Consider the following 57,671-nt stretch of genomic DNA (forward strand, 5'->3'; position numbering starts at 1 on the left):
TCCGGTGGCAACCCGTACACCTCGGGCTCGTCCAACAGCAGGAAGAACGCCCCGTCACCACCCACACCGTCGTTCTCGTCGTGCCCGTACAGGCGTGCCTCGGGGACCCCCCGCCCGTGCAGCGTCGCCACCCGGGCAGCGGCCCGCTCCCGCAACTCGTCCAGGGGCCCGTACTGGATCGACTCCGTCGGGCACGCCTGCGCACACGCCGGCGTCATCCCCGCACCCAACCGGTCGTAGCACAACGTGCACTTCCACGCCCGACCGTCATCCCTACGCTGGTCGATCACCCCGTACGGACACGCCGAAATGCAGTAACCACAACCGTTGCAGATGTCCTCCTGCACCACCACCGACCCGAACTCGGTCCGGAACAACGAACCCGTCGGACACACGTCCAGACACGCCGCATGCGTGCAGTGCTTACAGACATCCGACATCATCAACCACCGGAAATCCGTGCGCTCCTCCACACCGGTACCCCGACCCGGCGGCTGCGCACCCGGCATCCCCAGGAACTGTGGGCCCGCGTCGACCGGCCGGTCCGGGCCGGCGCCGACCGGGGCGCCCAGGACGTCCGCCGCGCGATGCCCGGCCGGGCGGGGCTGCTCGATGAACGCGACGTGTCGCCACGAGTTCGCGGTCAACGCGCCGGTGTTGTCGTAGGACATGCCGAGCAGGTCGAGCCCGTTCTCCGGGACCCCGTTCCACTCCTTGCAGGCGACCTCGCACGCCTTGCAGCCGATGCACACGCTGGTGTCGGTGAAGAACCCCATCCGGGGTGGCGCGTTCGCATAGCCCGCCTCGGGGGCCGGGTCCAGCGGGCCGTACAGGCTGTGCGGGTCAGGAAGCACCCTGCTCCTTCCCCTCGTCGTCGGTGGTCACGGCCGGGGCGTGCTGACCCGGGGTGATCCCGGCACGCCGCTGGTAGTCGGCCACCAGGTCGAGCAGCGCCGGCCCGCTGGGCCGCCGGCCCGGCCGCACGTCGCAGGTGCCGACCTTGCTCTCCTGGATCAGGACGTTCGGGTCCAGGCTGATGCCGAACAGGTCGTTGGCCGAGTCGCCGGTCACCAGACCCTCGAAACCGAAGTGGTACGGCAACCACACCTGGTGGATGATCCGACCGTCCACCCGCAACGGGGTCAGCCGGTCGGTCACCAGCACCTTCGCCTCGATGGCCGCACGGGCGGTCACCAGGTGCGCCCAACCCAGGTGGGTGAGCCCGCGTTCGACCGCCAACTCCGGCGACACCTCGACGAACATCTCCGGTTGCAGCTCGGCAAGCGGCGACACGGTCCGGCTCATCGCGCCGGCGGTGTGGTGCTCGGTGAGCCGGCTGACCGTGAACACGTACGGGAACACCTGACTGTGCTCCTGCGGCGGGCTCGGGTTCACCGAGTTGACCGGGTGCGCGTACATCTTGCGGGTCGGGTTGGCCTGCTGCCGGTAGAGCGGGTTACGCACCGGCGACTCGACCGGCTCGTAGTGCGTCGGCAGCGGCCCGTCCAGGACGCCGCTGGGCGCGTACAGCCAGCCCTTCCCGTCGCCCTGCATGACGAACGGGTCGTCACCGGCGATGCCCTCCGTACCGGACGCACCGGGTGGCGGCCGGTACGACGGCGGTTTGGTCTTCTCGAAGTCCGGCACGTCGTAGCCGGTCCACTCGGACTTCTCCGCGTCCCACCACACGTAGCGTTTGCGCTCACTCCACGGGTTGCCGTCCGGGTCGGCGGAGGCACGGTTGTAGAGGATCCGCCGGTTCGCCGGCCACGCCCACCCCCACTCGGCGGCCACCCAGTTCTGCTCGTGTCGGGACCTGCGCCGGGCCGCCTGGTTGACGCCGTCGGCGTACACCCCGCTGTAGATCCAGCAGCCGATCGCGGTGGAACCGTCCGCGCGGGCCTCGGCGAAGCTGGACAGCGGGCGGCCGGTCGCGACGTCGTACCCGTTGATCTCGCGCAGCACCGACTCGGCGCTCGGCTCCTCGTGCGGACCGTGCGTGGGATAGTCCCAGGTGAGGTCGAGCAGCGCCCGGTCGCGCGGCAGCTTCGAGTCGGCCAGCCTCTCCCGCAGTCTGCGGCCCAGGTGGTAGAAGAACCACAGCTCGGAGCGGGCGTCACCCGGCGGCTCGACGGCCTTCTCCCGCCACTGCAACAGCCGCTGCGTCTGGGTGAACGTGCCCTCCTTCTCCACGTGCGAGGCGGCGGGCAGGAAGAACACCTCCGTACGGCACTCCTCGGGCACGATCTCGCCGGTGGCGACCTCGGGACCGTTCTGCCAGAACGTGGCACTCTCGATCATGAACAGGTCGCGGACCACCAGCCAGTCCAGGTTGGCCATGCCCAGGCGCTGCGCGCGGCCGTGCGCGGAGCCGACCGCCGGGTTCTGACCCAGCAGGAAGTAGCCCTTGATCTTCCCGTCGATCATGTTGAGCACCTGCTGGTACGTGCCGTGGTCACCGGTCAGCCGGGGCAGGTAGCCGTAGCAGAAGTCGTTCTCCGGCGTCGCCGCGTCACCCCAGTACGCCTTGAGCAGGCTGGCCGCAAACGACCGCGCGTTGCCCCAGAAACCCTTCTGACCCGGGTGCCGGATGCTGTCCACCCACTCGTCGAAGCTCGGGTGTTCGGCGTGGTGCGGCATCGGCAGGTAGCCGGGCAGCAGGTTGAACAACGTCGGAATGTCCGTCGAGCCCTGGATGCTGGCGTGCCCCCGCAGGGCCATCACCCCACCGCCGGGACGGCCCATGTTGCCCAGCAGCAGTTGGATGATCGCGCCCGTGCGGATGTACTGCACACCCACGCTGTGCTGCGTCCACCCCACCGAATAGATCAGCATGCCGGTGCGGTCGCGGCCGGAGTTGCGTGTCCACGCCTGCGCCAACTCCAGGAACTGCTCCCGGGGGATCCCGCAGACCTGCTCCACCATCTCCGGGGTGTAGCGGGAGAAGTGTCGCTTCAGGATCTGGTAGACGCAGCGCGGGTGCCGCAACGTCTCGTCGCGTTCGGTCTGCCCGCCCACCTGCGCGCCGTGCGACTCGTGCGTCAACCCCGCGGCGCTGTCGCGCTCCTGAGCGGTGTGCCCACTGCCGGACGAGCCCTCGTGCCCCGCGTACTGCCAGCTGTCCTGCACGTAGGTGCCGGTCTCCGGGTCGAAACCGGAGAAGAACCCGTCGCCGTCCTCGGTGTCGACGAACTCCTCGCTGACGATTGTCGCCGCGTTCGTGTACGACAGCACGTACTCCCGGAAGTCCAACTCGTTGTCCAGGATGTAGCGCACCACGCCGCCGAGCAGCGCGATGTCGGTGCCCGCCCGGATCGGCAGATACGAGTCGGCAACCGCGCTGGTGCGGGTGAACCGTGGATCGACGTGGAACACCTTCGCGCCACGACGCTTGGCCTCCATCACCCACTGGAAGCCCACCGGGTGCGCCTCAGCCATGTTGGAACCCTGGATGACGATCACGTCAGCGTTGGCGATGTCCTGCTGAAAATCCGTCGCACCGCCACGACCGAAGCTGGCCCCCAGACCGGGGACGGTGGCGGAGTGTCAAATACGGGCCTGGTTCTCGATCTGGAGCGCCCCCATCGCGGTGAACAACTTCTTGATGAGGTAGTTCTCCTCGTTGTCCAGCGTCGCCCCACCCAGACTGGAGAAACCAAGCGTCCGGTTCAGCGGCCGGCCCTGCGTGTCGACGTCCTCCCAGGTCTGCGCACGAGCCGCGAGCATCCGGTCGGCGATCATGTCGAGCGCGGTGTCGAGCTCCAGATCCTCCCACTGCGTCGAGTACGGACGCCGGTAGCGGACCGTGGTCTGCCGCAACGGACTGGTCACCAGACTCTTGCTCGCCGAGCCCTTCGGGCAGAGCCGACCCCGCGAGATCGGGCTGTCCGGATCGCCCTCGATCTGGCTGACCTGGCCGTCCTTGACGTACACCCGCTGCCCGCAACCGACGGCGCAGTACGGACAGACCGAACGGGCGACGCTGTCGGCGTCTTCGGTGCGGGCGGTGAGCTGTGCCGACCGGGTGGACTGCGCCGCCGCGCCCCGACCCAGCGGGTCAGTGCCGGTGAGCTGGCGGTAGACCGGCCAACCCTCGATGAAGGTCCGCAGACCCATGCCCCGACACCCCCTCCCACGCGAGCGACCCCCTGAACATTAGGTCAACCGCGGCACGTTCGCGACCGGGAGTTGCTCGCACCCGGATCAGCGAGAACCAGTTCGAGTCAGCGACCCGACAGCGGCGGAGTACACAGTGGTCGATGCTCAACCGAAACTGGCTTCCACGGGAGGTTCGATGCCAACCGAGCTGATGCGTGTCCGCACCGAGGACGGCGACGAGGTCGTCTTCGAGATCGACCGGCGAGAGGCCGGCTTCGGTGAGGCGGGGCTCGGTGCGGACCAGATCATTGAGGCGCGGAAGCGATTCGAGGCAGGCCTGCGAGAGATCAACATGGCGGCACAGAAGGCACTCGCGACCTTCCGCGAAGCCGTCCACCGTCCGGACGACATCGAGATCGAGTTCGGGGTCAACTTCACCACGCAGGCCGGCGCCGTCTTCGCCAGGACGGGCGTCGGCGCCCATCTCACAGTCAAGCTCACCTGGTCGGGCGGTGCCTCGCGCACCGAGGTCGCCGGACGGTGAGTGCCGCACCGCGGTGGCAGGTGAGAGTCGACGCCGCCGGCGGATCTGGCAGCGGCTTCCTGATCGACGCCCAACACATCCTGACCTGCGCGCACGTGGTGGGCGACGCAACGGCCGTCACGGTGTCGTTCCTGCCGCCCGGCCCCGGCGGCCTCAACGGTGACGTGGTGTTCCGAGGGCCCTGGTCGCCAGGCGAGGTCGACGAGGGTGACGTCGCGGTGATCCGCCTGACCGAGCCCGTCGAGGTGGAGCCGGCGCGGCTGGCACCACTGAACGGGGTGGAAATCTTCGCGGGACAGGAGCTCGGGGCGTTCGGCTTCCCCGACGGCTACCGCAAGACCGGCCAGATCACCCACTTCCACGCTGACGCGTACCCCCGGCTGGCCGGGCAGGCGTGCCAGACCACCGCGAGCGAGACCAGGGGCACCCGTCTGGAGCGCGGTTACAGCGGCTCGGCGGCCTACGTGCAGGGGACCTACGAGGTCGTCGGCATGGTGATCTCCGCCGACCGGGACCCGGACATGCGGACCGGCGTGGTGCTGCCACTCGACGAGATCGGCCGGCACTGGCCGTCCATCATCGATCGCATGCGCCTCGGCCCGTTCGACTCGATCGCGTACCGGGAGCTGCGGTCCATCCTGGAGGACCTGAAGCTCCCCGACATGCGCCGGCTGCCGTTGGAGGTGCTGGGACACCCCACCCGGCTCTCCCCCGACCCGCCGCAGCGGCCGTTGAGCAGCGTGCTCGCCATGGTCGAGTGGCTGGCGGTGAACACCACCTTCCCCGAGGAGGAGGTTGTCGACCTCGTCGTCACCCTCCTGCGACGGATCGGGTTGAAGTCCCCCGACCACAGTGCGGCTCTGCACGAATGGGTGGGACGACACGGTTGGAACGCGGGTGACGCGACGCCGGTGGAGTCGGCAGTCGACAACCTCGGTCCTCGGCCAGGATGGGTGGTGGTCCGGATCGCGCCGTCGGCGGAAGGGCGCAGGGCACACCACGTCACCATCTGGACCGCCACGAACCCCGACGGTGGGCTGGACGAGCGGACCCTGGAGGAGACGGTCACCGAGGACATGATCCAGGAGACCATCGAGCAGCACCTGCCCGAGGCTTACAAGAAGATGGCGCACGTCACGTACGAGACGATCGCCGTCGAGTTCGTGCTGCCCCGTGGTCACCTGGGCTGGCCCGTCGACTCCTGGCGTGCCCTCGACGACCACGACCAGGTGCCGCTCGGTTGGAGCCGGCCGGTCGTGGTCCGCGCCCTGGAGTGGTTCGACACCACCGATCCGCGCATGATCGAGGAACGGACCCAGCAGCTTCGCGACCGCCCCGGCCACCTGAACGCCACGATGAGCTGGCTCGACTGCTCCAACCGCCCCGGGGAACTGCGGAAGTTCAAGGCATGGCTGCGCTCCGCGAAACGCCCGCTCGCGCTCGGCTTGGCGGGCCGCTGGACAGAGCCGGACCGGATCGGCTCCGCGGTGGCGAGTGGCCTGCCGGTCCTGCTGTGGCACCGGGCGCCCTGCGCCTGCCCCGAAACCGAGACCATCTGCGCCAGTAGGCGTTTCAGTGACACGATGGCCACCCGGTTGGGCGACATCCGCAGCGAGGAGTTGCCCGCGCGGGTTCGCGACCTACGGGTGGAAGCCGGCGAACTCGACGACGAGGACGAACACTGCGGTCGCGATGTGACCCTGCTGTGGGACGAACCTCGACGTCGACCAACCCGCCTGAGCTTCGCGGAGTGAGGAGTGAGCGTGTCCGAGAAACCGGGCTGGTGGATCTACGAAGGCACCGGAGTCCCCCACGACGGTATCGACCGGCTGCCCGCCCCACCGCCATGGCGGGTCTTCGACGAATCCGCCACCCCCACCGCGCCAGGTGTCGAGGAGACCAAGGCGGACATCCGTCGAGGCGCGAACTATCGGCCGGATCCGGACACCGTCGAACTGGTGAACGCCGCCCTGTACCTGCGTCGGCCGCTGCTGGTGACGGGCCACCCGGGCACCGGAAAATCGACGCTCGCGGCGGCGATCGCCCACGAGCTGAAACTCGGCCGACCACTGCGCTGGAACATCACCAGCCGGGTGACCCTGAGAGACGGCCTCTACCAGTACGACCCGTTGGCACGGCTCTATCAGACCAAACGACATGCCGACGACAGCGCTGAACGTGACAACGGTGAGGACCTGGGCCGTTTCATCCGGCTGGGCCCGCTGGGCACCGCCCTGCTGCCGTCGACCAGACCCCGGGTGCTCCTGATCGACGAGATCGACAAAGGCGACCTCGACCTGCCCAATGATCTGCTCACCATCTTCGAGGACGGCGCGTACGAGATCGCCGAACTGGTGCGGCACGCGGACCGGACCGCCGACGCCCAGGTGATGACCGCGGACAGCACCCAACGAGTGCCCGTCCATCAGGGACAGGTCAGCTGTCGTGCCTTTCCCGTCATCGTGATGACCAGCAACGACGAACGGGAGTTCCCACCCGCGTTCCTCCGACGCTGCATTCAGGTCACCCTTCCGCAGCCCGATGAGGACAAGCTGACAAGCATCGTCGACGCGCACCTCGACGGTCTCGCCCAGGACAGCGCCGACCTGATCGACACCTTCCTCGCACGTCGGGAGCCGGGCGACCTCGCCACGGACCAGTTGCTCAACGCGATCTACCTGACCGACCAGGCAGGCCGCTCCGGCGGTGTCGACCGGGTGCATCTGGCCGAGAAGGTGATGACTCACCTGTCCCGCCGGTCCGATGACGATTGACCGGCTCCGCGACGCCATTGTCGCCGCGGGTGGCGATCCGACCGCACGGGAACTCGCGGAGGCGCTCTGGTTGGGCCACCATCTGCGACCACACGCCCCCGCCGTACCGCCCGTGCCGGAGGCGGACGCCGCGGTCGGGCCCGGACCGGCCGACGACGCGGTCGCCGACGTGCCGGCACCGCTCAGCGGGGTGGAACCGGCCCCCGCACCGGTTCCACCCCGTGCGCCGACACCCACCAGCCTGCACGTACCCCCGCCCCGGACCGGAACGGCGACGGCCGCCGAAGTCGCGGTACCCCGCTCGATCGCGCTCGCCGACCGACTGAGATTTCAGCGGACGTTGCGCCCGTTGATGCGACGGGTGCCGAACCGGCGGGTCGACGTCCTCGACGAGGAGGCGACGGTACGCGCCGTCGCCGAACACCTGCTGGCCGACCAACCCTGGCCTGCGGTGCTGACGCCGTCGACGGAGCGGTGGCTGGACGCCGCGGTGGTGGTGGACAGCACCGCTTCCATGACGCTGTGGCGGGACCTGTCCACGAGCGTGGCCGACACCCTGGCTTCCTCGGGGGTCTTCCGCCAGGTCAGCAGGTGGCGGCTGCACGGTGACGGCACCGGAGTCGACGCCGCGCTGTCGAGCTGGCGTGGTGAGCCGCGCCGCCCCGCCGAACTGATCGACCCCACCGGACGGCGCATCGTCATCGTCGTCAGCGACTGCGTCGACCGGATCTGGCACACCGGCGCGGCGGGCGCCTTCCTGCACCGCTGGGCCCGGCACGGACCGGTGTCGATCCTCCAACCGTTGCCGGAACGCATGTGGTCCCGTACCGGCGGACGGACCGTGGTGGGTGCGCTCAGCGCTCCACGCCCGGGCGCACCCAACACCGACCTGCGATTCGCCGCGTTCGACGGCCTGCCCGCCTCCGGCGGCACCGTGGTGCCGGTGCTGGAGGTCTCGCCGCGCTGGGTCGGCCGCTGGACCCGGCTCCTCTCCGGCGCGACGGCGGTGACCGCAGCGGTGACCGTGGTCACCGGCGAACGAATACCCAGCGTGCCGGTCCGGGAACGGGTGACGCCCAGCCCGACCGACCGGGTCCGGCACTTCCGCTCGTCGGCGTCACCCGAGGCGTTCCGTCTCGCCGGGTACGTCGCGATGAGCGAGCCGGTGCTGCCGGTGATCCGCTACATCCAACACGCCATGTTCCGCTCCGCCCCACCGTCGCAACTGGCCGAGGTGCTGCTCAGCGGCCTGCTGCGGGTGGTGGACGGGCAGGCTGGACGCTACCGGTTCGTCGAGGGAGTCCAACCTCTGCTCCTGGACACACTGCAGCGTCCCGATCTGTTCCGTGCCGGGGAGCTGCTGGACGAGCTGTCCCAGGCGGTGCAGGCCCGGGTGGGGGTGGCTCGCGAGCACTTCACCGCGCTCACCCCGGGCCCCGGACGGGCCGGGCTCACGGCCGACAGCCACCCGTTCGCGGTGATCAACAATGTCGGGAGGGCCCGGCTGGACCGCATCGCGGCACGGACGACCGCGCCCGCCGCAGCTCCGCCCGCCGACCCCGCGGAACCGGCCGACACCGGCCCCGCCACCCCGGACCTCGACCTGGAACCGGGTGACGCGGCTCCCGAGGTTCCCGCGCCGCGCGACGAGGCCACGGCGACGGGCACACCGGCGGACCTGCTCGCTCCGCGCCACCGGGTGGTGCGCTTCAGCGGTCGTACGGCCGACCTCGCCGACCTGCGACGGTGGTGCGACAGCCCCGGCTCGGCGGTGCGGGTGATCATCGGCGGCGCTGGCCAGGGCAAGACCAGGCTGGTGCTCGAACTTCTCGACACCCGTCCGGGACGCTGGCGGGACGCGTCGGTGTCCGGCGCCGACATGGTGGACGGCGGGCTGGTAGTGGTGGACCATGCCGAGACGCGACCGGACACCGTGCGCAGAGAGCTCACCCGCGCGGCCGCCCAGGGCACGAGACCACTGCGGCTGCTCCTGCTCGCCCGTTCCGCCGGCGACTGGTGGCAGGAATTGCGCCGCACCGACCCCCTGTCCCGGGAGGGGACGGTCCAGCAGTTGCAGGCCCCCTGGGCGGCGGGGCGCGCTCGGCAGGCCGCCCTCCGCGACGCCCTGACCGACCTCGCGGCACGGCTGGACGCCAACTCCGGCACCGACCACTGGCGGCGTCACGCCGCCTCGATGAGCCTGCCCAGCGCCGACGATGACCACTACTCCGCTCCCGTTACGCTGCACCTGGCCGCGCTGCGACTGCTCGTTCGCACCGGGGCGGAGCGGTCCTCCGTCTCCGTGCCGGAGGTCGTGGCCGCGTTGGTCGCCCAGGAGCGCCGGTACGGCGAGGGCACCGCCGTGGCCGCCCGGATCTCGTACGCCCGACCGGGCCAACTCGACGAGTACGTGGGAGCGGCAGCCCTCTACGGCGCGGACCGAATCACCGACGCCCACGAGGTCGTGCGGCGAGTCCGCCCGCAGGACGCCACCGACCGGGCCACCGTGCACCGCCTGGCGACCTGGCTGCACGAACTCTATCCGGGCGTCGATGGCGAATACTGGGGGCCGGTCGAGCCCGACGCGGTGCGACACGACCTCGCGGTGACCGCCGCATCGCGCAACCCCGCCCTGGTCACGGGCATCATCCCGTTCTGTACGCCGGTGCAGTCGGGTCGAGCGATGACGGTGCTCGGCCCGGCGTGTCACCGGCACCCACACCTCGCCGAACCGCTCTGGCAGGTGGTACGCGACCAGCCGGCCCTCCTGGTGACGTTGCTGCGGGCACTCGGCGCCACCGCCGCGGCCCCACCGCCGGCCCTGGCGGCCCGGCTCCGCACGTTGGTGCAGGATCCCCGCACCCCGCACCCGATGGTGCGGGCCGTGGCCGAGGGCATGCCCGACCCCGGAGCCCTCTTCGCCGACCAGCCGGCGGCCGAGTCGGCCACGCTCGTTCAGGGTGCCCGTCGGCTGGGCGAGATCGACAGTTACCTTCCCTGGCTGGCGGAAGCTCTCGGTCATCATCGGCGGCTCCTGCTGGCCAACGGAGCAGGCGCGGACGTGCTCGACGTGCTCGCCGACGAGGTCGACCTGTGGCAACGGATCGTCGACGTCGCCGGGCAGTCGGATTCGGCGCGGTTGGCGCAGCGGCTGACCTCGGCCCTGGATGCCCAGGCCGACTACCTGCACCGTGCCGGTCTGACCGTGCAGGCGCTCAGCGCCGCGAACCGGGCGGTGACGCACCATCACCATGTTCACCTCGACGAGCCGGACAGCCATCTCACCCCGGTGTGCGCCAGCGAGATCCGGCAGGCCTGGCTCCTCGGTGAGCTGGACCGCACCGAGGAGGGTCTTGCCGCGGCGGAGTCGGCCGTACGGCACGCACGAGCGCTTGTCGACGCGCAACGACGCCGCAGTGACCGGACGACCGAGACGCCCGGAGCATCGGCGCACGATCGGGCAGCGGTCCTCGGTCATCTCAGTGACGCGCTGGGCGTGCTGGCCGCGACGCACCGGCTTCGCCACGATGCCGCGTCCGCTCTCGCGGCGGAGGACGAGCAGGTGAGCCTGCACCGCCAACTCGTCACCGGCGACCAGGACCGCCACGTCCCGGCCCTGGCGAAGGCCCTGCTGAGACAGGCCATGGACCTCGGGGAGGTCGGCTCGCCGCAGGCGGCGCTGACGGCCGCGGACGAGGCCGCGGAGATCTTCCACACCCGTGCGGCGGACGGGAGCACCGATGTCCTCGCGGCACTGGCGACGGCCCAGCACTGTCGGGCCGTCCTGATGCACGACCTCGAACGGCACGACGAGGCCGTGCTGGCGTTCCGCGACGTGGTGGTCATCCACCGCCGACTGGCCACTGCCGACCCGGCCCGCCACGGGGAGGACCTGGCGACGGTCCTGGGGCAGCAGGCCGGCCTGCTGCTGGAGGCCGGCGACGTCGGAGCGGCCATCGAGGCGCTCACCGAGAGCTGCGAGATACGGGGTCGACTGTTCCGCGAAGACGTGGCGAACCGCACCCTGCGCACGCGCCTGGCACAGAAGCACCGCCAACTCGCCGGCCTGTGGGAGCGGGTCGGCGACAAGACGCATGCCGACCGCCACCGGTTGCAGGCTCGCCTGCTGGACGAGGGACGACGCTCCCACGGTTAGCTGAGCGGGCTCCACACCCACCAGGAGGCCCGGAGCACGCCTGCCGTGCTGCTGGCGACCGCCTGCGGCAGGCCAACCCACACCGACCACGCCACCAACGCCATCGCGACGGCGAACGTCAGGACCAGAATGGCCAGTCGGGCCCTCCGATAGGAGGTAGGCAGGTCAGCGGAGAGCACTCGTCACCTCCGAGCGTAGGACGCGCTCGCCGCGCAGCAGCCACATCAGCGGGTCGGGCGACGGCGGGTCGGTCTGGCCGTGCAGGAAGTAGCGAACCTCGCCGAAGTCCCGGCTGGCTGACGTCAGAAGACTGTCAAGGCCGTGCTCGACCAGAAGTCGCCGGACGTCCGTCGAACCCGCCCGAAGCGGTGCGCCCCCCGGTAGCAGGCCGAGCAGATCACCCTTGGACACCACTATCGCAAGCCGGCAGCGGCTCGTGTCGACCCCTCGATGCCGCATGCCGATGACCACGGCCTCGTACGAGTCCACCAGATCGTGCCGGGCGACCCGCACGATCGGCACCAGGTGCGGCGGCAGCTCCGCCATCTGCTCACGCAGCGCTGGCAGTGACAGGGGATCGAGGACGAAGACGAAGTTCCGCGTGTCGTCCAGGTAACCGTATGTCGCACAGGTCTCCCGGTCGACGAGCCCCCGTCCGGGCGCGTCGAACACCTGCACCCGTTGTGGAGCGCGGTGGGCCTGCAGTGTCACGCCGACGGCCTGCGGCCCACCGCGCCCGTCGTGCCATCGCACGATCGCGCAGCGGCCCGGGGGGAAGCGCGCGACAAGTGCGGCCACCATGGCGTCGACAAGCGTCGACTTTCCCGCGTCGGACGCACCGAAGAGGGCAACTCTGATCTCGGTGGCTCGTCCGGTGCCGGCGGCCAGCGGGGTGTCGCACTTGGGACAGCGCGCCGTGAGCCGCGCGCCCGCCGACGCCTGGCGGACCGGCATCGACGTTCCGCAGCCACACCGCCGCCGCCACAGTCCCTGGGCGCCGGGCCGCAGAGCCCGGTGCCGATCAGATCCGGTCGGTGCGGTCGACGGGTGGACCGTCGGGCAGGCGAAAACCGGCAGGTCGACCAGGTAGTAGCAGTGCGGGCAGCAGGTCTGGGTGTGCCAGGAGGTCCGCCATCGCCGGTCGGCGACGCGCAGCCCCGCGGTCACCGCGGCCCCGAGGATCCAGGTCGGCACGACGACCACCACGACGACGACACTCAGCACGACGATGCTGGTCACGACACCCAGGGTGAGGCCGGCGAGCCCCGCGGCGGGCAGGGCGAGCACCGGCCAGGCCAGCAGCACCGTCCAGGTTCGGGTCCGGGTCGACCCGTCCGGGCCGACGCCGTCCGGGGAATCGTGCAGGAAACGCCTGTGGTATCGGGGCAGTCGGGGCAGCGATCGCCACGTGGAGATCCACGACCGGGTCACGTGGCGGTGGCAGCACTCGACGACGGCCCACAGGTCGTACCCCGCCTGCCAGACGGCGTAGTGCGACCAGGCGAAGTCACGGTGGTACGACGATGACCCGCGCCGCCGCACCGCCGTGAACTGGTCCCGTGGGGTGCGCACCCGCGGCGGGTCGAGCAGTCCGCCGTACATCCGGGCCGTCTCGACCAGGGCGAGGACCAGCCCCGCGAGGTAACCGGCCGACAGGACATAGAGGACGTACGGCGTCAGGATGATCACGACCAGGCCGTACGCGGCCACGACGACGAGCAGCGCCAGTACGAGGAGCGGGACGGCGATCAGCGCGGGCATCTGTCACCCCCGTCTGCGCTGCCGCAGGCGCCGAACCAGCCCACGCCGGTGCGAGCGCGCGAAGGTCTTCCACAGTGCTGACCACATCGACCCCAGTCCGTCGATGTGCATCGTCATTTCCCGGAACCGCTTCTCCGAACAGCGGGAAACCACAGTGCGCACCCGCCGATCAAGGTCGGCACGGGTGCCCGCCTGGATCATCGAGGCCATCGCGACCGACTGCGACCCGATGTTCAGCAGCACGAATGCCAGGGCGACGTGTGCGGGGTTGGAGTTGTTCATCAACTCACCGTGCAGCTTGCGGGAACAGGGTTCGGTGAGCTGCTGGACGTGCACGTGGGTGAGCACGGTGAATGCCACCGCGACCACCGGCGCCTGCGTTATCGCCTCACACAGCTCCGGCATCTGCGCCCGCACCAGCTGGGGCGGCACGTCGTCCAGAGCCCTGACGAGCGCCAACGGGTCGAACGTCGTGTCTGCCAGTTCGTCGAGCACGAAGGCCAGCGCGCCGTGCGCGGCGATGGCGCGCAGCGTGTCCGCCTGCGGCGCCCACAGGCCGTGCGCTATCACGACGAGCGCCGCGTCGACGTACTCCCGCGGTGATCGGTAGTCGGTGACCTCCCGGTGCAGCGGCGCGAACACCCGTGGGTCCAGTGGGGTGTCACGGGGCAGGAGATGTGTCAACAGGTGCGCCTCGGCACGGCTGACCGCACGGTGTGTCCAGATGACCGAGGCGGTGCGGTTCACCATCGCCGCCGGGCGGGTGGCGGCCAACGCGGTGCGCAGACACTGTTCGACCAGGTCGATCCGCTGCCGTGGTGGCAGGTGGCGCAGGGCGGCCTCCACCACCGCCGCGTCCAACGGCTCGTCGAGACGCATGGGTTCGCGCAGCAGCACGTCCCACCACTCGTCACCGAGGTCGTAGGCCCGGTCCGGCTCGTCCGCCAGGCGCTCGCCGAGTTCGTGACGCAGGAGCCGCTGAATCTCGTCCGCGCAGGCCCACGACGTGACCCGGTACGCGTGATCCGGGTTGTCGGCCCAGTCCAGGACGAACCGGTCCAGGCCGGGTTGCAGATCGGCAAGTGCCGGACGGAGCCCGAAGCGCCCGCACAGGCGGAGCAGGGTCTCGAACAGTGGCGGCTCGGCGAGGCGCATCTCCCTGGTGATCGTGGCGAGTGACCGCTCGTGCTCGGCCGGAGTCCATGCACCGCTCAGCGGGGCGGCCGGCTCCGTACGGACGACGCCCGCCACCGTCGCCTCGCGCAACTCGGCGTCGATCAGCGCGAGCCGCACCTCCGCGGCCCGGTGCGAGAATGTGGCGGCACGACTGACCTCGTCGAGGCTGCGCAGCACCTCCACCGGCCACTGCGACGCGGCGGCCACCAGCAGGTGGACAATGCCGCCGCCGTAACGCCGGACCAACTGCGGCGGCCCGTGCCGCAGCCAACTGACCAGGCCCGCAACCTTCTCCGGAGGTGGGCGGCGGCCAAGGATGGCGGCGAGAGCGACAGCGGTGCCGCCGTCACCGTCCAGCCCGGACGCCGCTGCGACCTCCACGGCATCCACCACGTCCATCGGGTCCTCGGCGAGGAACAACTCCGTCCACTGCCGCGCAGCCCGGGTGTGCGTGACCCGACTCCAGTCGTGCCGGACCAGGTCGAACACGGCGTAGCCCTGATCGTTCTCGAGGGTGGCCTCGGCCCCACCCCAGTCGGGGTGCACGGCGAGGATTCGATGCGGCGCGTACGCGGGATTGAGCGTGAACACCTTGAATCCGATCCGCAGGGCCTCCCGCTGCGGTATCAGCAGCGTGACCGCGGTTATCCAGCGCATCACCTCGGCCGCCTCGCGGGCGACGAAGAGGACGCGCCGGCCACGCTGGCCGGCGGGAGGGCGCAGGGTCGACAACAGCGCCGCGAGCAACTCATCGCCGCTGGACACGCCGCGAACGAAGGTCTGCGCCTCCGCCGCGCCGAAGGATCCCGGATGCCAGCCCGGTTGCAGTTGCGGGCATCGCGTGGTCAGCGCCGGTTCAGCGGTCCAGAACGGCGCACCGAACATCTGGGCCGGCCGCACGAGGCCGTACGCGGCCGGGTCGTCGGTGACGATGGCATGGGTGAGCTGGTTACCCTCCCTGCCGCCCACGCTCTCCCGCCCCAGGTAGACCCCGGCGGCGGTAGCCAGCAGCCCGTCCCAGACATGAGCGAACGAAGCGGGGTAGTCGCTGACCGGACGACGCTGGCCCATCCACCGCGGCGGTGGTTCGTAGAGCAGGTTCCGCTGCACCACGGCCTCCGCGTTCCGGTCCGCGCCCGCCGACCGGGCCTGAAACTGGAGACCGGGTGTCCCGCGGAGCCCCTGGCCCTCCCGACAGTCCGTCCAGATCAGCGCCTCGAACCGCCCGGTCATTCAGCGCTGCCTCGGTACGACGCCGAAACGGCGGAGGCTGAGCAGCCAGAGCAGCGGCTCGTCGACCCGGTACGGGCGGACACCACCGGGCTCGACCATGGCGTTGTCGTAATCCGGTGGGGCCCCCAGGGCGGAGACGAAGAAGTACCGGAAGGTCGTGTAGTTCATCCGCAGGTGCTGCTCGATGTCGTCGCCCCGCCAGTCCCGGAGCAGGGCGGCGACCTGCTCGTGGGTGGCCCGGCCCACCTGCTCGTCGTAGGCCGGCCCACGCCGCGGCTCGTGGCACAGCGGGTGATCCCGGCCCAACACGTCGAAGAAGGCGTCCATCTTGGCGAACGCGACGGCGACCGGCTTGGTGATCCGCTGACTGCCGCCCACCCCGTTACTGGAGCGCAGGCTCTGGGTGAGCCGGTCGACCACCGCGATGGTGTCCTCGGTCGAGCGGATCGCCGAAGACGGTAGTCGAAGCCGCTCCCGTGCCTCGGGCAGCATGAACGGGTCGAGCAGCAGGATCAGACCGTCGGCGGCGCCGATGTAGGCCAGGTCGTTGGCGCCGCTGAGGGTGCCGACATCCTCGCCCGCGGTGTCGTGAAACGACAGGTAGCTGGTGCGGTAGACCGGCTTCCGCCGCCACCGACGGCGCTCACCCCGCCACTCGAACACCAGCGGATTCTGCCGGCCGCCCACGGCGGGCGGGGTGGCCTCGAACAGTTTGTGCTCGGTGAACATCCGGTCGACGTTCTGCTCCAACCACGCCAGCGGGGACTTGAAGCCACCCTGCCCGTCGCCGGTCATTCGGATGTCCGCGGCGAACCGACGACGCAGGTCGGAGTAGCGCATCTCGTGGGCGAGAACTGTCAGGTAGACGGTCTTGCCGGTGCCCTTCCCGCCGAACATGGCGATCATCGGGCTGGACGCCTCCCCGAAGTTGGCCGGCACCGGGGTGTGGCAGGAGGGGCACGCGCGGATCCCCGTACGGCCACCGCAGTCCGGGCACCAGGCGATCCGTGTCGGCCGGAGCCGTTGGTTGCGTGGGGGCGCGAAGACCGGACGCATCGTCTCGGTGAACCCGGTCATGTTGTGGCGAACGGTGTCGGTGCCGGGCGGGCAACCCTTCCGATCGGCGTCACCCTTGCCCAGGCACTGGAACCACAGCGCTGAGCCGTCGATGCGCTGGTAACAGAACGGACAGGCGACGTTGGCCACTATGTCAACCTCATCGACTCGACGGGAGGGCCGGTGACCACTGTCGGTACCGGACCGCGCAGGAAACACCGAATCCAGTACGGGTCCTGACGCCGCGGCAGCACCGGAACGGGGATCGTCAACTCTCGGGCCTGGTGGGCGACCAGGTCGACACCCTCGTGTTCGGCGAGCACCGTCCCGTGAGCCGCGGACGGCGGCATCGCGAGATCGGTGCCGAGCACAACGGTGACGACGAGGTCGGCGAGATCCGTCTCAGCCCGCAGCCGGACGGCGAGATCCCGTCTGCCGAACCTCCACAGCCGGTGCCGGGTCAGGGTGTACGAGACGGGTATCGACCGGGGCGGTAGCTCGACCTCGCGGCCCCGCGAACGTGCCTCGTCGGCGGCGACGGCGGTGAGCACCGAGACCCGGGCCATCCCAGGATCCAGGGCAGCCGGGATGCGGAAGCCGTTGGACCCCGCGTAGCCGGCGCGGGTGATCTGGTCCTGTCGTACGCCGCCCGGCGCCGTCCACTCGACGATTGCCAGCCGCGATCCCTCCGGCCAGACCCAGGTGACGATGACGTCGTCCCCGCGGCGCTCGGCCCTCAGCCTCCGGACCGGTTCGGCCAGACCGAGCGCGACGAACCGACCCACCACAGCCTGGTCCCGATCCACCACGTATGGCACGTACAGGTGGTAGCCCACCGGCACCTCGGCGAGGAGAGTTGCCTCGCCGTCGTGCACCTGCCGGGTACCGGCCAGCTCGGTGCCGAAGGCCGTCAGCGTCGCCACGGGGAGCACGCTTCCGGAAGCCCACGGTGGTGGCGTCTCCGCCCAGCGGATCCTCAACCGCTCGGCATCCGCCGCCGACCAGGACACTTGTACCTGGCAATTGCCGTCGCGGGCACCGAGCGCCTCGATGGTGAGTTCGGCGGGTTGGACCGGGCGCGCCAGCGTCTCCGGGTTCGGACGCTGACCTGCCTGCCGCGTGGCAGCCACCGCATCCGACATCCCGCCCGGCACCTGCGGCACAGCCTCCGCAGAGCCACCGCTCTCGGCGACCCGGCCACGCCGCGCGGCAGGTCGCGTCGATTCACGCGCGCCAGCGGCGCTGGATTCATCGAGGCGGGCACGGATGAAATCACGTGCCTCAGTCCGCCAGCCAGAGGCGACATCCGGGACCTCGGTGGGTGGCTCGGCATGCCGGGCCGGCTCCGTCCGCGCCAGGTCCGGTGGGCGTGTCCGCGTCGTCCGCCCCGCGCCGCCCTGCGTCGTCGCCGCCTGCTCCTGCCACCACCCGGGGTCGCTCATCAGGTCACCGACGTTGCGACTGAGTTCCTCGTCGGCCTGAATCAGTAATTGGCAGATTCCCGCCCGACTGTCCGGCCCCACGGCACGGTCCTGCCAGAACTGTCGTAGCTGCTTGAGGTGGACGGCGAGTTGCTCGGCGGTCCAGCCGGGCTCCACCGCGTAACGCAGCAAGAGGTCGCCGGCGGGAAGTCGTCCGTGTCGACCGCGCAGTGGCTTGATGACCTCGCGGTCGTAACGTTCGGCGTCGAACGCCATCGAGTTAGCAAACGCCGGTATGCGGTTGAACGACACAGTCGAAAGCACCAGTTGCATCCACTATGGACTGTCACCGCCTATTCATTCATGACAGCGACTTGAGATCATCACAATGCTGAGGGTGATTACAAGCATCTGTCAGTCCACGGACACTCCGAATTCGCGGAAGACGCCGCTGGCCGGCACCCCGAGTTGTGGGTGCCGGCCAGCGGTCGGTGTCGTGCGGTGGTGCGGTGGTGCGGTGGTGCTGGTCGTGCGGTGGTGCTTCGGTGCTGCGTGTGGTGGGTCAGCTGTTCCAGTACTGGCCGACGAGGTCGGTGGCCTGCTGTTCCCACTGGGCGTAGGCGTCGGGGTAGGCGGAGACCTGCACGGTCTGCGCGGCCTCGGTCAGGGGCATGTCCTGCCAGCCGTCGACCTGCTTGAGGCCCTTGAGGAACGCGGTGGTGGAGTAGTCGGGGTCGGTGATCTGTTCCGGGGTGCCCCAACCGCTGGACGGGCGTTGCTGGAACAGGCCCAGCGAGTCGTGGTCGTTGGCGTCGCCCAGGTGACCCAGGTTCTCCAGCTTCGACTCCTGCAGGCTCGTCGCGATCGAGATCACCGCGGCGCGCTCGGGCAGGCCGGCCTTCTTCGTCGCGGCGATGATCGCCTTGACGTTCGCGGTCTGCTCACCGTTGAGGGTGATCCGGGACTGGTCGCCCTGCGGCTTCGGTGCGGTGCTCTGCACGGCGACGGCGACGGGCTTGGCGTCGACCGGGTTGGCGTGCGCGGCGATCGGACCGGCGAACACACCACCGGCGAACGCCAGACCAGCAACGGACAGGACACTCTTACGCATGATCGTGTTCATGGGGGTAGCTCCTTCGGGGGTAGAACACCCGGCCACCAAGAGGGGAACGGTGACGCGGGTGTGAGCACCTCGTCCGGCGCTGCACAAACAGAGAGGGAAAAGTCTGGAGGGGGTGGCGGCCTGCGAGCGGGGGCTCGTGGCGCCGGGGACCAGGTGCAACGACCGGGGGGCCGGGGTCATTCCGGGTTGGCCCACCTGCCGGCACCCTCGTCAAGGCGGTGCGGTCGTTCGTGGGGACTGCAACGACCGGGCCCGGGTCGGCATTCCAACCTGCCGGGCCTGCATCCCACACCCCTGCGGGTCGGGCATCGAGCCGGCGGTGCTGCGATCGTCAGGGTGTGTAACGACCCCGGCCCGGCCACGATTCCGGCCCACGGATGCGACCGGTCACAACCCACAACCACCCCGCACCGGACAAACCACCCACACCACACCCGCGCCCACGACCCCGAGCCACCCCCACCGGGCATGATCCACTCGCGTTCACGAAAGCCGGGGCATCCCGCACACCCGGACACCCCGACTTCACCAAACCCGAGTCGATCACGACACCGCGACCCCGCCACGACGCGCAAACGGGACAAAAATCGCGGCGGCCTCAGCTGTGTGAGTGCGCGCCGGGTTCAACCTGAACGACACCGGCATTGGCGGGCGTTACCCTGACAGCATGCAGGCCCTCTCCCCCACCCCGACCGGCGTGGCCCTCCTGGCTCGCCCGGGTCGTCCGGCCGTGGTGGCGCGCACGCTCGCCGAGCTGGCCGGCCCGACCCGGGGTGTCGTGGAACTGCCCGTGCGGTTGATGTGGAACGCCGAGCGCACCTTCGACCTCGGCGACCCCGACCAACTGCTCTGGATGTACGAGAACGTGCTGCGCGAGACCACCCGGGCCGAGGATCTGCGGGCACTCATCAACGGGCGGACGCTGCGCCGGGTGTGGCGGTTGCTCAACCTGCCCCGGGGCGTACGGCAGGCGTGGGAGAGCCGACACCGCGGCCTGCGCGCGGCGTGATCGGCCCACACCTGCACGAGTTCTACCGGGAGGTCGCGCGGGTGGCGTTGACCGCCGCCGGGCCGTACCGGTTCGTCCTCGGCGGTGGGGTGGCCTGGGCCGCGCACGGGTTGGTCGCCCGCCCGACGGAGGACGTCGACCTCTTCGCCGACGTGGAGGGCGCTGCCGCGGCAGCGTCCGCCGGGGTGCGGATGGCGCTGGAACGCGCCGGCTTCGCCGTCACCGACGCCGACCCGGACAGTGACCTCGCCGAGCTGTTCGACGGGTACGGCCAGGACATGAAGGACTTCGTGGTGAGCCGGGGCGGGCGGCAGATCCGGCTCAGCCTCGCCCGGCTGGACCGCCACCAGAGCCCGGTGGTGATGGACCTCGGCCCGGTGATGGACGTCCGCGACCTGGTGGCCAACAAGATCGCGGCGTTGGTCAACCGGCGGGAGGTCCGCGACTTCATCGACGTGGCGGCGGCGCTGGAGCACTACGACGTGGCCGAACTGTTGGTGCTGGCACGGCAGGTCGACCCCGCGCTGGATCCGGCGGACGTGCGGGCCGCCGGCCGTTACCTGGACCGGCTGTCCGAGCAGCGCTTCGGCCGTTACGGCCTGAGCGCAGCCGACATCGCCCAGGTCCGGCAGCGCTTCGCCACCTGGCCGCGCTGACGCGACCGCCGCTCGTCGGGGCGGGCAGTCTCGCGGCGCCCGCCCCGACGGCGGATCACTTGGTCGGTCGACCGCCCGTGACCCCCAGGATCTCGCCGGTGACGTAGCTGGACTCCTGCGAGGCGAAGAAGACATACGCCGGAGCCAACTCCGCCGGCTGCCCGGGGCGGCCCTCCGGGGTGTCGGTGCCGAACTGCTTCACCTTCTCCTCCGGCATGGTGGCCGGGATCAGCGGCGTCCAGACCGGGCCGGGCGCGACCGCGTTGACCCGGATGCCCTGCTCGGCCAGGTCGGCGGCGAGAGCCTTGGTGAAGTTGGCGATCCCCGCCTTGGTGGTGGCGTAGTCGAGCAGTTGCGGCGACGGGTCGAACGCCTGGATCGACGCCGTGTTGATGATCGCCGACCCCTCGGGCAGGTGCGGGATGGCGGCCTTGCAGAGCCAGAACATCGCGTACAGGTTGGTCTTGAACACCCGGTCGAACTGCTCGGTGCTGATCCCGAGGATCCCCTTGTCCTGCGACATCTGGTACGCCGCGTTGTTCACCAGGATGTCGATGCCGCCCAGGTCCCGCACGGTCCGGTCGACCAACTCCTGGCAGTGCTCCTCGTCGGTGATGTCACCGCGGACCGCGACGCCCCGCCGGCCGGCGGCCTCGACCAGCCGGATCGTCTCCCGGGCGTCGGCGTCCTCCTCCTCGCTCAGATACGAGATGAGCACGTCGGCGCCCTCCCGGGCGTACGCGATCGCGATGGCCCGGCCGATCCCGGAGTCACCTCCGGTGATCAGCGCCCGCTTGCCGTCCAGCTTGCCGCTGCCCCGGTACGACTCCTCCCCGTGGTCCGGCTTCGGGGTCATGTCCCCGGTCGAGCCGGGCGGTGACTGCTGCTGTGCCGGCTGACCGGACTGCTGGCCGTACTGGCTGGTCGGGTCCTGCTGGGTGTGCTGGTCCTCGCTCACGTCACAACTCCTCGCTGCGCGCGGGAAGCGGAGCTCTCCCGCGAATGTCCTCCCGAATCGCCCTACCCCGCTGCGGCCTGCGGAAACCGCAGTAACGCTCGGGGCTGCCGTGGCGGGTGTGACAAGCGCTGGCTATGGTGCGCGAGGCGCCCACGAAGCGCGTCCACCCCCACGGAAAGGCACGTCATGACCTCTCCCTCCGGCCCGTCGCGCCGCCAGGTGCTCGTCGCCGCGGCCGCTGCGGCGACCGCTCCGCTGATCGCCGCAGCGCCCGCGCAGGCGGCCGGCAGGCCCCGGCCGCGCAGCTGGGACCTCACCCTCCTGGGCACGTCGGACACGCACGGCAACGTCCACAACTGGGATTACTACCGGGACGCCGAGTACGACGACAGCAAGCACAACGACATCGGCGTCGCGAAGTTGGCCACCCTGATCAACCAGATCCGCCGCGAGCGGCGCGGCAAGGCCACGCTGGTGCTCGACGCCGGTGACACGATCCAGGGCACGCCGCTGGCCACGTACTACGCCAAGCAGGAGCCGATCACCGCCACCGGGGAGAAGCACCCGATGGCCCGCGCGATGAACGTCATCGACTACGACGCGGTGACACTGGGCAACCACGAGTTCAACTACGGGCTGCCGTTGCTGGACCTGTGGATCCGCCAGCTCGGTTTCCCCGCGCTCGCCGCGAACGCCGTCAACGCGCAGACCGGCAAGCCGGCCTTCCAGCCGTACATCATCAAGAAGGTCTCCCTCGGTCTCGCCGCGCCGACCCTGCGGGTCGGCATCCTGGGGCTGACCAACCCCGGGGTGGCCATCTGGGACCGGGGCAACGTCGAGGGCAGGCTGCGCTTCGACGACATGGTCGCGACCGCCGCGAAGTGGGTGCCGATCATGCGGGCCCGCGGCGCGGACCTCGTGCTGATCTCCGCGCACGGCGGTGACAGCGGTACCTCCAGCTACGGCCCGGAGCTGCCGAACGAGAACCCGGTGGCGCTGATCGCCCAGCAGGTGCCCGGGATCGACGCGATCCTCTTCGGTCACGCGCACAACGAGGTGGTCGAGCGGTTCGTCACCAACGAGCGGACCGGCGCGCAGGTGCTGCTCTCCGAGCCGTCGAAGTGGGGCCAGCGGCTCACCCGGATGGACTTCACCCTCACCCGGGAGCGTGGCCGCTGGACGATCACCAAGAAGGCCGCCACCATGCTCAACACCAACACGGTGGTCGAGGACCCGAAGGTCCTCGCGGCCGTGCGGACCCAACACCAGAAGACCATCGCGTACGTCAACCAGGTCGTCGCGCAGTCCACCGTGGAGTTGTCGGCGGCGGAGTCACGCTACCGGGACACGCCGATCCTGGACTTCATCAACCACGTGCAGACCGAGGTGGTCGGCACGGCGCTGGCCGGCACCGCGTACGCCGACCTGCCGGTGCTGTCGATCGCGGCGCCGTTCAGCCGTACCGCGGTCTTCCCCGCCGGCGACGTGAAGATCCGCGACGTGGCCGGGCTCTACGTGTACGACAACACCCTCGAGGCGGTCGTGCTCAGCGGCGCCGAGGTGCGCGCGTACCTGGAGTACTCGGCGAAGTTCTTCCGCACCCTCGCCCCGGGCGCCCCGGTCGACCCGGAGCAGATCAGTGACCCGGCCGTGCCGGACTACAACTACGACGTCTTCTCCGGCGTGGACTACGACATCGACATCGCCAACCCGGTCGGGCAGCGGATCACCCGCCTGGTGCTGGCCGGCACCGACACGCCGGTGGCCGACAACGCGCAGTTCGTGGTGGCGGTGAACAACTACCGGCGCAGCGGCGGCGGCAACTTCCCCGGCATCGTGAAGACCCAGGTCTACAACGCGCAGCAGGAGATCCGCCAGCTGCTCATCGACTGGGCGCAGGCCAAGGGGACGATCAACCCGAACGACTTCTTCCAGCCGAACTGGCGGCTGGTACGCGAGGGCGTGCCGGTCTTCTGATCGCGGCGCGGCACGCACGGGCCGTGGGTGGCGACACCCGCGGCCCGTTGCGCGTTCTCAGCCCTGCACGTTCCAGCGGACCGGGTCCTCGGGCTCCGGCTGGTCCCGCCCGGGATCGGTCTCGGTCAGGGCCACCCGCTCGTCGGGACGGACGGCGGGCGGCAGCTCCCCGAACCGCGCGTGGCGGAGAAACGCGTACTCGTCGTCGGTGAACGGCTGCTCGGTCATCAGCGCCTCCTCCTGCTCCGTTGTGATTGTCCGGGGGCCACGCCGCCCGGCGCCAGTAGTCGCGCGCACACCCTCTAGGGCATCCTAGGATCCTGGGTGAGCGGTGGTGGCCTGGCGCGACGGATGGGACAACCGGTCGAGCACCGCGAGGGCCGCCCGGATCGGCCGACGGCGCAGCATCTCGTCGAAGCTCGCCCGCCCCTGGCAGAACCGGACGAACATCCGCCATCCCGGCGGGGTCGCCAACAGGGCGTGGAACACGTCCGGGCGGCGGGTGAACACGTCGAGCAGCCGAAAGCCCGCCCGCATCTCCGGCAGCAGACGCTCGGCGGCCGACCGCTCGTACCCGGCCAGATCGCCGGCGGCGACCGCCGCACCTGCCAACTCACCCGACCGCAACGCGAAGCTGATGCCCTCCCGGCTCCACGGCTCCAACAGCCCCGCCGCATCCCCCACGACCAGCACCCGGCCGTTACGCAACGGCGAATCCTCCTCGCGGCACCGCGTGAGGTGGCCCGAGTCGTGCTCCGCCGGCAACCCGGCCAGCCCCAACCGGTCGACGAACTGCCGCAGGTACTCCCGGGTCCCCTCCCCCGCGCCCCGGCCGGCGATCACACCGACTGTCAACCGGTCACCCTTGGGAAAGACCCAGGCGTACGAGCCGGGCATGGCACCCCAGTCCAGCAGCAGCCGACCCCGCCACCGCTCCTGCTCGGCGGGCGGCACCGGAATCTCCAACTCCAGACCCAGATCCACCTGCCGGTACCGCACCCCGACGTGCCGGGCTGTCACCCCCGACGAGCCGTCCGCCCCGATCACGGCACGAGCCGCGATCGTCGTACCGTCGGCCAGCCGCAGGCGTACCCCCTCGGGGTCCTGCTCGATCGCGCGGACGGCGACCCGCTCCCGCACCTGCGCGCCAGCGGCGACCGCCGCCGCGCGCAGCCGGTCGTCGAACTCCTCGCGGCGCACCATCGTCACCACCGGGCTGTCGTTGCGCCGGGTGAACTCCCGACGGCCGTCCCGGGTGAACGTCACCCGGTCCACCCGGTCGTGCGCGGGCACCTCGATCCGATCACCGACGGCCGCCAGCGACGTGCCGATCAGACCACCACCGCAGGTCTTGTACCGCGGGTGCGCGGCACGCTCGACAACAAGTGTGGAGACACCCGCGCGAGCAGCGGCGTAGGCCGCGGAGAGCCCGGCGGGGCCGGCGCCGACGACGACGAGATCCCAAACGATCACGCAAGCAGCCTAGCCTCCACCACCGTCGGACCCGCCGGCCGCCGCGACCGCCCGATCGGGTGTGCATCTTCGGTCACCGAGGGGGTAACCGACGCCCCGCAACCGCCGCCGCGATGGCGGACGACGCCGCCTCGATGGCGGACGAACGAGTTCGTTGGCGAACGAAGGAGGAACCATGCAGCAGGTGCAACTGTCGGAAGCCGAGCAACGGGTGTACCAGGCGGTCACCACCCTGGAGGCACGCGGACAGGTGCCGTACCCGGACCTGATCGCCGAGGAGTCCGGGCTGACCCAGGAGCAGGTGGGCAGCCCCCTGCACCTGCTCACCGAGAAGGGCCTGCTGCACCGCGAGGACTCGCCGATGGCGGGCCTCGACTTCGGACCCCGGTTCTGCGCCCGCCAGATGGCGTGACCTGCGGAACCAGCCGAGACGATTCGCCCCCCGGTGACCCGGGTAGCGGTCAACAATGCTGATCGACTGTCAACGGGGGGCACGATGAGTGCGGCGCACCCGCCGCAGCCGGTGGACGCGGCCGCGAACCGACGACGCTGGCAGGCGGTCGGCGTCGGGCTGATCGCCGCGTTCATGACGTTGCTCGACGTGAGCATCGTCAACGTCGCGGTGCCGTCCATCGACCGGGCGCTGCACGCCTCGTCGAGCGACCTGCAGTGGATCCTCTCCGGGTACGCGCTCACCTTCGGCCTGGCGCTGGTGCCCGCCGGCCGCTTCGGCGACGCCCGCGGCCGAAGAAACGCTTTCGTCTTCGGCATCGCCCTGTTCACCGTGACCAGTGCGCTCGCCGGCCTCGCCACCTCACCGACCTGGCTGGTCCTCGCCCGACTGCTCCAGGGCGCCGCCGCCGGCATCGTCAACCCGCAGGTCATCGGGCTGATCCAGCAACTCTTCCGCGGGCCGGAACGAGCCCGCCCATTCGGGCTGCTCGGCGCCACCATCGGTATCTCCACCGCCGTCGGACCGCTGCTCGGCGGGCTGCTCATCGCCGTCGGCGGCGAGGAACACGGGTGGCGCTGGGTCTTCTTCGTCAACGTGCCGGTCGGCATCCTCGCGGTGATCCTCGGCTGGCGGCTGCTGCCCGGCCATCCCGCGGGTCAACCCGGCTGGCGTCGACTCGACCCGGTCGGCGTACTCCTGCTCGGGGTGGGTGTGGTCCTGGTCCTGCTGCCCCTCGTCCAGGAGCAGCAGTGGCACAGCCCGTGGAAGTGGGCGCTCATCCCGGCCGGCCTGGCGGTGCTCGTCGCCTTCGGGCTCTGGGAGCGGCGATACGCCCGCAACCACCAACCGCTGTTCGACCTCGGGCTGTTCAGTCTCCAGTCGTACACCCTGGGCTCGATCCTGGCGCTCGTCTACTTCGGCGGCTTCACCGCGATCTTCTTCATCTTCACCCTGTTCCTCCAGATGGGCCTCGGCTACAGCGCGCTCGTCGCGGGCCTGGCCATCACCCCGTTCGCCCTCGGCTCGGCTGCCGCCGCCGTGCTCGGTGGCCGCATCGTCAACCGCATCGGCCGACCACTCGTCGCCATCGGTCTGCTCACCGTCGTGGTCGGGCTCGCCGCGACGGTTGTCGCACTGCGCCTCGCACCGGACGCCCCGGCGCCCTGGGTCACCGCCGGCCCGCTGCTCATCGCCGGCATCGGCAGTGGACTGGTGATCGCCCCCAACCAGACGATCACCCTCGCCGAGGTGCCGGTAGCGCAGTCTGGCAGTGGCGCGGGCATGCTCCAGACCGGTCAGCGGATCGGCGCCGCCGCCGGCATCGCCGCCGTCGGCTCGATGTTCTTCTCCTCGCTGGCCGACAGCCGCGGAAACTGGACCACCGCCTTCGAACGGTCGCTCATACTCGCCACCGGCATCATCGCGCTCGCGCTGATCTGCGCGCTGATCGACATCCTCCGCACGCGCCACCACAAGACCTGACAACAACACCAGGGGTACGCCGCTGGCCGGCACCCCGGTTACGGAGTGCCGGCCAGCGGTCGGTGTGCTGGTGCTGGTGCTGGTGCTGGTGAGCTTTCGTGCGGTGGTGCTGGTCGTGCGGTGGTGCTTCGGTGCTGCGTGTGGTGGGTCAGCTGTTCCAGTGCTGGCCGACGAGGTCGGTGGCCTGCTGCTCCCACTGGGCGTACGCGTCGGGGTAGGCGGAGACCTGGACGGTCTGCGCGGCCTCGGTCAGGGGCATGTCCTGCCAACCGTCGACCTGCTTGAGGCCCTTGAGGAATGCGGTGGTGGAGTAGGCGGGGTCGGTGATCTGTTCCGGGGTGCCCCAACCGCTGGACGGGCGCTGCTGGAACAGGCCCAGCGAGTCGTGGTCGTTGGCGTCACCCAGGTGACCCAGGTTCTCCAGCTTCGACTCCTGCAGGCTCGTCGCGATCGAGATCACCGCGGCCCGCTCGGGCAGGCCGGCCTTCTTCGTCGCGGCGATGATCGCCTTGACGTTGGCGGTCTGCTCGTCGTTGAGGGTGATGTGGGACTGCTCGCCCTGCGGCTTCGGTGCGGTGCTCTGCACAGCCGCCGCGACGGGCTTGGCGTCGACGGGGTTGGCGTGCGCGGCGATCGGACCGGCGAAGACACCACCGGCGAACGCGAGACCAGCAACGGACAGGACACTCTTACGCATGATCGTGTTCATGGGGGTAGCTCCTTCAGGGGTAGGACACCCGCTGCGGCACCGATCGGGGGAACGGTCACGGCGGGTGTGAGCACCTCGTCCGGCGCTGCACAAACAGACGGGGAAAAGTCTGGGGGTGGCGCCTGCGGGCCGGGTTGGGCTGCGGGCGTCGGGGGTCGGCGACCTGCGAGCGGGGGCTCGTGGCGCCGGGGTCCAGGTGTAACGACCGGGGGGCCGGGGTCATTCCGGGTTGGCCCACCTGCCGGCACCGTCGTCAAGGCGGTGCGGTCGTTCGCCGGGACTGCAACGACCGGCGGGCCGGGGTCATTCCCGGGGTTGGCCCATCGCGCGGCACCCTCGTCGGGGCGGTGGCTGCGGTCGTTCGCGGGGACTGTAACGACCGGGCCCGGGTCGGCATTCCGACCTGCGGGATCCGCATCCCAACCCCTTGCGGGTCGGGCGGGCGGCAGGTGGTGCTGCGATCGTCAGGGTGTGTAACGACCCGGGCCCGGCCACGATTCCGGCCCACGGATGCGACCGGTCACAACCCACAGCCACCCCGCACCGGACAAACCACCCACACCACACCCGCGCCCACGACCCCGAGCCACCCCCACCGGGCATGATCCACTCGCGTTCATGAAAGTCGGGGCATCCCGCACACCCGGACACCCCGACTTCACCAAACCCGAGTCGATCACGACACCGCGACCCCGCCACGACGCACAGATCGGATAAAGGGCGCAGACGGGCGCACGTTTTCGGCCTGGGTTCGTCGGCTGGCGTTGATCTGGGCACCTCCGCAGCCGGGTGAACCGCGTCGACCTCCCCAGCGACCAAGGCGCGCGGAGCCGAGCGCACCCAAAGCCGTGCAGCCAGTGCCGGGCACGCCCAAACTCGGACACCCGGCGCCCGCGCAGGCCCAAAACCCCGGACGCAACCAGCGCGTGCCATCCCAGCGGCAGGCGCACCCAAAGCCGGCCACCTCCACAGCCAGCCGGACTTCCTCGCCACCCCACCACCGAGGCGGTCATCCACCACCTGGACCAGGCATTTTCGGGCCGGCCACCCACCCCGACAACCAGGCTCAGCCCCACCCAACCACACCCTCACCCGACCACACCCACCACCACCCGGCCACGCCCACCACCAACCCCACCCCGGGCCGCCCACAGGCCCGGACATTCGCGGGGTGACCAGGGTGATCTGCTCGTCCAGCGGGGCACCGTGCTCGATCAACGCCTCGACCAGGTAGGGGCCCTCCTCGACCTGGACGCCGGACGCAGCCGGGCGGACAGACGCTGGCGCCCGTCGGAGTGTTCCGACGGGCGCCAGCTTCAGGTGCGATCCGGGCAGGGCCCGGTGGTGTGTGGATTAGTGCGCGGCACCACCGAGGCGCTGGCGGCGACGCCAGGCCAGGGTCAGCAGCAGCATGACCGCTCCGGCGCCGACCAGGCCACCGCCGAGCTTCATGGGCGTGCCGATGCTGTCACCGGTGACCGGCAGCGGCTGCTTCTTGTGCAGCACCCGCAGCTCGGTGCTGGCGGTACGGCCGGACTCCCGGCCCGTGGCGGTGAAGGTCAGCAGACCCGTCACCGAGGGGGTGTAGCTCTTGCTGAAGCTTCCCTGGGCGTCGGTGTACGCCGTGAAGCTCAGCGGCGCGCTCGCCTGGTAGGCCACCGCGGCCATCGCCACGGTGCTGCCGTCGCTGCGGCGAGCCGGAGCCTGACCGCCGGCCGGAGCAGCCAGCGGAGCCACCGTCACCACGATGTCGACGGTCTCGTTCGGGCCGAAGCCGGTGCCGGTCAGCACGACCGTCTCGCCGAGGAAGATCGTCGGTCGGTTGACGGTCAGTGACGCTGCGGCTGGCGGGTACGGCGGCGGTTGCGGCGGGTCGGTGGTCGCGCTGGGCGTCGGCTGCGGCTGTGCCGCCCCCGCTGCCGTCGGCACGGCCACCACGGCCAGGCCGACCGTGAGCGCCATGATGATGCGGGATAGCCGCATGATTGGTTCCCTCCTACTGGTCACAGCTTGGTGCGGAATGAACTTGGGTGGTCCATGGGCTGGCGGTGGGGGTCAGCCACAGCTCGGCCTGCCCGACGCCGGTCTTGGCCGTCAGCACGCTGACCTCCAGCACCTTCTCGGCGCCGGGGCCGACGTCGACGCTGGCGGTCGCCACCTGGCGGCGGCGTTCCGTGCCACTGCCAAGCGCCGTCTCGGCCCCGTCGAGCCGGGCCTCGAGCACCGCTCCGCCAGCCGGGCTGAAGATCGACACCAACGTGCGAGCGGTGTACGGGTCGCCAGCCAGACCAAGCCCGAGGACGGATTCGCTAAGTCCGGACTTCGGCGCGGTCGAGCGCAGGGTCACCCGCAGCCGGAGCTCGCGGCGGCCGTCGGGCCGGCATTCGCCGACCGTGAGGTTCGCCGTCGGCCGCAGGTAGTAGCCGAGCTTCGCGCCGCTGCCGTCGTTGAGAAAGACGCCGACGGTCGGCACGGTGTCCTGCTCCGGAAGCGTCCCGGCCATCCGGCTCGCACCGAATGTCCGCTGTTCCTCAGGTCGGGCACTCCAGAACAATATCCGCCGTTCGGTGATAGCACGGTCAAATGCGGACAACAACACCCGCGGGTTGACATTCTTCTTGAAGAAGGCGTCGAAGACCGAAGCCGCCGAGGCCGCGAAGAACTCGTCCTGCTGCCGGACGTTCAGCCGCTGGTAGCTGTCGTTGAGCAGGGTCTGGACGACCTTCTCACTGGCCAGCGGGACCCCACCGGGCACCAGCACCGGACCTGTCGCCTTGAGCAGGTACGACAGCACCACCGGGTCGACGGCGAGCACACCGTCGACAGTCGTGCCGGTCGAGCGCCGGAACATCTCCCGGTACAGCGTGGCGGCGGTCGGGAAGTGCGGGGACAGATTGACGTCGGCGGGATAGATGCCGGGCAGGTCGGTCCAGAGTGCCCGGATCTCGGCGGGCACCTTCAGCGCCGGGGTGAACCGGCCGAGCGAGGCACTGCTGCCCTGCTTGCCCATCTTCACCGCGCCGTTCTCCGCCTCGATCATCGCGTACGCGCCGAACATGCCGCCGGTGGCGCGCAACTCGGCGAGGTTCTGCGAGACCAGCAGGTACTTTCGCGGCCCGTTCGCGCCGAGCAACGGCGGCAGCAGGCGGGCTCCCTGATCGGCGGCCGTGGTGAGGCTGGCCAACCGGTCGATCTCGTCGCGCAGGTCCGTCAGGGCCTGCCGGACCTGGCTGACCAGCCTGTCGGTCGGCACCGCAGCCAGGTTTCGGCGCGTCCGCTGCACCGACTCGTTGACGCCGGTCAGCTCTGTGGAGACAGCGGTGAGCTGAGCGAGATCCAACCGACCGCCGGTCGGCACCAGCCTGGTCAGGTCCGTGCGCAGCAGGGTCGGGAACGCCTCCCGGGCCAGTTCGTCGATGGCGATGGCGATCCGCCGTACGGCGTCGAGATCGTCACCCGCGACCGGCGTGCGCCGAGCGAGTCGCCAACTCGGGTCGGCAGTCGTCGCGCGGGCAGCGCCGGACTGCTCCTGCAGGGCGGCGAGCGTGCGCAGGGCACGGTCGGTGTCCCCACCCACCACCTGGGCGCTCAACTCCCGAGCCAGGCCGGCGGCGTTGAGCAGGTGTGCACGCGCCTGCCAGCCACGGAAGCCGATCCACCCGCCGGTCGCCAGGAGCAGCGAGCCGACGACCAGGGCACCGAGAAGGGCCCGTCGCAGTCGGGCACGCCGACGCCGCCGGGACCGGCTTCGCCGCCGGGTCGGCCGTTCGCTTTCCGTCACACCACACTCCCGTTCGCGGAACCGGACAGATGGTCGGTTCCCTGACGTTCTTAGCACGCGCTGGGGAACTTCGTACCGTTATTAAGCTCTTCGCCCTTTAAGCGAGTTTCCTTCGCAGATTGCCGGCCGGCTCCGTGACCCGGCCTGCCGCCTCGTGCAGCAGCCGCTCGATCCGGTCCACCCCGGCGGGCAGCGACATCTCCCGCAGGTACGCCGTGCGCCCCCGGCGACCCATCTCGGTACGTGTCGGCGGCGGGATGGTGGCGCCCAACCAGAACCGGTCGGCCAACGCGGCCCAGTCCTCCGGGGGGCAGGACAGCCCGGCCCGGACCCGCTCGACCAGCTCCGCGGTGTCCCCGCCGGCCGACGCGATCACCGGGGCGGCACAGGAGAGCGCCGCCTGGAGCTTGCCCGGCACCGTGCCGCGCAGTTCCGGAAGGTCGCGCAGCATGACCAGCTGATAGTCGGCGGCGGCGTACAGCTCGGGCATGTCGACAGGCGACCGCCGCTGGACGAAGCGGACGTTGGCCGCGCCCAACTCGGCGGCGAGCCCCCGGACCCTGCGCTCGGCCGAGCCCGAGCCGACCAGCACCAGGTCCATCGTCTTCTCCAGCGCGGCAGCCGCCCGGACCGCGGTCTCCAGACCCTGCCGTGCGCCGATCGTGCCGGCGTGCATCACCACGCACCGACCGTCCCGGCGGACCAACTGGCGTGCCGCCGCGCCGGGCGTCGCCGGGTAGAAGATCCGCTCGTCGGTCCAGTTGAGGACCAGCCGGACCCGGTCCGGTTCGGCGCCGGCCGCGACGACCAGATCCCGCATCGACGGCGCGGCGACCGCGATCCGCGCGGCGGACCGGTAGATCCGGGTCATCGCGCTGCCCATCCGCGCCACCCAGCGCGCCTCGCCCGCCTCGTCGACGCCGTCGCGGGTCCAGACATCCTGGACGTGCAGCACGGTAGGCACCTGCCCGAGCAGCCGGAGCACCCCCGCGGCGGCGAACGTCGTGGCCGGGAGTTGGAAGACGTACAGCGCGTCCACGTCCCTGAGGTAGCGGCGCGCGGCCAGCGTCGCGCTGCCGGCGAAGGAGAGGTAGCTGGCCATCCGGGCGCCGGTGGACGTGGCGCCTCCCGGATAGCGGGGCACCCTCCGGACGGTCAGCCGCTCGCTGTGCGTCTCGTGGTGCCAACGCTGTCGCCAGCCGGGATAGACGTGTCCGCCGGGGTAGTCCGGAAACCCGGTGAGCACCCGGACCTCGTGCCCCCGCGCGGCCAACTCCTCGGCGAGGCTGCCGGGGATGAACGCCGGCTCGGGTGGGAAGTGGTAGGACAGGATGCCGATCTTCACTGCCGCGCCCCCATCCACTGCGAATCGGCGGCGGCCGGCGCGGCACCCCGGCCGCCGGGTGGACGGCCCGCGTACGATTCCGACAACCCCTCCCTGCGCGGCCGCCGGCACCGACACACCGTCCTCGCGGTGTGGCAGCTCGCGTCCGCACCGACGAGAGGGGCACCGATGACTGATCGCGTGTTGTTCGTCTGCCACGCCAACCTGTGCCGGTCACCGATGGCCGAGCATCTGGCCCGCCGCCTGCTGGCCGACCGGCCGGTCACCGTGGCCAGCGCCGGCACCGACGCGGTCGACGGGCTGTCCATGCATCCGTACGCCCTGGAGGTCGCGACGGAGAGCGGCGCGGACGCCGCGGCGTTCCGGACCAGAGTTCTGCGGCCCGAATACCTGGTGGACGCGACGCTGGTGCTGACCGCCACCCGGCGCCAGCGCTCGATCTGCACCGCGCTGGCGCCGAGCGCCCTGCACCGGACGTTCACCCTGCGCCAGTTCGGCCGGCTGGCGGCGGCGGCCGAGCCGCCCGCCGAGCCGGCCGGCGACCCGTTGCGGGCAGCGATCGCCGCCGTCGCCCAGGCCCGGGGACGGCTGCAACCCGCCGCCCCGGACGCGGACGACCTTCGGGACCCGATCGGCGGCACCTCCGCCGACTTCCGACGCTGCGCCGAGGAGATCGAACGGTCGCTGCGACCCCTCGCCGCGCTCATCGGGGCAGCCGGGTGAGCTCCTGGGTGTGGTCGGCGACGCCGTTGACCCCGGTGGTGGTCTCGCTGTGCCGGCCGGACATCACCCGGTCTGCCGGCACCGACGGCGGCAGGGTCGAGGCGACCACGCGGTATGCCTCGTACTGGTACGCCTCGGCCTTGGCCACCTTGGCCATGTTCAGCACGCAGCCGAGCAGGCGGACCGAGACCGAGTGCAGTGCGCGGGCCGCCGCGGCCACCTGGGTCCGCGAGGTACGGCCCTGCTGGCTCACCAGCAGCGCGCCGTCGGCCTGCACGGCCACGACCACGCCGTCGGTCACCGCGAGCAGCGGAGCGGTGTCGATGATCACGATGTCCGCCGACTCCCGCAGCGCCAGCAGCAGATCCGACATCGCCTTGGACCCGAGCAGCTCGCTCGGGTTCGGCGGGGCGGAACCGCTGGGCAGCACCAGCATCGACTTGTCGCCCCAGCGCTGCACGACGTCGCCGACCTTCACGTCGCCGACGAGCACGTCGGTGAGGCCGACCCCGGCGTCCAGGCCCAGGTACTCGTCGACCTTCGGGCGGCGCAGGTCCGCGTCGACAAGCAGCACCCGCCACCCCGCCTCGGCCAGCGCGATGGCCAGGTTGCAGGAGAGCGTGGTCTTGCCCTCGCCCTGCAACGCGCTGGTCACGGCGATGACCCGGGCCGGCTCGTGGACGTCCACGAAGCGCAGGTTCGTGCGCAACTTGCGTACCGCCTCGGCACGGGCCGAGGTCGCCGCGTCGCCGATGATGAGTGGCTCGGTCCGGGCGCTGCTCTCGTAGGGGATCTCGCCGAGCAGCGGACTGCCGGTGGCGCGTTGCAGGCCGGCGGAGTCCCGCAGTCGGACGTCGGCGACGCCGCGCAGGATCGCCAGGCCGACGCCGAGCATCAGGCCGATCAGCCCGCCGAGGGTGAGGTTGCGGGTCGGCTGCGGCGAGACCGGACTGGCGCTGACCCGCGGGCCGCTGACCACCTCGATCTTGATCGGTGCCTTGCCCTCGGACGTCGTCTCGACCTTCTGCACCAGGTCGACGAACTTCGCGGCGAGTGACTCGGTCACCCGCAACGCCCGGGTCTGGTCGGTGTCGTTGACCGAGGCGCGCAGCAGCACGGTGCCGGTCTCGGTGGAGGTGGTCACCCGGCTACGCACCTCGTCTGCGGTGAGGCCCACCGGGGTGTCGGCCACCACGCTCTGCGCCAGCCGGTCGCTGGTGAGCAGATCGGCGTACGACTTGACGCGCTGTTGGAGGAAGAGCCCACCCTGGTAGGCGTCGCTGACGCCGGAGTTGGGGGTGGTGACGAAGAAGGTCACCGAGGCGACGTACCGGGGTTGTGCCCGTACGGTCAGGAACGCCGAGGCGCCCAGGGCCACCATGACCGTGACCAGCACGACCCACCAGTGCCGACGCACGTGGCGCAGTTGGCGGAGCAGGTCCATCAGGAGCGCCTCCGCATCGGTCCGGTTACGCCAAAAAACTTCACGAAAACCCCCAAGGTCGTCTTAAACTCGTGAAACCATTAAAGCGGCTCATACGGCTTATGTCCGGAGTTAGGTGGTTCTGACTCTGACTCATGCGCCCGCATAACCAACCGGACAAAGGCGCATTCGGCTGCGGCGCGACCCGGGGAAAAGTCCGCGACCGACCGAACGGCCCCCCGTGGTCGCCGCCGCACACGAACCCGGATAGGGTCGGCAGCGGTGTGCCGGGAAGTCTGGTCGGCGAGTGGATCCCCGCCGTCCTGATGTCCCGAGGTGACCCCGCAGATGACCGCCCCCTCCCCACCGCCGTCCGAGCAGCGGCACACGGCCCGGCTGTTCGCCCGATCGTCCTGGCCCGAGGCCCGGCGCCTGGCCGACGTGCTGCGCACCGAGACGGTCGGTGGCGCGTTGCTGCTGCTCGGTGCCGTGACGGCGCTGGCCTGGGCCAACTCGCCCTGGTCCGACTCGTACACCCGGGTCGGCGACTGGGTGCCCTGGCCCGGCGGCGCACCCTGGCACCTCGACCTGGACGTGGCCACCTGGGCGGCGGACGGCCTGCTGGCCGTCTTCTTCTTCGTGGTGGGCCTGGAGCTCAAGCGGGAGTTCGTCGCCGGCGACCTGCGCGACCCGCGCCGGGCGGCGCTACCCGTGGTGGCCGCGCTCGGCGGGATGCTGCTGCCGGCGCTGATCTACGTGGCGGTCGTCCTGGTCGGCGGCGGTCCGGGGCTGCGCGGCTGGGCCATCCCGACCGCCACCGACATCGCCTTCGCGCTCGCCGTGCTCGCGCTGGTCGGCTCGCACCTACCCCAGGGGCTACGTGCCTTCCTGCTCACCCTCGCCGTGGTCGACGACCTGTTCGCCATCACCATCATCGCGGTCTTCTACACCGCCGACTTCCACCCCGTGCCGCTGCTCGCGGCGCTGGCGCCGATCGGGCTCTTCGCGGTGCTGGTGCAACGCGGCCGTACCTGGTGGTGGGCGCTGATCCCGCTCGCGATCGCGGCCTGGGCCCTCGTGCACGCCTCCGGTGTGCACGCCACGGTGGCCGGCGTGCTGCTCGGCTTCACGGTGCCGGTGCTCGCCCGCCACCGGGCGACCGGCGGCCGGCCGGGCAGCACCGGTGCGGGGACGGACGAGGGCGGGCTCGCCGCGCGCCTGGAGCACCGCTGGCGGCCGGTGTCGGCCGGCATCGCGGTGCCGATCTTCGCCCTGTTCGCGGCCGGCGTCACCCTGCGCGGCACCGACCTGGGCGCCCTGCTGACCGACCCGGTGGTCATCGCCGTCGTCGCCGGACTCGTGCTCGGCAAGGGCATCGGCGTCTTCGGCTCGACATACCTGCTGGCCCGGTTCACCCGTGCCGAACTGGACGAGGACATCACCTGGTCGGACCTGCTCGGGATCGCCCTGCTGGCCGGCGTCGGGTTCACCGTGTCGCTGCTCATCGGCGACCTGGCCTTCGGCGCCGGCAGCCCGGCCGACGACCGGGTCAAGGTGGCCGTGCTGCTCGGATCGGTGCTCTCCGCGGGGCTGGCCGCCACGGTGTTGGTCCGCCGCAACGGCACGTACCGCCGGGTGGCGCAGCGGGAACGGCTCGACGCCGACGGCGACGGGGTGCCCGACGTCTACCAGCGGCCCGCCGACAGTTGAGCGGCGGCCGGGCGGGCGGCGGCCACGCAGGCGGTGGCCGGGCGGGCCGGTGGCCGAGCGAGCGGTGGCCAAGCGGGCGGTGGCCGGGCGTCAGCGGCGACGCTCGGCGGGTGGCGGCTCCTCGGTCTCCTCGACCAGCGCCTCCGCCGCCGGTGCGGTGAGGTCGTCGCCCGGCACCGCCACCTCCTCGGCACGATCCTGCTCGTCCGGCTTGCCCCCGGACGGCGGCTCGGGAGCGGTGCCGTCGCCGGCGAAGCCGTACTCGTTCGGTTCGTCGTGCCGGCTCATGTGGTCATCCTCCCGCTGCCCCCGGTTTCGCCTCTCACCGCCAACGGTAGGTGCTGATCGTCGCCCGCGCAGCGCGCCGGGGATTGTCGCCCGGACCACGGCGGTGAGCTGCTCAACGCCTTCCCGAGCAGCTGACGCAGGGCGATGATCGCCACCGCGCCGGCCAGAGCGTTCCACCCCGGCTCGCCGACGAGCCGGAGCAGTCCGGCGGCGGTCAGCAGGTCCAGCAACACCCGTACGGCGGTCCGCAGCGCCCTGGTGCTCAGTGCGGTGACCACCCCGACGACAAGCGCCAGCGCGGTGACCACCATGATCAGGACGCCGGTCACGGCCGACGCTCCCCCTCGGCCACCTGCCGCTGCTCCTGACGGATCTCCCGACCCAGGAAGTAGTTCAGCGCCGTCCGGATCGTCGCGATCGCGGCCAGTTGGCCGATCTGGTCGAACGACGGGGACACCGCCGTGCGCAGCACGTCGGCGGCCAACTGGAATTCGAGGCCGAGAGTCAGGAACCGGCCCAGCGACAGCCGGATCGGCGTGAAGACGGCGGCGGTGCGGTGCCGCAGCCCTTCGACCACGAACCGCACCGCCGCCCAGACCGCCCCGACGAAGATGACGAGCGCGCCGGCCACCTCCACCACGGCGACGAGCACCTGGTCGCCCTGGCGCAACAGCTCGGCCGGCTCCACCGCAGGCCGTTACCCGAACACGGGCCGGCTAGTCGGTACTCAGGTCAGCTCGTTGACCGCCTCCAGGATCAGCCAGAGGCCGGAGATGGCGAACAGGATCGCGGCGCCGTACCTGATGGCCTTCTCCGGCAGCCGGCGACCGAGCATCCGCCCGACCAGGATGGCCAGCGCGTCCGCGGCCACCATGCCGACGGTGGAGCCGAGCCAGGTGCCGAACCAGCCGTACTTGGTGGCCAACGTGATCGTGGCGAGCATCGTCTTGTCGCCCAGCTCGGCCAGGAAGAACGCCACCGATACCGCGACGATCGCGGTCTTGCTGGTCTTCTCCGCCTTGCGCCGCTCCTCCTCGGTGAGCTTGTCACCGCGCAGCGTCCACGCACCGAAGCCGAGGAACGCCACACCGGCCACCAGGGAGATCCAGTCGGTCGGCAACACCGCCCCGAGACCCACGCCGATGGCCACCGACGCCAGGTGCACCACCGCCGTGGCGACCGTGATGCCGATCAGCACCGGGATCGGCTTGAACCGCGTGGCGAAGGTCAGCGCCATCAACTGGGACTTGTCCCCCAGCTCGGCGACGAAGATGACGCCGAAGCTGATGACCAGCGCGGCGAAAAATCCCTCCATGACATCCTTCCCGTTCACGCCGGGAAGAGGTGACAGGGGCGCCCTCGACCCGGCTGCAACAGCCTGAGTCGAAGGTCTCGCCCGCCCCGAGAGAACCGGGGCCGCGTGGCCGGATGCGGAACGCACCAGTATGTCGACCACGACATTGGGGGCTACTCCCCTTCGCGGACCCAGCCTATCGGATCACCGCTGGGCCGCGCCGGGATGGGTGCACCGCTCACCGCGCCCGCGCCAGCGTCACCCCGAAGAGCCCGTCCGGGTCGGTCCAGAACTCCGCCGCGGCGAAGCCCGCCGAGGCCAACTCCCCGGCGATCCCCTCCGGGCGGAACTTCGCCGACACCTCGGTACGCAGCTCCTCCCCCGCGGCGAAGTCCACGGTCAGGTCCAACACCCGCACCCGCATCGGCCGGGTCGCCCGCAACCGCATCTCGATCCACTCGTGGGTCGGGTCCCAGAGGGCCACGTGCGCGAACGCCCCCGGGTCGAAGTCCGCGCCCAACTCCCGATTGATCACCTGCAACACGTTGCGGTTGAACTCGGCGGTGACCCCGGCGGCGTCGTCGTACGCCGGCACGATCACCGACGGGTCCTTCACCAGGTCGGTGCCGAGCAACAGCCAGTCGCCGACCTCCAGCGCGCCGCGCATCGCCGTCAGGAACTCGGCCCGCTCGGCGGGCAGCAGGTTGCCGATGGTGCCGCCGAGGAACACCACCAGCCGACGGCCGCCGGTGGGCAGCCGGTCCAGTTGCCGGGTGAAGTCACCGACGATGCCCCGGACCCGCAGGCCCGGATAGTCGGCGGCGATCTGGGCGGTGGACCCACGCAGCGCGCTGACCGACACGTCGAGCGGGACGAACGTGCCAAGGCCGCCCCGCCGGGTGAAGGCGTCCAGCAGCAGCCGGGTCTTCTCCGACGAGCCGGAACCCAACTCGATGAGGGTCTTGGCCCCGGTCAGCGTCGCGATGGCGGGAGCGCGTTCGGCCAGCACGGCCCGCTCGGCCCGGGTCGGGTAGTACTCGGGTAACCGGGTGATCTCCTCGAACAACTCGCTGCCCCGAGCGTCGTAGAACCACTTCGGTGGCAGCCACTTCTGCCCGGCGCTCAGCCCGGCGCGAACGTCGTCGCGCAGGCCACGCTCCAGGTCGTGCTCCTCGAGGTAGATCTCCAACGGTTCCGCGGTCATGATTCGCCTCTCTGTTCGAACAAACAGGTGGTGCGCCGACCGGTGTCGCTCACCGGACCGGCAGCGGACGTACCCGCACCTCGCCCGGGGTGGCCACGACCAGGTGCCCCTCCGGCACCGCCCGCCACCCCGGATCGTCGTCGTGCGGCTCGGAGGCCAGCAGCACCGCACCCGACGACTCGCGGACCGACAACGCGTGCCCGGCCACGCTGGCGACCGCCCGTCGTCCGTCGGTGAGCAGCAGGTTGAGCCGCGACCCCGGGGCCGCCGCGGCCACGTCGGCCACCGTCGACCCGACCGCCTCGGTCGGGTCCTCGCCGGCGCGCAGCCGATGCCGCACCAGCGCCCAGAGCAACGCCGAGTCGGTGGCGGCGTCCAGGGTGAGCAGGTCACGCACCGGCAGCCCGGCGGCGAGCGGCACCACCGCGTCCGGCCAGCCGCGGACCACACCGTTGTGGCTGAACAGCCACCGCCCCTCGGCGAACGGCGCGGCGGCGTTGTCGAGCACCGCCATCCCGACGGTGGCCGAACGCACGGCCGCGAGCAACGCGCCGGTGCGGGTCACCGCCGCGAGCCCAGCGATGGTCGGGTCGCTCCAGATCGGCTGCGCCCGGCGGTAACGCACCGGCTCACCGTCGCCCGGATACCAGCCGACCCCGAACCCGTCGGCGTTGATGGTGCCGCCGCCACGCATGTCGCGCGGCGCCCAGGACTGCCGCACCAGCGAGTGCGCGGGGTCGAACAGCACCTCGGCGAGGGTGACCGGCGGCCCCAGGTAGGCCAGGTGACGACACATCAGCAGACCGTCCCCGACGGGCCGCCGATCGGGCGGTGGATCACCGGGACGACTCGTCCGGCCGGACGTCGCGGGCGCAGCGGAAACCGCTGAAGATCTGCCGCCGGATCGGGTAGTCCCAGTTGCGGAAGGTGCCCCGACAGGCCGAACGGTCGGTGCCGAACGAACCACCACGCAGCACCCGGTAGTCGTCGCCGAAGAACACCTCCGAGTATTCGCGGTACGGGAACGCCGTGAAGCCGGGATGCCCGTTGAACGTGGTCGAGGTCCACTCCCAGACGTCACCGATGAGCTGGTGCACCCCCAACGGCGAGGCGCCGGCCGGGTACGCGCCGACCGGTGCCGGCCGCAGATGACGTTGGTCGAGGTTGGCGTGCGCCTCGGTCGGCTCGTCGTCGCCCCAGGGATAACGGCGGGACCGCCCGCTCGCCGGGTCCCACCGGGCCGCCTTCTCCCACTCCGCCTCGGTCGGCAGCCGCTTGCCGGCCCACGCCGCGTACGCCTGCGCCTCGTGGAAGCACACGTGCACCACCGGCTCGTCGGCGCGGACCCGGCTCCACCGGCCAAAGCGCTGGTACGACCAGTCGTCGCCGTCCCGACGCCAGTGCATCGGCGCACTGAGCCGCTCCCGCACCAGGTGGGCCCAGCCAGCCGCGCTCCACCAGCGCTGATCGGTGTAGCCACCGTCGGCGATGAAGGCCGCGTACTGGCCGTTGGTGACCGGAGCCGCGTCGATGACGTACGCCGGCAGGTCGACGCGGTGCGCCGGGCGCTCGTTGTCCAGAGCCCACGGGTCGGTGTCGGTGCCCATGGTGAACTCACCGGCCGGAACCAGCACCTCCCCACCGACCCGGGCGGACGGCTCGGGCGGCGGCGGTGCGTGCAGCACCGCCGGCCCCGACCGCAGCTGGTGGGTGGCGAGCATGGTCTCGTCGTGCTGCTGCTCGTGCTGCACCAGCATGCCGAAGGCGAACCCGTCGGCGACCAACGGCCGCTCCGTGAACACCACCGAGTCGAGCAGGTCGTACACCTTGTCCCGGACGGTGGCCAGGTAGGCGCGCGCCTCGGCGGGCGGCAGCAGCGGCAGCGCCGGGCGGTCCCGGCGCGGCTGTTTGAACGCGTCGTACAGCTCGTCGATGTCGCACCGGACCGGCTCGCGGCCCCCGACGTCGCGGACCAGCCAGAGCTCCTCCTGGTTGCCCACGTGGGCGAGGTCCCAGACCAGTGGCGACATCAGCGGCGAGTGTTGGCGCAGCAGATCCTTGTCGTCGACCACCTCGGTCAGCAGCGTCGTGCGGGCCCGGGCGCGGGCCAACTCCCCCGCGATCCGGTCGCGCAACCGCTCACCGTCGGTGTGCCCCGTCGTGCGCACGCTCATCTGTCTCGTCCTTCCGTCGCGGCGGCGAGCCGCCGTCGTACTCCGCGCTCGATCTCGTCGTGGACCTCCGTCGGCAGGTCCAGCCGGGGCAGCGTGCGCAGCGCCAGGTCGAGCAGCGTCGCCGCGGCGGCGGCCAGCGCCGGATCGGCGAGGCCCTGCCGGGCGGCGGCCGACCAGCGGTCCGCCACCGGCGCGGCGATCTCGTGCGCCACGCGCACCGTGCCCGGATCGGTGAAGAGGGCACTCAGCACCGCCAGCGGGAGCCGCCAGTCCCGGCCGGGCTGGGTGTCCAGGTAGCGCAACTCCAGGTAGCCGCGTGGCCGCACGGGCGGGAAGAGGGTGCTGACGTGGTAGTCGAGGTCGTCGGTGGTGGGTGGTCGGGGCAACGCGCCGTCGAGCCAGTCGGCAAAGGTCACGCCCGGTGGCGCGGCCCAGTCCGTGCCGTCGCGACGCAGGCAGAGCAGTGGTGCGGCCAGCACGTACCGGATCCAGGTGGCGGTCGGGTCCTCGTCGACGTGGCCGGGCGTCCAGGCCGCGCGGGTGCGGGCCGGGTCGATGGCCAGCCAGGCGGCCATCCGCGCGGAGGCCCATCCGGTGCGCCGCCCCGCGTGCCGGTTGGCCGACGCGAACACCGCGAGCAGTGGCGGCCCGACCGCGTGGGCGGCGGCCCAGCGTGCCGCGACCTGGTCCGGCTCGCCGGCGTCGAGGCAGACCTGCAGGCCGGCGGTGCTGTACATCATCGTGCGGCCGGCCGGACCATGCCTGTCGAAGGCGCCGCGCATCGCGCGGTAGCGGGGAGTTTCCAGCACCGGGCGGGGCCGTCGGTGTGGGTCGATGCCGCTGCGGCCGAGGATCAACCCGGCGGCGGCCAGCAGGTCGGTGACCTGGGCGATGTCGGCCTCGGTGGCCTGGATCAACGCGGTGACCGAGGGGCGGGGCGGGGTGGAGATCTCCACCTGGCCACCCGGCTCGAGGGTCACCATGGCGCCGTGTCGCAGCGGCTCGGCCGGGCTGGTGGCATCCAGTGTGGTGGGGCTGTGCCGCCCCAGCGCCGCCCGGAGCCGCGTCAGGTCGACGGGTCGGGCGGGATCGGCGGCGTCGTGCACGGTCCATTCCAGTTCGACGCCGGTGAGTGTGGGTGGGCCGGTCTTGAAGCAGATCCGGGCAAGGTGCCGGACTGCGGCTGCGGACTCGCGAAGGATGGCCCCGCGGTCCAACTCGGGTGACGTCACCAACGGTCGGGATCCCCTCTCCGTGTGCCGACTCCGGAACACGGTGCCACCGTAAACCCACCCCCCGACACCCGCCGGGGGCGTGCACGGCACCACCAACTTCTGTCTAACAGACGAATTTCCCGTGCAGGGCGAAACGGAAACGCGTCAGCAGGGGCCGGTCACCGGGGGGTGAGACGGCCCGTCGGCGGCGATGGTGGCTGGGGCTTCGTCGGCTCGGGCGGCTTGCGCTCGGGCACCAACCGCTGGCAGTACGCCTCGACCTCGGCGGGCCCGCCGGCGGCGGCGACCAGCGTCTCGAAGGCCGGCGTCCGCAACGCCCTCTCCCGCTCCTCGGGTTTCTTGGCCTGCCAGGCGCGGCACAGGCCGTGCAGATCCGCGGCGGGCGCGCTCGGGGCCGACGGCGTGCCCGCGGACGGTGAGCCCGGCAACGGTGCGCCGGGCGACGGTCGGCCCGGCGACGGTGGGCCGACCGGCGCCGATCGACTCGGCTCGCCGGACGTGGACGCGCTCCCCTCGGGGCTCGGCGACGTCCGGGACGGCTCCGGTGCGACCGGGTCCGGCGCCCGGTCCCGGGTGACCGCGGCGAAGGCGGCCCCGGCCGTGGCGGTGGCCGCCACCGCGCCGATCCAGGCCACCGCGCCGGTGGTGAGGCGGCGGCGCGACCGGTGGGGCGCGGACGGCGCCGGGTCGGCCCGCGCGGCCCGGAACGCGGCGAGCGCGGCCTCCTCGCCGGCCAACTCACCGGGCCGGGCCGGGCCGGCGGCCGCGGCGAGCAACCCCGCCACCGGGTCCGCCGAGGGCCCGGGCGGCACGGGTACGCGGGCCTGCGGCGACGCCGCGTCCCCTCCTCGACCGGCCTGGTCCGACCGGGCGTGCGGGTCGGCGCGGGCCGCGTCGAGCAGCCGTTCGGTCTCGGCGTGGTCGACCCGCCGGAACGGGTTCATCCAGATTCCCCTCACGTCAGCCGTCCGCCGGCTCGGCGTGCGGTGCCCGCAGGGATGGGCCGCTGCCCGCCCGGGGCGGCGGCCCACCGTCGACCTGGATGGGCGACTCGACGGCGTTCTGCCGCTCCAACAGGGCTGCGAGCCGGCGCAGACCGCGGTGCGCGGCGGTCCGGACGGCACCGGCCCGGCGGCCCAGCACCCGGCCCGCGGATCCCGCGTCCAGCCCGATCACGGCCCTGAGCAGGACCGCTTCGGCCTCGCGGGGAGGCAGGGTGGCGATCAGCGCCAGGGCGGTCTCGGTGCCGATCGTCTCGCTGGCGCCCTCGGCGGTGTCCGCCTCGCTGGCCAGGTCGACGAGCGCGTGCACCGGGACCGGCAGCGACGGCCGGCGGCGCAGCCGGCGCAGGTGGTCCATCGCCCGGTTGCGGGCGATCGTGACGGTCCAGGCGCGGAACTCGCCGCCGGTGAAGCTGGGCAGGTCGCGGGAAATCTGAAGCCAGGTCTCCGACGCGACGTCCTCCGCGTCCGCGCCGACCAGGGCGGTCAGATAGCGCAGCAGGCCCGGCTGGAGGCTGCGGTAGAGCAGGCGGAACGCGTCCTCGTCCCCGGCCTGTGCCGCGCTGACCGCCTCCGACAACTCGCCGGTCATCCGCGGCCCATGGTTCGTGCCGGCGTGGTCCGCCGCGGCACGGCAGAGCACGCGGCACGAATCGTCCGCCCGACAAGCACCCGCCCCGCCCTCCGCCAATCCGGTCCCACCCGTGACCGAGGTCGTCGGGCCGGGGTGTCTGGTGGGCCAACGCCAGGGTCGTCGGCTCGGTGCGCCGACCGTCGAGATCGCCGGGGCGGCCCGAGCCGGGCTAACGCTAGGACGGGGCCGGCGGCGCGACAAGTTGGCACCTTGTCACGGAAGAGTGACAATTATCAACCCACGGCTCGGGCGTGTCGCCGTCACTGCCCGTGACCAGAGGGTGCAAACCAGGCCTCGACTCGCCTTTCGGCCATCGTCGCGCGCCCGCTCATCGAAATATGTCGGCTTTCGTCACGGCACGTCGTCGTACCGTCACAGAGACGCAGCATCCACACAGGTCAGCCGGCTGCACCGGCGCCGGGCAACCGGTTGGCCGACAGCCCGTGTCACGCCTGGGCGCGCGACTCTGGGTACGGTGTTGCGGTGTTGTCATCGGAGGTCGTGCTCAGCGGTCGGTACCGCCTGGACGAACGTGTCGCTACCGGCGGTATGGGCGACGTCTGGCGTGGCGTGGACCTGATCCTCGGCCGGCAGGTCGCGGTCAAGGTGCTGCTGCCGACACTGGTCTCCGACCCCGACTTCATCGCCCGGTTCCGGGCCGAGGCCCGGATCATGGCGGCGCTGCGGCACCCCGGCATCGTGCAGGTCTTCGACTGCGGTGCGGAGGACCTGCCCGACGGCGCAGGTCGGGCGGACTACCTGGTCATGGAGTTCGTCGCCGGCGAGCCGTTGTCCAAGCGGATCGAGACGGCCGGCCGCCTCGACGTGGCCGAGACGATGTCGATCGTGGCCCAGGCCGCCTCCGCGCTGAACGCGGCGCACCGCGGCGGCATCGTGCACCGCGACGTCAAGCCCAGCAACCTGCTCGTGCTCGAGGACGGCTCGGTCGTCCTGGTGGACTTCGGCGTGGCGCGTTCGCTCGACATCACCAGCATCACCAGCACCAACGCGGTGCCCGGCACCGCCCTCTACATGGCACCCGAGCAGGCCGCCGGGCGACCGGTCAGCGGTGCGACGGACATCTACGCGCTGGGCGCGGTCACCTACTGCTGCCTCACCGGCAATCCGCCGTTCACCGGCGACAACCCGCTCCAGGTCGCCGTCCGACACCTCGACGACGAGCCGCCGGAGCTGCCGCACGAGATTCCCGAGGCGGTTCGCGCCCTGGTGTCCCGGGCCCTGGCCAAGGACCCGCAGGATCGGTTCAGCAGCGGCGCCGCCATGGCCGAGGCCGCCCGGACCGCGGTCACCGGCGGCGAGCCGCCCACCGCGCTGGCGGCAGCCGTTCCGTTGCGCGACGCCGGGCCGGGCGGCCGTACCGAGGCGGCGGCCGGTGCGGCGGTGGCGGGTGGGGCCCAGGCCGGGCGGGAGCGGCGGCGGGGCCCGCTGGTCGGCGCGGCGGTGGCCGTGCTCGTCGCGCTGGTCGGGCTCGGGGTGGCCCTGGCCACGACGCACAAGACCAGCGAGAATCCGGCGGTGAAGCTGCCGACCACCTCGCCGACGGTGGGGCCGAGCGGCCCGTTGGACCTGCCGGCGGGCAACGAGCAGGTCGCCACCGGTGGCCCGACCCGGCCCGACCGGTCGGCGTCGCCCGGCGTCTCCCCGTCGGCGTCGATCTCCGCCACGCCGAGCACGCGACCCAGCCAGACGACGAGCCCGACGGCGCCGGTGGTGACGCCGACGGCGACGACGGGGCCGACCACCGGCCCGACGGGTCCCGCGACGACCCCGCCACCGCTGCCCACGCCGACCGCGACGGAGAGCCTGCCGGCCGACCCGGAGGGAGCGCCGGTCAACTGACCGTCGGTTTCGCCCAGCGCCGATAGTCCCACCAGCACCGATATCCCCAAAACGGACTTGCGTCGGCGAACACCCCTCTAGGCTCTCAGCAGGCCATATCCACCATCTGCCGCGGGAGCCTGGGTGAGCGCTGAAAAGCTGGTCGTGATCGGTCAGGGATACGTCGGGCTGCCGCTGGCCATGCGCGCCGTCGAGGCCGGGCTGGACGTGGTCGGCCTCGACGTCGACGCCGACCGGGTGAAGCGTCTCGCCTCCGGGGAGTCGTTCGTCGAGGACATCCCGACCGACCGGCTGGGCCGCGCGTTGGGCAGCGGCCGGTACAACCCCAGCACGGAGTACACCGACGCCGAGGGCTTCGACATCTGCGTCATCACCGTGCCGACCCCGCTGCGCGACGGCACCCCCGACCTGAGCTTCGTCGAACAGGCAGGTGTCGGCCTCGGCCCGTACGTGCGCCCGGGGTGCACGGTGATCCTGGAGTCGACGACATACCCGGGCACCACCGAGGAGTTGCTGCGCCCGCTGTTGGAGTCGGCCAGCGGGCTGCGCAGCCCCGGCGACTTCCATCTCGGCTACAGCCCGGAGCGCATCGACCCGGGCAACCCGACGTGGCGGTTGGAGAACACGCCGAAGGTGGTCTCCGGTGTGGACGCGGCGTCGCTGGCCCGGGTGGACGAGTTCTACAAGCGCCTGGTGGAACGCACCGTGCCGGTGGAATCGACCCGGGTGGCCGAGCTGACCAAGCTGATCGAGAACACCTTCCGCCAGGTCAACATCGCGCTGATCAACGAGCTGACCATGCTCTCGCACCACCTCGACATCGACGTCTGGCAGGCGATCGACGCCGCCGAGACCAAGCCGTTCGGCTTCCTGCCGTTCCGGCCCGGGCCCGGTGTCGGCGGGCACTGCCTGCCGATCGACCCGTGCTACCTGTCCTGGCAGGTCAAGCGCCGCCTCGGCCGGCAGTTCCGGTTCATCGAGTTGGCCAACGACATCAACCACGAGATGCCCGAGCACGTCGCGCAGCGGATCATGGCGGGCCTGAACCGGGACGGCCGGGCCGTCAGCGGTGCCCGGCTGCTGCTGCTCGGCCTGGCGTACAAGAAGAACACCGGCGACATGCGGGACTCCCCCGCGGTCGACGTGGCCCGCCGGCTGCGGGCCATGGGTGCCGAGGTGCACGCGGTCGAGCCGTACGCCGAGGCGCACCACATCCCGGACGGCGTCACCGTGGTCGCGCTCACCGAGCAGGAGGTGCGCGCCGCCGACGCGGTGGTGGTGGTCACCGACCACGACAGCTTCGACTACGACCTGGTGGTTCGGCACGCGCGCTACGTCTTCGACACCCGCAACAGGTGTGTCGGCCCGGTGGTCGAGCGCCTGTAGACCCGGCACCGCTGGCCGGTCCCGCCGCCGGGAAAGACGACGGGACCGGCCGGCGGATGTCCGTCCGCACCCCGGGGCGGCGGCCCTGCCGGCGGGCCCGACCGGCAGTGCCCGCTGGCGGCACAGCCAGCCGCACCCCCGATGGCAGGGCCGCGCCCGCCGGCGGTAGGGCCGGTCACTGGTCGGCGAGCGCCTCGACGACCGGGCGGGACAGCGCCCGGCGGGCCGGCAGGACCGAGGCGAGCAGGGCGGCCAGCACCGCGACGCCGAGGATCAGCCCGAGCTGGCCGAGCGGCAGCACCAGGTGGAAGTCACCGCCGAGGCGGGTCAGCAGCGCCATCGCGGAGGCGCTGACGCCGGTGCCCAGCCCGACGCCGAGCACCGCGCCGACCAACGCCATCAGCACCGCCTCCACGGCGAGCACCGCCCGCATCCGTCCCCGGGTGAGCCCGACCGCCCGCAGCACGGCGTTCTCCCTGGTCCGCTCGACCACCGACAGGCTCAGCGTGTTCGCCACGCCGACCAGGGCGATCACCACGGCCAGGCCGAGCAGCGCGGTGACGAAGGCGAGCACCATGTCCACCGTGCCGGTGAGCATCTTCTTGTACGCGCCCTGATCCATCAGGTTGACCGTCGGGTAACTGCCCAGCACCGCCTCGATCGCGTCCCGGGCCCGCTCGACGCTCACCCCGGCGGCGGGGTCGATCTCCGCCAGGGAGCCCCGCTGACCTCCGAAGAGCGCGGCGAAGTCCGCGTCGGACATGTCGATGACGTGGCCCGCGGGCGCGCCGTCGGTGGACGTGTCGTCGGTGACCACGGCCGCCACCTGGAACGACCGGTCCGCGACGGTCACCGGGGAGCCGACCCGCAGGCCGCGTGCCTGCGCCAACTCCCGGTGCACCAGCACCTGCCCGGGCCCGACCCGGGTGGCGTCGCCAGCCAACACCTCGCTCAGGGTCCGGCTCACCAGCGCCGGGTGGGCCGCCCGGATCTCGACGTCGGCGACGACCGTGTGGCGCTGCTCGTGCACCACACCCAGCTCGGGGCGGGCGGCCAGCTCACCGGTGAGGGTGGCGGGAAGATTCTGGCCGATTCCGCTGACCACGAAGTCCGTCCCGATCTGGGCGTCCACGCTGCGTTCGATGCCGTCCTTGGTGCTGCGCGCGCCGACCATGAAGGCCGACACCAGTCCGATCCCGATCACCAGGGCCGTGGCGGTCGCGGCGACCCGCCGTGGATTGCGGACCGTGTTGGCCACGGCCAGCGCGCCGGTCGCCCCGAGGACGCGGCGGGCCGGCCAGCCGAACGCCCGGGCCAGCGCCGGGACGAGTACCGGCCCGAACAGCACGATCCCGAAGAAGGTCAGCACCCCGCCGGCCGCCACCAGCACCAACTGGCCGGCGCTGGCGGCACCGGCCAGCGCGGCGACACCGACGGCCAGCAGCACCGCGCCGAAGGCCAACCGAACCCGACCGGCGCTCCGGCTCGGCTGCACGGCGGCGTCGGTGAGCGCGGCCACCGGCGCGATCCGGGTGCCCCGCCAGGCCGGGAGCAGGGCGGCGCACACGGTGAGCGCGGTGCCCAGCAACAGGCTGGTCAGCACCGTGGAACCGGTCACGCTCAGGCCACTGGTGCCCGGCACGTCCAGGTGCGACATCAGCAGCCGCATCCCACCGGCGAGGCCCACCCCGAGCAGCACCCCGAGCGCGGAGGCGACCAGCCCGAGCACCGCCGACTCCAGCAGGGCGGCCCGAAAGACCTGCCCCCGGGTGGCGCCGATCAGGCGCAGCAGCGCGGTGCGCCGGGTGCGCTGGGCCAGCACGATCGCGAAGGTGTTGGCGATCACGAAGCCGGCCACCACCACGGCGACCCCCACGAAGATCAACAGCAGCATCCGGAACTGGTCCGCGTTGCGGACCGCCTCCTCGACGGCCTCGTCGAGGATCCGCTGGCGACTCTTCACGGTGGCGTCGCCACCGGCCACGGCACGCACCCGTTCGGTCACCGCCGCGACGGAGGCACCCGGGCGGGCCGCCACCATGATGCGGCCGTAGCCCCGCTGGCCGGTGAGGGCCAACGCGTCCGGCCCGACCAGGCCGACGAACGGGCCGCCGACGTCGCGGATAGTGCCCGCCACGTCGACGGTCCCCACCAGGGTGTACGGGCGGGCCGCCCCGCCGCTGCCGCCGACGCGGACCTCCGAGCCGAGCGGGAAACCCTCCTCGGCGACCGTCGGCGCGTCCAGCACCACCTCGCCGGCCCGGTCGGGCAGCCGGCCGGCGACCACGTCGTACGAGCGCAGGGCCTGCTCGGTGGGGATGGCCACGAGCACGGTGAAGCCGAGCACCGGACGGCCGTCGGAGCCGAGGAGCCCGCCGGTGTTGGTCAGCTCGCCGTCGGCGGCGGCCACCCCGTCGACCGCACGCACCCGGTCGACCAGAGCCGGGGACAGCAGCTCCGCGCCTGTCGCGTAGACGCCCAGGTCGGTGTGCCGGTCGAAGGTGCCAGCCCGCTCGTACGCGCCGTCGCGCATCCCGTCGACGAAGATCATCGTGCCGGCGACGAACGCGACACCGAGCACGACGGCCAGTGCGGAGAGCAGCATGCGCAGCGCCTCGGCACGCAACGAGCGCAGGGTCAGGCGGATCATGCGGGGCTCCCGGTGCAGGTGGCGGATCAGACCCCTCCGACGCTATGGCCGCAGCCGGTCGGTTGATCTCCACCGGAGTGCTCGACCTGCGTGCGTCCCGGGTCGCGCCCCGCCCGCCGCCGGCTACGACCCAGGTCGTACGCGGCGTCATCCGCCGGGTGTCACCAGCCCGCTCTCGTACGCCAGGACCACCGCCTGGACCCGGTCGCGCAGTTGGAGCTTGGCCAGGATCCGACCGACGTGGGTCTTCACCGTCGCCTCGGCCACGTGCACCCGGGCGGCGATCTCCGCGTTGGACAGGCCCTGTGCGACGAGCAGCAGCACCTCCCGTTCCCGGTCGGTGAGCTGCGTGAGGCGCGGGTCGGCGCTCGGTGCGGCGCCGAGTTGCCCGGCGAAGCGGTCCAGCAGGCGCCGGGTGATCGACGGTGCCACCACCGAGTCGCCCTGGGCCACCACCCGGATCGCGGCCAGCAGCTCCTCCGGCGGAACGTTCTTGAGCAGGAACCCGCTCGCCCCGGCCTGGAGTGCGGCGAACGCGTCCGCCTCGGTGTCGAAGGTGGTCAGCACCAGCACCCGGGGCCCGCCGGCGGGCCTCTCGGCGCAGAGCCGCCGGGTCGCCTCCACCCCGTCCATGGTGGGCATCCGGATGTCCATCACCACCACGTCGGCCTCGGTGCGGGCGAGCACCCGCAGGGCGTCGGCACCGTCGATCGCCTCCCCGACCACCTCCAGGTCGGGCTGGGAGCCCAGCACCATCCGGAACCCGGCGCGCACCAGCGCCTGGTCGTCCACGATCACCACCCGGACCGTCATGCCGCGATCACCTCCGTCGCCGGGTCCGACGGTAGCGGTAGGCGGACCTCGAGCTGCCAACCCCCGGCCGGTCGGGGGCCGGCGGTGAGGCTGCCGTCGTACACCGTCACCCGCTCCCGCATCCCGAGCAGGCCGTGACCGCCGGACGGCGCCGGGCTGACCAGCGGGCGACCCCGACCGTCGTCGCGCACCCGGACCACGACGGCCTCGGCGGTGTAGGTGAGGGCAGTCTCGACGACGGCGCCGACGCCGGCGTGCTTGAGGGCGTTGGTCAGCGCCTCCTGCACCACCCGGTAGACGGTCAGTTCCAGCCCCGGAGGCAGGGACGGCTGGTCGCCGGTGACGGTGCTGCGGATGTGCAGCCCGGCGTCACCGAAGCGGGCCAGCAGGTCGGGCAACTCGGCAAGCGCCAGCCGCCGGTGCTCCGGGTCGGCGGCCACCGCGAGCTCGTCGCCGCCGGCCGGGCCGGCGTCGCGCAGGACGCCGACCAGCCGGCGCATCTCCTCCAGCGCCGCCCGGCCGGTGTCCGCGACCACCTTCACGGCGGTGCGGGCCTGGGTGGGGTCCCGGTCGAGCATGAACCGGGCGCCATCGGCCTGGACGATCATCACCGCCAGGCTGTGGGCGACCACGTCGTGCAGCTCGCGGGCGATCCGGGTGCGCTCCTCGGCGACCGCCGCCCGGGACTCGGCCTCCCGTTCGCGTTCCAGAGTGGCGGCCCGCTCCTCCAGGCTGAGCACGTAGAGCCGGCGGGTCCGCACGTTCAGTGCGACCAACCACACCGCGCCGGTGACCAACGCGTACCACAGCGCGGTGACCCACCAGCTGATGACGCCGGGGGTCTGCACGGCGGCGAGGACCACGCCCACGGCGGCGGCCGCGCCGGCGAGCACCGCGGCGCGCAGCCGCTCGCCGTACTTCACCACGCTGTAGAGCGCGATCAGCACGGCGACGTCGAAGGGCAGCGGACCCCACCGGGCGATCACCTGCACCAGGCCGAGCGCCGCGATCACCACGGTCACCGCGCCCGGGCGCGCGCGGCGGAACAGCAGCGCCACGGCCATCCCGACACAGACCAGCGCGGCCGCCCAACCGCCCGCCAGGTTCGCCGCGCCGGCCAGGCCGATGAGGGCCACCGCCGCGGAGACGGCCACGTCGAAGGCGACGCTGCGCAGCGGGCGACCGACCATCGTGCGTCTCACGGTCACCCAGCGTACGTGCCGCGGGGCGCGGCCCCGCGCCTCGGCCGGGTCGGCTCGTGCGTGATCCCGGTCGGCGCGGCTCAGCGGGCGAGAACCTCGCGCATCCGGTCGATCTCGACGGTCTGCTCGGTGGCGAGCGAGGTGGCGAACTCGTTGAGCGTCAGGTCGGAGCCGACCGTGAGCAGGTTGGTGGCCATCTCGATGGCACCCTCGTGATGCGCGGTCATCATCCGGACGAACAGCCTGTCGAAGTCCGGACCCCGGGTGGCGGCGAGCTGCCGCATCGCCTCGGGTGACTGCATGCCGCGCATGGTGCCGTGGTCGTGCCCCTCGGCCTGCGCCGGGAGCCCGCGAGTCTGCAACCAGCCCCGCATCATGCCCATCTCCGGCCCCTGACTGGCCCGGATGCGCTCGGCGAGGGCGCGCACGTCGGGATCGGCCGCGCGGTCGCCGGCGAGCTCGGCCATGGCGAGGGCCTGCGCGTGGTGCGGGATCATCATCCGGACGAACCAGACGTCCAACGAGTTGTGCGGCGCGGGGCCGGCGTCGCGGACCTCGTGGGCGGCGCGGGTGGCCGCCACCTCACCGGGGCGGCCGGGCGCGATGACGGTCAGGTCGGTGGGGACCGGGCTGACGGTCGGCGTGGGTGACGTGGAGAGGGCCGGTGCGGCGCCCTTCTCGGTGTCGCCGCCGGAGCGGTGCACGACGACGGCCACGAGCGTGAGCATGAGCGCCAGTGTGACGATCGCCAGGGTCCGTGCGCGCCGGTTGGTCATGGGCCACTCCCTGGAGTCGAGGTCACCGCGATGCTATCCATTGACGCAGGCACTTTGATGTGACCCGGGTCACATCGACGTTCATCGCCGGACGGTAAGGTGTCGACAATCATCTTCCCCTTGCGAAGGGCCTCGCCGATGATCAGACCTCACATGCCACGGCCACGCCACCTGCGCATCGTGGCGCTCGCCACGACCGGCCTCCTCGTCGCCAGCGCGCTCGTCGCCCCGGCGAGCAACGCCCAGGTGGCGCCGCCGTCGGCCCCGCCCACCAACACGATCCCCGGCGTCGACGAGATCGTCAGCAGCCCCAACCTGCGGCAGATCGCCAACGTGCCCAAGGTCGCCCCACTGGACGCGACAAACAGCGACATCGCCTTCCAGGGCAGGTACGCGTTCGCCGGCAACTACAACGGCTTCGTCATCTACGACATCTCGCGGCCCAGCGCCCCGACGGTCACGGCCCGGGTGCTCTGCCCGGGGTCGCAGAACGACATCTCCGTGCACGGCGACCTGCTCTTCCTCTCCACCGACTCGTCGCGCAGCGACGACTCCTGCAACAGCACCCCGCAAGGGGCGGACGTGAAGGGGTCCTGGGAGGGCATCAAGGTCTTCGACATCAAGGACAAGGCCAACCCGCGTTACATCAAGTCCGTCGAGACGGCCTGCGGCTCGCACACCCACACCCTGGTGCCGGGCAAGGACCGCAAGGCCATCTACCTGTACATCTCGTCGTACAGCCCGCGGGCCGAATTCCCGGACTGCCAGCCGCCGCACGACTCCATCTCCATCGTCAAGGTTCCGTTGAAGAAGCCGACCGACGCGGCAGTGGTCGCGACGCCGAACCTCTTCCCGGACGGCGGCTTCCCCGGCAGCGAGACCGGCTCGGCGACGGCCGGTTGCCACGACATCACCGTCTACCCGTCGAAGGACCTGGCCGCCGGCGCCTGCATGGGTGACGGCCTCCTGCTCGACATCAAGAACCGGGAGGCGCCCCGGGTCATCAACCGGGTCCGGGACACCGTCAACTTCGCTTTCTGGCACTCGGCCACCTTCAACAACTCCGGCACCAAGGTGGTCTTCACCGACGAGCTGGGTGGTGGCGGGGCGGCGACCTGCAACGAGGCCATCGGACCAAAGCGGGGTGCGGACGCCATCTACGACATCGCCGGCCGCGGTGACGCCCGGACGATGACGTTCCGCAGCTACTACAAGATCCCGCGCAACAACGCGGACACCGAGAACTGCGTGGCGCACAACGGCTCGTTGGTGCCGGTGCTCGGCCGGGACATCATGGTCCAGGCGTGGTATCAGGGTGGCATCTCGGTCTGGGACTTCACCGACTCGGCCCACCCGAAGGAGATCGCCTTCTGGGAGCGCGGCCCACTCTCGGCGGACACGTTCGTCGGTGGTGGCACCTGGTCGGCGTATTACTACAACGGCCACATCTACTCCAACGACATGGTCAAGGGCCTCGACGTCCTGGAGCTCAACGACTGGCGTACCTGGTCGGCGAAGCTGACCCGCTACAACGAGCTCAACGTGCAGACCCAGCCGAGCTACCTGGGCTGGTAGGCACTCCGTACGACACCGGGCCCGGTCCCCGACCCTGGGGCCGGGCCCGGTCCACGTTCCCAGGGGGTACGCGCGTCAGCGCACGGCCAACTGGTAACGGCGCTCGCCACCGCCCGCGGTGATCAGTCGAACCTCACCGCTGCGCAGGCCGTACGTCACCGACCAACGGGTATGCCCCTGCCGAACGGCGGCGAGGATGCGGTGCGCCGCGTCGGCGTCCACCACCGCGCCCGCGTCGGTGAGCGCGGCGGCGATCTGCCCGTACCGGCGGTCCTCCCGGCGGCGCTGCTCGGGCACCCCTGCGACCGGCACGTTCGTGAGCGCCTGCCAGCCGCCCGTGCCCCGCTCCACCCGCATCTCCCCGTCCACGAACTCGACCACGGCGGATGCGCCGGACGCGTCGGCCAGCAGGTAGTGCAGCGGCGGCCCTCCGTCGAAGTCGAGGTTGTGCCGGGTGAACACGGCAACGGCCTCGTCAACCGTCGCGGCCCGGTCCAGCACCAACCGCAGGATCCGCACCGAACCGACAGTGGGTCTGCCCGCGACCGGGCGGGCGGTCGCCGCGTCGTCCGCCGCCAACCCCACGGCGAGGCCCCGCTCGTTCATGCCGTCGAAGGGCAGCAGCGGCGCGTCGAGCAGCCGACGGTCACCGGCCGGGTCCGCGCCGACCCCGAGGTAGGAGATGTCGACGAGCGACACGGCCGCGTAGCCGTCCGGCGGGTCGGTCCGCAGCACCAGCGCCGGGTTGGCGTCCCAGTCGAAGTTGCGGGCGAACAACGGCCGCGCCGGGTCACCGGCGGCGACGAACAGCGAGCAGCCGAACGGACTGGGCGGGGCCGCGTCGGTCCCCACCGTCGGATCGTATGCCCCGACGTACGTCATCTCGTACAGCGGCAGGTCGTCGACCCGGCGCAGGCTGGCCATAGTCTGCTCGGCCTGGGCGGCGTCCTGGCGGGAAGCGGCCGGCGACCCGACGCGCGACGGGCCCGCCGGCCCGGATGTGGCACAGGACGTCAGGGCGAGCAACAGGGCCGTCGCAACGGCCGGCAGGGTCCTCCGCATACCCGTTGGACGCTATGGCAGCGGTAGACGGTTGTCCACCGCGCTGTTTCACCCCGGCGCATCGCCCACCCCGGCCGCCCCCGAGTTCACCTTTGCTCTGCTTCAACGGGCGCGACAGCCGTTGTCCGACTATCGAACGTGTGGTGTTGCGTGGGTTGAAGCAGAGCAAAGGACCTGAATCAGCAGGGCGACGGGCCGCCAACGGTGCGGCTCGTCACCCCAGTGGGGGTGGCGACGCCGCCGGCCGGACGCTGTGCGAACGTGGTCAGACGTGACGACCGCAGCCCCGCCCGAACCGACCACGCGCTGGCGGCCCCGCCCGCTGGATCTGGTGGCGGTCGTCCTCGCCGTCCTCGGCGCCGCCTGCGCGCTGAGCGGGCTGCTGCCACGGGCGGAGACCACCGCCACCCTGCACCGGATCCTGCCGCTGCTGCTCTTCCTCGGCACCGTGATCGTGCTCGCCGAGCTGACCGCCGTGGCCGGCGTCTTCGACGTGCTGGCCAGCCGGCTGGCCATCGCCTCCCGGGGCAGGTGGGCGGCGCTGTTCCTGCTCTGTGGTGGCCTGGCCACGCTGACCACCCTCGTGCTCAACCTCGACACCACCGCCGTGCTGCTCACCCCGGTGCTGCTCGCGTTGGCCCGCAACCTGCGCGTCCCGGCCGCCCCGCTCGCGGTCACCACGGTCTGGCTGGCGAACACCGCCAGCCTGCTGCTGCCGGTGTCGAACCTGACCAACCTGCTGGCCGCCGACCGGGTCGGGCTGACCCCGTTGGCGTACGCCGAGCGGATGGCGCTGCCGCAGCTCGCCGCGGTGGCGGTCACCATGGCGCTGCTCTGGTACGCGTGGTGGCGGCGGGATGGTCCGGTCGGCGGACGGTTCGTTCCGCCGAGCCGGCACGTGCCGGCCGATCCGGTGCTGCACCGCGTCGCGCTCGCCGGCTGCCTGCTCTTCATCGCCGGCATCCTCGCCGGGGTGGAGATCGGTCTCGCCTCCACCGTCGCGCTCGCGCTGGTGCTCGTCGGGTTCGCCGTCCGCTCCCCCGCCACGCTGCGCCCGCACCTGGTGCCGGTGCGGCTGCTGCTGTTCGTCGTCGGCCTGTTCCTGGTGGTGCAGACCCTCGGCCAGCACGGGCTGGACGACCTGGTCGCCGGCCTGCTCGGCGCCGACGGCGGTGCGCTCGGCGCGCTGCGGGCCGGCAGCACGGGGGCGGTGCTGTCGAACGCCGTGAACAACCTGCCGGCCTATCTGGCCGGCGAGGCGGTGCTGCCGAGCGCCGACCACACCCGTCTGCTGGCCCTGCTGATCGGCACCAACGTCGGCCCGCTTGCCGCCCCCTGGGCGTCGCTGGCCACCCTGCTGTGGTTCGAGCGGTGCCGGGCGGCCGGGGTGGCGGTGCCGTCGACCCGGTTCGTGCTGACCAGCACCCTGCTCGCGGTGACCGGCACGCTCGCCGCGGTCGGCGCGTTGCTGCTGG

The 57,671-nt window shown here is 71.7% G+C and carries 46 protein-coding genes (1 of these 46 running past the window's edge); 15 read left to right on the forward strand and 31 right to left on the reverse strand.

Annotation, left to right across the window (positions count from 1 at the left end; all coding sequences use genetic code 11):
• The coding region (locus tag ACGFIQ_RS33755) for a 4Fe-4S dicluster domain-containing protein (protein WP_393249991.1) at window positions 1–854 on the reverse strand (854 nt) is incomplete at its 3' end.
• On the reverse strand, window positions 844–4,116 hold the full coding sequence (fdh, locus tag ACGFIQ_RS33760) for a formate dehydrogenase (RefSeq protein WP_393249993.1): 3,273 nt from the start codon (window positions 4,114–4,116) through the stop codon (window positions 844–846). The genes ACGFIQ_RS33755 and fdh, both read right to left, overlap by 11 nt.
• A 178-nt stretch (window positions 4,117–4,294) precedes the next feature.
• Here fdh and ACGFIQ_RS33765 point away from each other — a divergent pair, with 178 nt between their 5' ends.
• The 4 genes from ACGFIQ_RS33765 to ACGFIQ_RS33780 are packed head-to-tail and all read left to right on the forward strand — an operon-like array spanning window position 4,295 to window position 11,572.
• Window positions 4,295–4,642: a CU044_2847 family protein gene (locus ACGFIQ_RS33765; protein ID WP_393249995.1), complete on the forward strand. Its 348-nt coding sequence runs from the start codon at window positions 4,295–4,297 to the stop codon at window positions 4,640–4,642.
• Window positions 4,643–4,662: 20 nt separating this feature from the next.
• Complete coding sequence (locus ACGFIQ_RS33770; RefSeq protein ID WP_393249997.1) at window positions 4,663–6,396, forward strand: trypsin-like peptidase domain-containing protein; 1,734 nt, start codon at window positions 4,663–4,665, stop codon at window positions 6,394–6,396.
• A 9-nt stretch (window positions 6,397–6,405) separates the two neighbouring features.
• Entirely contained in the window at window positions 6,406–7,416 is a 1,011-nt protein-coding gene (locus tag ACGFIQ_RS33775; RefSeq protein WP_393249999.1) for an AAA family ATPase, read from the forward strand.
• Window positions 7,406–11,572 (forward strand): SAV_2336 N-terminal domain-related protein, encoded by a 4,167-nt coding sequence (locus ACGFIQ_RS33780; protein WP_393250001.1) that lies wholly within the window; start codon window positions 7,406–7,408, stop codon window positions 11,570–11,572. Before ACGFIQ_RS33775 ends, ACGFIQ_RS33780 begins: the two co-directional genes overlap by 11 nt.
• Here ACGFIQ_RS33780 and ACGFIQ_RS33785 read toward each other — a convergent pair.
• The 6 genes from ACGFIQ_RS33785 to ACGFIQ_RS33810 form a co-directional block, all read right to left on the reverse strand.
• A complete protein-coding gene (locus ACGFIQ_RS33785) occupies window positions 11,569–11,751 on the reverse strand; it encodes a hypothetical protein (protein WP_393250003.1) in 183 nt (60 codons plus the stop codon). The genes ACGFIQ_RS33780 and ACGFIQ_RS33785 overlap by 4 nt on opposite strands.
• Entirely contained in the window at window positions 11,738–13,333 is a 1,596-nt protein-coding gene (locus tag ACGFIQ_RS33790; protein WP_393250005.1) for a hypothetical protein, read from the reverse strand. Before ACGFIQ_RS33790 ends, ACGFIQ_RS33785 begins: the two co-directional genes overlap by 14 nt.
• A gap of 3 nt (window positions 13,334–13,336) precedes the next feature.
• On the reverse strand, window positions 13,337–15,742 hold the full coding sequence (locus ACGFIQ_RS33795) for a GTPase-associated protein 1-related protein (RefSeq protein WP_393250007.1): 2,406 nt from the start codon (window positions 15,740–15,742) through the stop codon (window positions 13,337–13,339).
• Entirely contained in the window at window positions 15,743–16,948 is a 1,206-nt protein-coding gene (locus ACGFIQ_RS33800) for a hypothetical protein (protein WP_393250009.1), read from the reverse strand.
• The gene (locus ACGFIQ_RS33805) at window positions 16,948–18,552 is read right to left on the reverse strand and encodes a hypothetical protein (RefSeq protein ID WP_393250011.1); all 1,605 of its coding nucleotides are present in this window, start codon (window positions 18,550–18,552) and stop codon (window positions 16,948–16,950) included. Before ACGFIQ_RS33805 ends, ACGFIQ_RS33800 begins: the two co-directional genes overlap by 1 nt.
• Window positions 18,553–18,781: 229 nt before the next feature.
• Window positions 18,782–19,342, reverse strand: coding sequence for a hypothetical protein (locus tag ACGFIQ_RS33810; RefSeq protein ID WP_393250013.1), 561 nt, complete (start codon window positions 19,340–19,342; stop codon window positions 18,782–18,784).
• A gap of 667 nt (window positions 19,343–20,009) precedes the next feature.
• Here ACGFIQ_RS33810 and ACGFIQ_RS33815 point away from each other — a divergent pair.
• Both ACGFIQ_RS33815 and ACGFIQ_RS33820 read left to right on the forward strand, forming a co-directional pair.
• Window positions 20,010–20,351: a hypothetical protein gene (locus ACGFIQ_RS33815; protein WP_393250015.1), complete on the forward strand. Its 342-nt coding sequence runs from the start codon at window positions 20,010–20,012 to the stop codon at window positions 20,349–20,351.
• Entirely contained in the window at window positions 20,348–21,007 is a 660-nt protein-coding gene (locus ACGFIQ_RS33820) for a nucleotidyl transferase AbiEii/AbiGii toxin family protein (RefSeq protein ID WP_393250017.1), read from the forward strand. The genes ACGFIQ_RS33815 and ACGFIQ_RS33820 overlap by 4 nt, the downstream gene beginning before the upstream one ends.
• Before the next feature lie 55 nt (window positions 21,008–21,062).
• Here ACGFIQ_RS33820 and ACGFIQ_RS33825 read toward each other — a convergent pair whose 3' ends face one another.
• The gene (locus ACGFIQ_RS33825; RefSeq protein WP_393250019.1) at window positions 21,063–21,965 is read right to left on the reverse strand and encodes an SDR family oxidoreductase; all 903 of its coding nucleotides are present in this window, start codon (window positions 21,963–21,965) and stop codon (window positions 21,063–21,065) included.
• Between the two features lie 186 nt (window positions 21,966–22,151).
• On the opposite strand from ACGFIQ_RS33825, the gene ACGFIQ_RS33830 reads away from it, so the two are divergent.
• Window positions 22,152–23,942: a bifunctional metallophosphatase/5'-nucleotidase gene (locus tag ACGFIQ_RS33830; protein WP_393250021.1), complete on the forward strand. Its 1,791-nt coding sequence runs from the start codon at window positions 22,152–22,154 to the stop codon at window positions 23,940–23,942.
• Between the two features lie 57 nt (window positions 23,943–23,999).
• On the opposite strand, the gene ACGFIQ_RS33835 is transcribed toward ACGFIQ_RS33830, so the two are convergent.
• Both ACGFIQ_RS33835 and ACGFIQ_RS33840 read right to left on the reverse strand, forming a co-directional pair.
• On the reverse strand, window positions 24,000–24,170 hold the full coding sequence (locus tag ACGFIQ_RS33835) for a hypothetical protein (protein WP_357559949.1): 171 nt from the start codon (window positions 24,168–24,170) through the stop codon (window positions 24,000–24,002).
• 84 nt (window positions 24,171–24,254) lie between these two features.
• On the reverse strand, window positions 24,255–25,415 hold the full coding sequence (locus ACGFIQ_RS33840) for a geranylgeranyl reductase family protein (RefSeq protein ID WP_393250023.1): 1,161 nt from the start codon (window positions 25,413–25,415) through the stop codon (window positions 24,255–24,257).
• 175 nt (window positions 25,416–25,590) lie between these two features.
• Between ACGFIQ_RS33840 and ACGFIQ_RS33845 the strand changes: the two genes are divergently transcribed.
• Together ACGFIQ_RS33845 and ACGFIQ_RS33850 are read left to right on the forward strand one after the other, a co-directional pair.
• The gene (locus ACGFIQ_RS33845) at window positions 25,591–25,827 is read left to right on the forward strand and encodes a hypothetical protein (RefSeq protein ID WP_112587077.1); all 237 of its coding nucleotides are present in this window, start codon (window positions 25,591–25,593) and stop codon (window positions 25,825–25,827) included.
• A gap of 84 nt (window positions 25,828–25,911) precedes the next feature.
• Window positions 25,912–27,351 (forward strand): MFS transporter, encoded by a 1,440-nt coding sequence (locus tag ACGFIQ_RS33850; protein WP_393250025.1) that lies wholly within the window; start codon window positions 25,912–25,914, stop codon window positions 27,349–27,351.
• A 148-nt stretch (window positions 27,352–27,499) separates the two neighbouring features.
• Here ACGFIQ_RS33850 and ACGFIQ_RS33855 read toward each other — a convergent pair whose 3' ends face one another.
• The 4 genes from ACGFIQ_RS33855 to ACGFIQ_RS33870 form a co-directional block, all read right to left on the reverse strand.
• Complete coding sequence (locus ACGFIQ_RS33855) at window positions 27,500–28,060, reverse strand: hypothetical protein (protein ID WP_393250027.1); 561 nt, start codon at window positions 28,058–28,060, stop codon at window positions 27,500–27,502.
• A 1,353-nt stretch (window positions 28,061–29,413) separates the two neighbouring features.
• Window positions 29,414–30,043, reverse strand: coding sequence for a hypothetical protein (locus ACGFIQ_RS33860; RefSeq protein ID WP_393250029.1), 630 nt, complete (start codon window positions 30,041–30,043; stop codon window positions 29,414–29,416).
• Window positions 30,044–30,056: 13 nt separating this feature from the next.
• Complete coding sequence (locus ACGFIQ_RS33865) at window positions 30,057–31,841, reverse strand: DUF4012 domain-containing protein (RefSeq protein WP_393250031.1); 1,785 nt, start codon at window positions 31,839–31,841, stop codon at window positions 30,057–30,059.
• Between the two features lie 97 nt (window positions 31,842–31,938).
• Window positions 31,939–33,186, reverse strand: a complete 1,248-nt coding sequence (locus tag ACGFIQ_RS33870; protein ID WP_393250033.1) for a glycosyltransferase family 4 protein — start codon at window positions 33,184–33,186, stop codon at window positions 31,939–31,941.
• A 168-nt stretch (window positions 33,187–33,354) separates the two neighbouring features.
• On the opposite strand from ACGFIQ_RS33870, the gene ACGFIQ_RS33875 reads away from it, so the two are divergent.
• A complete protein-coding gene (locus ACGFIQ_RS33875) occupies window positions 33,355–33,909 on the forward strand; it encodes a low molecular weight phosphatase family protein (protein ID WP_393250035.1) in 555 nt (184 codons plus the stop codon).
• Here the strand turns inward: ACGFIQ_RS33875 and ACGFIQ_RS33880 are convergent.
• A complete protein-coding gene (locus tag ACGFIQ_RS33880) occupies window positions 33,890–35,353 on the reverse strand; it encodes a polysaccharide biosynthesis tyrosine autokinase (RefSeq protein ID WP_393250037.1) in 1,464 nt (487 codons plus the stop codon). The genes ACGFIQ_RS33875 and ACGFIQ_RS33880 overlap by 20 nt on opposite strands.
• 327 nt (window positions 35,354–35,680) lie before the next feature.
• Here ACGFIQ_RS33880 and nhaA point away from each other — a divergent pair, with 327 nt between their 5' ends.
• The gene (nhaA, locus tag ACGFIQ_RS33885; protein ID WP_393250039.1) at window positions 35,681–37,042 is read left to right on the forward strand and encodes a Na+/H+ antiporter NhaA; all 1,362 of its coding nucleotides are present in this window, start codon (window positions 35,681–35,683) and stop codon (window positions 37,040–37,042) included.
• 90 nt (window positions 37,043–37,132) lie between these two features.
• Here the strand turns inward: nhaA and ACGFIQ_RS33890 are convergent, their stop codons facing one another.
• The 10 genes from ACGFIQ_RS33890 to ACGFIQ_RS33935 all read right to left on the reverse strand — a co-directional run bounded on the left by ACGFIQ_RS33890 (window position 37,133) and on the right by ACGFIQ_RS33935 (window position 44,830).
• Window positions 37,133–37,330 carry a hypothetical protein gene (locus tag ACGFIQ_RS33890; RefSeq protein ID WP_393250041.1) on the reverse strand — a complete coding sequence of 66 codons (198 nt, stop codon included), beginning with the start codon at window positions 37,328–37,330 and terminating at the stop codon, window positions 37,133–37,135.
• Window positions 37,327–37,659, reverse strand: a complete 333-nt coding sequence (locus ACGFIQ_RS33895; protein ID WP_393250043.1) for a hypothetical protein — start codon at window positions 37,657–37,659, stop codon at window positions 37,327–37,329. The genes ACGFIQ_RS33890 and ACGFIQ_RS33895 overlap by 4 nt, the downstream gene beginning before the upstream one ends.
• Window positions 37,656–38,018: a DUF1622 domain-containing protein gene (locus ACGFIQ_RS33900; protein WP_393250045.1), complete on the reverse strand. Its 363-nt coding sequence runs from the start codon at window positions 38,016–38,018 to the stop codon at window positions 37,656–37,658. Before ACGFIQ_RS33900 ends, ACGFIQ_RS33895 begins: the two co-directional genes overlap by 4 nt.
• 39 nt (window positions 38,019–38,057) lie before the next feature.
• Window positions 38,058–38,645, reverse strand: a complete 588-nt coding sequence (locus tag ACGFIQ_RS33905) for a TMEM165/GDT1 family protein (RefSeq protein WP_393250047.1) — start codon at window positions 38,643–38,645, stop codon at window positions 38,058–38,060.
• 217 nt (window positions 38,646–38,862) lie between these two features.
• Complete coding sequence (egtD, locus tag ACGFIQ_RS33910) at window positions 38,863–39,828, reverse strand: L-histidine N(alpha)-methyltransferase (RefSeq protein WP_393250049.1); 966 nt, start codon at window positions 39,826–39,828, stop codon at window positions 38,863–38,865.
• A 49-nt stretch (window positions 39,829–39,877) separates the two neighbouring features.
• Window positions 39,878–40,624 carry an ergothioneine biosynthesis protein EgtC gene (gene egtC / locus ACGFIQ_RS33915; RefSeq protein ID WP_393250051.1) on the reverse strand — a complete coding sequence of 249 codons (747 nt, stop codon included), beginning with the start codon at window positions 40,622–40,624 and terminating at the stop codon, window positions 39,878–39,880.
• Between the two features lie 40 nt (window positions 40,625–40,664).
• Window positions 40,665–42,002, reverse strand: a complete 1,338-nt coding sequence (egtB, locus tag ACGFIQ_RS33920; protein ID WP_393250053.1) for an ergothioneine biosynthesis protein EgtB — start codon at window positions 42,000–42,002, stop codon at window positions 40,665–40,667.
• Complete coding sequence (gene egtA, locus ACGFIQ_RS33925) at window positions 41,999–43,237, reverse strand: ergothioneine biosynthesis glutamate--cysteine ligase EgtA (RefSeq protein ID WP_393250055.1); 1,239 nt, start codon at window positions 43,235–43,237, stop codon at window positions 41,999–42,001. Before egtA ends, egtB begins: the two co-directional genes overlap by 4 nt.
• A gap of 158 nt (window positions 43,238–43,395) precedes the next feature.
• Complete coding sequence (locus tag ACGFIQ_RS33930) at window positions 43,396–44,181, reverse strand: hypothetical protein (protein ID WP_393250057.1); 786 nt, start codon at window positions 44,179–44,181, stop codon at window positions 43,396–43,398.
• A gap of 16 nt (window positions 44,182–44,197) precedes the next feature.
• Window positions 44,198–44,830 carry an RNA polymerase sigma factor gene (locus ACGFIQ_RS33935; RefSeq protein ID WP_393250059.1) on the reverse strand — a complete coding sequence of 211 codons (633 nt, stop codon included), beginning with the start codon at window positions 44,828–44,830 and terminating at the stop codon, window positions 44,198–44,200.
• A 525-nt stretch (window positions 44,831–45,355) separates the two neighbouring features.
• Here ACGFIQ_RS33935 and ACGFIQ_RS33940 point away from each other — a divergent pair.
• On the forward strand, window positions 45,356–46,732 hold the full coding sequence (locus ACGFIQ_RS33940) for a serine/threonine-protein kinase (protein WP_393250061.1): 1,377 nt from the start codon (window positions 45,356–45,358) through the stop codon (window positions 46,730–46,732).
• Window positions 46,733–46,855: 123 nt separating this feature from the next.
• Window positions 46,856–48,118: a nucleotide sugar dehydrogenase gene (locus ACGFIQ_RS33945; RefSeq protein WP_393250063.1), complete on the forward strand. Its 1,263-nt coding sequence runs from the start codon at window positions 46,856–46,858 to the stop codon at window positions 48,116–48,118.
• A gap of 175 nt (window positions 48,119–48,293) precedes the next feature.
• On the opposite strand, the gene ACGFIQ_RS33950 is transcribed toward ACGFIQ_RS33945, so the two are convergent.
• The 4 genes from ACGFIQ_RS33950 to ACGFIQ_RS33965 form a co-directional block, all read right to left on the reverse strand.
• Window positions 48,294–50,768: an ABC transporter permease gene (locus tag ACGFIQ_RS33950; protein WP_393250065.1), complete on the reverse strand. Its 2,475-nt coding sequence runs from the start codon at window positions 50,766–50,768 to the stop codon at window positions 48,294–48,296.
• Between the two features lie 147 nt (window positions 50,769–50,915).
• Complete coding sequence (locus tag ACGFIQ_RS33955; RefSeq protein WP_393250067.1) at window positions 50,916–51,581, reverse strand: response regulator; 666 nt, start codon at window positions 51,579–51,581, stop codon at window positions 50,916–50,918.
• A complete protein-coding gene (locus ACGFIQ_RS33960; protein ID WP_393250069.1) occupies window positions 51,578–52,789 on the reverse strand; it encodes a sensor histidine kinase in 1,212 nt (403 codons plus the stop codon). Before ACGFIQ_RS33960 ends, ACGFIQ_RS33955 begins: the two co-directional genes overlap by 4 nt.
• 74 nt (window positions 52,790–52,863) lie before the next feature.
• Window positions 52,864–53,559: a DUF305 domain-containing protein gene (locus ACGFIQ_RS33965; RefSeq protein ID WP_393250071.1), complete on the reverse strand. Its 696-nt coding sequence runs from the start codon at window positions 53,557–53,559 to the stop codon at window positions 52,864–52,866.
• Window positions 53,560–53,712: 153 nt separating this feature from the next.
• On the opposite strand from ACGFIQ_RS33965, the gene ACGFIQ_RS33970 reads away from it, so the two are divergent.
• On the forward strand, window positions 53,713–55,134 hold the full coding sequence (locus ACGFIQ_RS33970; protein ID WP_393250073.1) for an LVIVD repeat-containing protein: 1,422 nt from the start codon (window positions 53,713–53,715) through the stop codon (window positions 55,132–55,134).
• Between the two features lie 75 nt (window positions 55,135–55,209).
• Here the strand turns inward: ACGFIQ_RS33970 and ACGFIQ_RS33975 are convergent, their stop codons facing one another.
• Window positions 55,210–56,196: a linear amide C-N hydrolase gene (locus ACGFIQ_RS33975; protein ID WP_393250075.1), complete on the reverse strand. Its 987-nt coding sequence runs from the start codon at window positions 56,194–56,196 to the stop codon at window positions 55,210–55,212.
• A gap of 271 nt (window positions 56,197–56,467) precedes the next feature.
• Between ACGFIQ_RS33975 and ACGFIQ_RS33980 the strand changes: the two genes are divergently transcribed.
• A protein-coding gene (locus ACGFIQ_RS33980) for an SLC13 family permease (protein ID WP_393250077.1) crosses the window boundary here: on the forward strand, window positions 56,468–57,671 show its 5' portion. The gene runs 8 nt beyond the window's last position; the window shows 1,204 of its 1,212 coding nt (coding positions 1–1,204); its start codon is at window positions 56,468–56,470; the stop codon falls past the right edge of the window.

This window comes from Micromonospora sp. NPDC048898 (assembly GCF_043198035.1).
Lineage (GTDB): Bacteria > Actinomycetota > Actinomycetes > Mycobacteriales > Micromonosporaceae > Micromonospora.

Bases quoted from the DNA above. Each gene is read 5' to 3' on its own strand.
- ACGFIQ_RS33765 (WP_393249995.1), top strand. From the start codon at position 4,295: ATGCCAACCGAGCTGATGCGTGTCCGCACCGAGGACGGCGACGAGGTC.
- ACGFIQ_RS33780 (WP_393250001.1), top strand. From the start codon at position 7,406: ATGACGATTGACCGGCTCCGCGACGCCATTGTCGCCGCGGGTGGCGAT.
- ACGFIQ_RS33790 (WP_393250005.1), bottom strand. From the start codon at position 13,333: ATGCCCGCGCTGATCGCCGTCCCGCTCCTCGTACTGGCGCTGCTCGTC.
- ACGFIQ_RS33795 (WP_393250007.1), bottom strand. From the start codon at position 15,742: ATGACCGGGCGGTTCGAGGCGCTGATCTGGACGGACTGTCGGGAGGGC.
- ACGFIQ_RS33805 (WP_393250011.1), bottom strand. From the start codon at position 18,552: ATGCAACTGGTGCTTTCGACTGTGTCGTTCAACCGCATACCGGCGTTT.
- ACGFIQ_RS33810 (WP_393250013.1), bottom strand. From the start codon at position 19,342: ATGAACACGATCATGCGTAAGAGTGTCCTGTCCGTTGCTGGTCTGGCG.
- ACGFIQ_RS33815 (WP_393250015.1), top strand. From the start codon at position 20,010: ATGCAGGCCCTCTCCCCCACCCCGACCGGCGTGGCCCTCCTGGCTCGC.
- ACGFIQ_RS33830 (WP_393250021.1), top strand. From the start codon at position 22,152: ATGACCTCTCCCTCCGGCCCGTCGCGCCGCCAGGTGCTCGTCGCCGCG.
- ACGFIQ_RS33835 (WP_357559949.1), bottom strand. From the start codon at position 24,170: ATGACCGAGCAGCCGTTCACCGACGACGAGTACGCGTTTCTCCGCCAC.
- ACGFIQ_RS33845 (WP_112587077.1), top strand. From the start codon at position 25,591: ATGCAGCAGGTGCAACTGTCGGAAGCCGAGCAACGGGTGTACCAGGCG.
- ACGFIQ_RS33850 (WP_393250025.1), top strand. From the start codon at position 25,912: ATGAGTGCGGCGCACCCGCCGCAGCCGGTGGACGCGGCCGCGAACCGA.
- ACGFIQ_RS33855 (WP_393250027.1), bottom strand. From the start codon at position 28,060: ATGAACACGATCATGCGTAAGAGTGTCCTGTCCGTTGCTGGTCTCGCG.
- ACGFIQ_RS33860 (WP_393250029.1), bottom strand. From the start codon at position 30,043: ATGCGGCTATCCCGCATCATCATGGCGCTCACGGTCGGCCTGGCCGTG.
- ACGFIQ_RS33875 (WP_393250035.1), top strand. From the start codon at position 33,355: ATGACTGATCGCGTGTTGTTCGTCTGCCACGCCAACCTGTGCCGGTCA.
- ACGFIQ_RS33880 (WP_393250037.1), bottom strand. From the start codon at position 35,353: ATGGACCTGCTCCGCCAACTGCGCCACGTGCGTCGGCACTGGTGGGTC.
- nhaA (WP_393250039.1), top strand. From the start codon at position 35,681: ATGACCGCCCCCTCCCCACCGCCGTCCGAGCAGCGGCACACGGCCCGG.
- ACGFIQ_RS33890 (WP_393250041.1), bottom strand. From the start codon at position 37,330: ATGAGCCGGCACGACGAACCGAACGAGTACGGCTTCGCCGGCGACGGC.
- ACGFIQ_RS33905 (WP_393250047.1), bottom strand. From the start codon at position 38,645: ATGGAGGGATTTTTCGCCGCGCTGGTCATCAGCTTCGGCGTCATCTTC.
- egtD (WP_393250049.1), bottom strand. From the start codon at position 39,828: ATGACCGCGGAACCGTTGGAGATCTACCTCGAGGAGCACGACCTGGAG.
- egtC (WP_393250051.1), bottom strand. From the start codon at position 40,624: ATGTGTCGTCACCTGGCCTACCTGGGGCCGCCGGTCACCCTCGCCGAG.
- egtB (WP_393250053.1), bottom strand. From the start codon at position 42,002: ATGAGCGTGCGCACGACGGGGCACACCGACGGTGAGCGGTTGCGCGAC.
- ACGFIQ_RS33930 (WP_393250057.1), bottom strand. From the start codon at position 44,181: ATGAACCCGTTCCGGCGGGTCGACCACGCCGAGACCGAACGGCTGCTC.
- ACGFIQ_RS33935 (WP_393250059.1), bottom strand. From the start codon at position 44,830: ATGACCGGCGAGTTGTCGGAGGCGGTCAGCGCGGCACAGGCCGGGGAC.
- ACGFIQ_RS33950 (WP_393250065.1), bottom strand. From the start codon at position 50,768: ATGATCCGCCTGACCCTGCGCTCGTTGCGTGCCGAGGCGCTGCGCATG.
- ACGFIQ_RS33955 (WP_393250067.1), bottom strand. From the start codon at position 51,581: ATGACGGTCCGGGTGGTGATCGTGGACGACCAGGCGCTGGTGCGCGCC.
- ACGFIQ_RS33965 (WP_393250071.1), bottom strand. From the start codon at position 53,559: ATGACCAACCGGCGCGCACGGACCCTGGCGATCGTCACACTGGCGCTC.
- ACGFIQ_RS33970 (WP_393250073.1), top strand. From the start codon at position 53,713: ATGCCACGGCCACGCCACCTGCGCATCGTGGCGCTCGCCACGACCGGC.
- ACGFIQ_RS33975 (WP_393250075.1), bottom strand. From the start codon at position 56,196: ATGCGGAGGACCCTGCCGGCCGTTGCGACGGCCCTGTTGCTCGCCCTG.